At 63.3% G+C, this 56,325-nt stretch carries 49 protein-coding genes, 2 tRNA genes, 1 pseudogene and 1 other annotated feature (2 of these 53 running past the window's edge); of the genes and pseudogenes, 24 read left to right on the top strand and 28 right to left on the bottom strand.

Annotation, left to right across the window (positions count from 1 at the left end; translation table 11 throughout):
* The 10 genes from I6L36_RS19585 to I6L36_RS19540 all read left to right on the top strand — a co-directional run.
* Positions 1-837, top strand: partial view of a pseudouridine synthase gene (locus tag I6L36_RS19585; RefSeq protein WP_203764613.1) — the 3' portion only. The gene continues 81 nt to the left of window position 1, outside the view; 837 of the gene's 918 nt are visible here — the last part of the coding sequence; its start codon lies beyond the left edge, outside the window; the stop codon is at positions 835-837.
* 64 nt (positions 838-901) lie between these two features.
* On the top strand, positions 902-1,369 hold the full coding sequence (locus I6L36_RS19580) for an NUDIX hydrolase (RefSeq protein ID WP_216986808.1): 468 nt from the start codon (positions 902-904) through the stop codon (positions 1,367-1,369).
* A 158-nt stretch (positions 1,370-1,527) separates the two neighbouring features.
* On the top strand, positions 1,528-2,634 hold the full coding sequence (gene mnmA / locus I6L36_RS19575) for a tRNA 2-thiouridine(34) synthase MnmA (protein WP_010673619.1): 1,107 nt from the start codon (positions 1,528-1,530) through the stop codon (positions 2,632-2,634).
* A 415-nt stretch (positions 2,635-3,049) separates the two neighbouring features.
* Positions 3,050-3,661, top strand: a complete 612-nt coding sequence (gene hflD / locus I6L36_RS19570; protein WP_010673618.1) for a high frequency lysogenization protein HflD — start codon at positions 3,050-3,052, stop codon at positions 3,659-3,661.
* A 30-nt stretch (positions 3,662-3,691) separates the two neighbouring features.
* On the top strand, positions 3,692-5,062 hold the full coding sequence (gene purB, locus I6L36_RS19565) for an adenylosuccinate lyase (RefSeq protein ID WP_042014264.1): 1,371 nt from the start codon (positions 3,692-3,694) through the stop codon (positions 5,060-5,062).
* A 152-nt stretch (positions 5,063-5,214) separates the two neighbouring features.
* Complete coding sequence (locus I6L36_RS19560) at positions 5,215-6,345, top strand: cupin domain-containing protein (protein WP_049636809.1); 1,131 nt, start codon at positions 5,215-5,217, stop codon at positions 6,343-6,345.
* A gap of 403 nt (positions 6,346-6,748) precedes the next feature.
* Entirely contained in the window at positions 6,749-8,161 is a 1,413-nt protein-coding gene (pykF, locus tag I6L36_RS19555; RefSeq protein ID WP_010673615.1) for a pyruvate kinase PykF, read from the top strand.
* Between the two features lie 149 nt (positions 8,162-8,310).
* On the top strand, positions 8,311-11,628 hold the full coding sequence (mscK, locus tag I6L36_RS19550; protein WP_216986807.1) for a mechanosensitive channel MscK: 3,318 nt from the start codon (positions 8,311-8,313) through the stop codon (positions 11,626-11,628).
* A 121-nt stretch (positions 11,629-11,749) separates the two neighbouring features.
* Positions 11,750-12,358, top strand: a complete 609-nt coding sequence (locus I6L36_RS19545) for a LysE family translocator (RefSeq protein ID WP_139737576.1) — start codon at positions 11,750-11,752, stop codon at positions 12,356-12,358.
* 56 nt (positions 12,359-12,414) lie between these two features.
* Positions 12,415-13,413: a beta-propeller fold lactonase family protein gene (locus I6L36_RS19540; RefSeq protein ID WP_216986806.1), complete on the top strand. Its 999-nt coding sequence runs from the start codon at positions 12,415-12,417 to the stop codon at positions 13,411-13,413.
* 29 nt (positions 13,414-13,442) lie between these two features.
* Here I6L36_RS19540 and I6L36_RS19535 read toward each other — a convergent pair whose 3' ends face one another.
* The 3 genes from I6L36_RS19535 to I6L36_RS19525 all read right to left on the bottom strand — a co-directional run bounded on the left by I6L36_RS19535 (position 13,443) and on the right by I6L36_RS19525 (position 16,913).
* A complete protein-coding gene (locus I6L36_RS19535) occupies positions 13,443-14,645 on the bottom strand; it encodes an ISL3-like element ISAeme19 family transposase (RefSeq protein WP_216986805.1) in 1,203 nt (400 codons plus the stop codon).
* Between the two features lie 143 nt (positions 14,646-14,788).
* The gene (locus I6L36_RS19530; protein ID WP_216986804.1) at positions 14,789-15,529 is read right to left on the bottom strand and encodes a dienelactone hydrolase family protein; all 741 of its coding nucleotides are present in this window, start codon (positions 15,527-15,529) and stop codon (positions 14,789-14,791) included.
* 145 nt (positions 15,530-15,674) lie between these two features.
* Positions 15,675-16,913: a uracil-xanthine permease family protein gene (locus I6L36_RS19525; protein ID WP_010673610.1), complete on the bottom strand. Its 1,239-nt coding sequence runs from the start codon at positions 16,911-16,913 to the stop codon at positions 15,675-15,677.
* Between the two features lie 317 nt (positions 16,914-17,230).
* Between I6L36_RS19525 and I6L36_RS19520 the strand changes: the two genes are divergently transcribed.
* Positions 17,231-18,427, top strand: a complete 1,197-nt coding sequence (locus tag I6L36_RS19520; protein WP_216986803.1) for a Hint domain-containing homing endonuclease — start codon at positions 17,231-17,233, stop codon at positions 18,425-18,427.
* Between the two features lie 117 nt (positions 18,428-18,544).
* Here the strand turns inward: I6L36_RS19520 and I6L36_RS19515 are convergent, their stop codons facing one another.
* Complete coding sequence (locus tag I6L36_RS19515) at positions 18,545-20,254, bottom strand: NAD-dependent malic enzyme (protein WP_216986802.1); 1,710 nt, start codon at positions 20,252-20,254, stop codon at positions 18,545-18,547.
* 221 nt (positions 20,255-20,475) lie between these two features.
* On the opposite strand from I6L36_RS19515, the gene mobA reads away from it, so the two are divergent.
* From mobA to I6L36_RS19500, 3 genes and pseudogenes are all read left to right on the top strand, one after another.
* Positions 20,476-21,090 (top strand): molybdenum cofactor guanylyltransferase MobA, encoded by a 615-nt coding sequence (gene mobA / locus I6L36_RS19510; protein ID WP_216986801.1) that lies wholly within the window; start codon positions 20,476-20,478, stop codon positions 21,088-21,090.
* Positions 21,087-21,572: pseudogene (mobB, locus tag I6L36_RS22310) on the top strand (molybdopterin-guanine dinucleotide biosynthesis protein B); the annotation flags it as partial. The gene mobA and the pseudogene mobB, both read left to right, overlap by 4 nt.
* A gap of 329 nt (positions 21,573-21,901) precedes the next feature.
* Positions 21,902-22,978 (top strand): FUSC family protein, encoded by a 1,077-nt coding sequence (locus tag I6L36_RS19500; RefSeq protein WP_216986799.1) that lies wholly within the window; start codon positions 21,902-21,904, stop codon positions 22,976-22,978.
* A gap of 69 nt (positions 22,979-23,047) precedes the next feature.
* Here I6L36_RS19500 and I6L36_RS19495 read toward each other — a convergent pair whose 3' ends face one another.
* The 8 genes from I6L36_RS19495 to I6L36_RS19460 form a co-directional block, all read right to left on the bottom strand.
* Positions 23,048-24,421, bottom strand: a complete 1,374-nt coding sequence (locus I6L36_RS19495; protein WP_201888603.1) for an HD-GYP domain-containing protein — start codon at positions 24,419-24,421, stop codon at positions 23,048-23,050.
* An 84-nt stretch (positions 24,422-24,505) separates the two neighbouring features.
* Positions 24,506-25,063 (bottom strand): DUF3332 domain-containing protein, encoded by a 558-nt coding sequence (locus I6L36_RS19490; RefSeq protein ID WP_216986798.1) that lies wholly within the window; start codon positions 25,061-25,063, stop codon positions 24,506-24,508.
* A gap of 144 nt (positions 25,064-25,207) precedes the next feature.
* On the bottom strand, positions 25,208-26,503 hold the full coding sequence (locus tag I6L36_RS19485; RefSeq protein ID WP_216986797.1) for a PAS domain-containing methyl-accepting chemotaxis protein: 1,296 nt from the start codon (positions 26,501-26,503) through the stop codon (positions 25,208-25,210).
* 202 nt (positions 26,504-26,705) lie between these two features.
* The gene (locus tag I6L36_RS19480; protein ID WP_216986796.1) at positions 26,706-27,170 is read right to left on the bottom strand and encodes a GNAT family N-acetyltransferase; all 465 of its coding nucleotides are present in this window, start codon (positions 27,168-27,170) and stop codon (positions 26,706-26,708) included.
* A 60-nt stretch (positions 27,171-27,230) separates the two neighbouring features.
* Positions 27,231-27,686, bottom strand: a complete 456-nt coding sequence (locus I6L36_RS19475; RefSeq protein WP_041213281.1) for a DoxX family protein — start codon at positions 27,684-27,686, stop codon at positions 27,231-27,233.
* Positions 27,683-28,435, bottom strand: a complete 753-nt coding sequence (locus I6L36_RS19470; protein ID WP_216986795.1) for a DNA-binding domain-containing protein — start codon at positions 28,433-28,435, stop codon at positions 27,683-27,685. Before I6L36_RS19470 ends, I6L36_RS19475 begins: the two co-directional genes overlap by 4 nt.
* Before the next feature lie 53 nt (positions 28,436-28,488).
* Positions 28,489-29,331: a DUF692 domain-containing protein gene (locus I6L36_RS19465; protein WP_216986794.1), complete on the bottom strand. Its 843-nt coding sequence runs from the start codon at positions 29,329-29,331 to the stop codon at positions 28,489-28,491.
* 59 nt (positions 29,332-29,390) lie between these two features.
* Entirely contained in the window at positions 29,391-29,654 is a 264-nt protein-coding gene (locus I6L36_RS19460; RefSeq protein WP_010673595.1) for a DUF2282 domain-containing protein, read from the bottom strand.
* A 298-nt stretch (positions 29,655-29,952) separates the two neighbouring features.
* On the opposite strand from I6L36_RS19460, the gene I6L36_RS19455 reads away from it, so the two are divergent.
* Complete coding sequence (locus tag I6L36_RS19455; protein WP_201925694.1) at positions 29,953-31,977, top strand: BCCT family transporter; 2,025 nt, start codon at positions 29,953-29,955, stop codon at positions 31,975-31,977.
* 160 nt (positions 31,978-32,137) lie between these two features.
* Here the strand turns inward: I6L36_RS19455 and I6L36_RS19450 are convergent, their stop codons facing one another.
* The 7 genes from I6L36_RS19450 to I6L36_RS19420 form a co-directional block, all read right to left on the bottom strand.
* A complete protein-coding gene (locus I6L36_RS19450) occupies positions 32,138-32,518 on the bottom strand; it encodes a hypothetical protein (RefSeq protein WP_045523943.1) in 381 nt (126 codons plus the stop codon).
* Between the two features lie 832 nt (positions 32,519-33,350).
* A complete protein-coding gene (locus I6L36_RS19445) occupies positions 33,351-33,617 on the bottom strand; it encodes a hypothetical protein (protein ID WP_010673592.1) in 267 nt (88 codons plus the stop codon).
* Between the two features lie 496 nt (positions 33,618-34,113).
* A complete protein-coding gene (locus I6L36_RS19440) occupies positions 34,114-34,536 on the bottom strand; it encodes a nuclear transport factor 2 family protein (protein ID WP_216986793.1) in 423 nt (140 codons plus the stop codon).
* 125 nt (positions 34,537-34,661) lie between these two features.
* Positions 34,662-35,936 carry a threonine synthase gene (gene thrC / locus I6L36_RS19435; RefSeq protein WP_216986792.1) on the bottom strand — a complete coding sequence of 425 codons (1,275 nt, stop codon included), beginning with the start codon at positions 35,934-35,936 and terminating at the stop codon, positions 34,662-34,664.
* The gene (gene thrB, locus I6L36_RS19430) at positions 35,933-36,925 is read right to left on the bottom strand and encodes a homoserine kinase (RefSeq protein WP_029314022.1); all 993 of its coding nucleotides are present in this window, start codon (positions 36,923-36,925) and stop codon (positions 35,933-35,935) included. The genes thrC and thrB overlap by 4 nt, the downstream gene beginning before the upstream one ends.
* A 1-nt stretch (position 36,926) precedes the next feature.
* A complete protein-coding gene (gene thrA / locus I6L36_RS19425) occupies positions 36,927-39,386 on the bottom strand; it encodes a bifunctional aspartate kinase/homoserine dehydrogenase I (protein ID WP_104454504.1) in 2,460 nt (819 codons plus the stop codon).
* A 57-nt stretch (positions 39,387-39,443) separates the two neighbouring features.
* Positions 39,444-39,574: a sequence feature (Thr leader region), on the bottom strand.
* A gap of 72 nt (positions 39,575-39,646) precedes the next feature.
* Positions 39,647-40,354, bottom strand: coding sequence for a tRNA/rRNA methyltransferase (locus I6L36_RS19420; protein ID WP_010673587.1), 708 nt, complete (start codon positions 40,352-40,354; stop codon positions 39,647-39,649).
* A gap of 195 nt (positions 40,355-40,549) precedes the next feature.
* On the opposite strand from I6L36_RS19420, the gene aceK reads away from it, so the two are divergent.
* Entirely contained in the window at positions 40,550-42,277 is a 1,728-nt protein-coding gene (gene aceK, locus I6L36_RS19415) for a bifunctional isocitrate dehydrogenase kinase/phosphatase (protein WP_104454506.1), read from the top strand.
* Between the two features lie 102 nt (positions 42,278-42,379).
* Here the strand turns inward: aceK and I6L36_RS19410 are convergent, their stop codons facing one another.
* Positions 42,380-42,769 (bottom strand): META domain-containing protein, encoded by a 390-nt coding sequence (locus I6L36_RS19410; protein ID WP_039039356.1) that lies wholly within the window; start codon positions 42,767-42,769, stop codon positions 42,380-42,382.
* A gap of 166 nt (positions 42,770-42,935) precedes the next feature.
* On the opposite strand from I6L36_RS19410, the gene I6L36_RS19405 reads away from it, so the two are divergent.
* Positions 42,936-43,412, top strand: a complete 477-nt coding sequence (locus I6L36_RS19405; protein ID WP_134997490.1) for a hypothetical protein — start codon at positions 42,936-42,938, stop codon at positions 43,410-43,412.
* Between the two features lie 3 nt (positions 43,413-43,415).
* Here I6L36_RS19405 and I6L36_RS19400 read toward each other — a convergent pair whose 3' ends face one another.
* Together I6L36_RS19400 and I6L36_RS19395 are read right to left on the bottom strand one after the other, a co-directional pair.
* Positions 43,416-43,895 (bottom strand): putative 4-hydroxy-4-methyl-2-oxoglutarate aldolase, encoded by a 480-nt coding sequence (locus tag I6L36_RS19400; RefSeq protein WP_048208766.1) that lies wholly within the window; start codon positions 43,893-43,895, stop codon positions 43,416-43,418.
* 107 nt (positions 43,896-44,002) lie between these two features.
* Entirely contained in the window at positions 44,003-44,401 is a 399-nt protein-coding gene (locus I6L36_RS19395) for a DUF3293 domain-containing protein (RefSeq protein ID WP_082180751.1), read from the bottom strand.
* A 385-nt stretch (positions 44,402-44,786) separates the two neighbouring features.
* Here I6L36_RS19395 and arcA point away from each other — a divergent pair, with 385 nt between their 5' ends.
* Positions 44,787-45,506, top strand: a complete 720-nt coding sequence (gene arcA / locus I6L36_RS19390) for a two-component system response regulator ArcA (protein ID WP_010673581.1) — start codon at positions 44,787-44,789, stop codon at positions 45,504-45,506.
* A gap of 136 nt (positions 45,507-45,642) precedes the next feature.
* On the opposite strand, the gene I6L36_RS19385 is transcribed toward arcA, so the two are convergent.
* Together I6L36_RS19385 and I6L36_RS19380 are read right to left on the bottom strand one after the other, a co-directional pair.
* Positions 45,643-45,717 (bottom strand) — tRNA-Gly (locus I6L36_RS19385).
* Between the two features lie 94 nt (positions 45,718-45,811).
* Positions 45,812-45,885 (bottom strand) — tRNA-Gly (locus I6L36_RS19380).
* A gap of 201 nt (positions 45,886-46,086) precedes the next feature.
* On the opposite strand from I6L36_RS19380, the gene cydD reads away from it, so the two are divergent.
* The 4 genes from cydD (at position 46,087) to I6L36_RS19360 (ending at position 50,475) form a co-directional block, all read left to right on the top strand.
* Positions 46,087-47,862: a cysteine/glutathione ABC transporter permease/ATP-binding protein CydD gene (gene cydD, locus I6L36_RS19375; protein ID WP_109112524.1), complete on the top strand. Its 1,776-nt coding sequence runs from the start codon at positions 46,087-46,089 to the stop codon at positions 47,860-47,862.
* Positions 47,855-49,600, top strand: a complete 1,746-nt coding sequence (gene cydC, locus I6L36_RS19370) for a cysteine/glutathione ABC transporter ATP-binding protein/permease CydC (RefSeq protein WP_119197426.1) — start codon at positions 47,855-47,857, stop codon at positions 49,598-49,600. Before cydD ends, cydC begins: the two co-directional genes overlap by 8 nt.
* Before the next feature lie 108 nt (positions 49,601-49,708).
* Entirely contained in the window at positions 49,709-50,080 is a 372-nt protein-coding gene (gene rcsF / locus I6L36_RS19365) for an Rcs stress response system protein RcsF (RefSeq protein WP_010673578.1), read from the top strand.
* 8 nt (positions 50,081-50,088) lie between these two features.
* Complete coding sequence (locus tag I6L36_RS19360) at positions 50,089-50,475, top strand: DUF488 domain-containing protein (RefSeq protein WP_039039351.1); 387 nt, start codon at positions 50,089-50,091, stop codon at positions 50,473-50,475.
* Between the two features lie 71 nt (positions 50,476-50,546).
* Here I6L36_RS19360 and I6L36_RS19355 read toward each other — a convergent pair whose 3' ends face one another.
* Positions 50,547-51,542: an NAD-dependent epimerase/dehydratase family protein gene (locus I6L36_RS19355; RefSeq protein WP_104451713.1), complete on the bottom strand. Its 996-nt coding sequence runs from the start codon at positions 51,540-51,542 to the stop codon at positions 50,547-50,549.
* Positions 51,543-51,858: 316 nt separating this feature from the next.
* On the opposite strand from I6L36_RS19355, the gene tsaA reads away from it, so the two are divergent.
* Positions 51,859-52,563 carry a tRNA (N6-threonylcarbamoyladenosine(37)-N6)-methyltransferase TrmO gene (gene tsaA / locus I6L36_RS19350; protein WP_111736035.1) on the top strand — a complete coding sequence of 235 codons (705 nt, stop codon included), beginning with the start codon at positions 51,859-51,861 and terminating at the stop codon, positions 52,561-52,563.
* Between the two features lie 70 nt (positions 52,564-52,633).
* On the opposite strand, the gene I6L36_RS19345 is transcribed toward tsaA, so the two are convergent.
* From I6L36_RS19345 to I6L36_RS19335, 3 genes are read right to left on the bottom strand one after another with little or no spacing between them, the layout of a single operon-like run.
* Positions 52,634-53,755, bottom strand: coding sequence for a beta-ketoacyl-ACP synthase III (locus I6L36_RS19345; RefSeq protein WP_039039348.1), 1,122 nt, complete (start codon positions 53,753-53,755; stop codon positions 52,634-52,636).
* A gap of 55 nt (positions 53,756-53,810) precedes the next feature.
* Positions 53,811-54,974, bottom strand: a complete 1,164-nt coding sequence (locus tag I6L36_RS19340) for a VWA domain-containing protein (protein ID WP_109112896.1) — start codon at positions 54,972-54,974, stop codon at positions 53,811-53,813.
* A complete protein-coding gene (locus I6L36_RS19335; protein WP_109112897.1) occupies positions 54,975-55,817 on the bottom strand; it encodes a MoxR family ATPase in 843 nt (280 codons plus the stop codon).
* A gap of 163 nt (positions 55,818-55,980) precedes the next feature.
* On the opposite strand from I6L36_RS19335, the gene cysK reads away from it, so the two are divergent.
* Positions 55,981-56,325: the beginning of a cysteine synthase A gene (gene cysK / locus I6L36_RS19330; protein WP_010673571.1), read on the top strand. The gene runs 624 nt beyond the window's last position; the window shows 345 of its 969 coding nt (coding positions 1-345); the start codon lies at positions 55,981-55,983; its stop codon lies off the right edge, out of view.

Here is a 56,325-nt window from a genome sequence, read left to right as displayed (position 1 = left end):
ACGGCGCGCCCATCCCAACGCCGGGAGGCCCGGCACCCAGGGAGCGTCAACGAGCGCAAACCGGCCCCCGCCCCGGCGGCTCGCAAGCTGCTGCTCCTGAACAAGCCTTACATGGTGCTCTGCCAGTTCACCGACGAGGCGGGCCGCGAGACCCTCAAGGATTACATCAAAGAGCCCGGCATCTATGCCGCGGGCAGGCTGGATCGAGACAGCGAAGGGCTCTTGCTGCTCACCAACGACGGCAAGTTGCAGGCACGCCTCACCCAGCCGGGAGAGAAGACCCCCAAGACCTACTGGGTGCAGGTGGAAGGCATCCCGAGCGAGGAGAAACTGGCCGCCCTTCGCGCCGGTGTGGAACTCAACGACGGCATGACCCTGCCCGCCGGGGCGCGCATCATGGATGACCCTGTGGTGTGGCCACGCAATCCGCCCATTCGCGAGCGCAAAGAGATCCCCACCTGCTGGCTCGAGATAACAATCGTGGAGGGGCGCAACCGCCAGGTGCGGCGCATGACCGCCCACATCGGCCACCCCACCTTGCGCCTCATCCGCTACGCCATCGGGGAGTGGACCCTCGATGGTCTGGCGCCGGGAGAGAGCCGCGCCCTGCCCGCCCCCGAGCTGGCAACCGCGCCACGACCAGCCGCCACGCAAGGCAAACCACGGGCATCCGCCGCAGCCGGGGGCACTGGCCGCAGTGCCCCCCGCACCGCCCGGCCAACAGATCAGGATCCAGCCCGGGGGCGGGACCGCCGCGGGGCAGACCCGCGCCAGGCCAATCGCAGCGGCGGGCGCACCACCGCCCGCCGTCCGGCTCGCACCAAGCCCTCTGAATGAAGGCGACAGCGGATCTGCATCGAGCGCCCCTGCCGGGGCACAGCCAACAAGACAAGGAGTCCTTATGAGCGATCACCCACCGCTGCCCACCCGCCTCACCGTGGCCGCTCTGGTGCACTGGCAGGGGCGTTTCTTGCTGGTGGAAGAGGAGATTGCGGGCCAGCGCCGCTTCAACCAGCCCGCCGGCCACGTGGAGCCGGGAGAAGATCTCATCCAGGCGGCCTGCCGCGAGCTGAAGGAGGAGACCGGACTCACCGCCGCGCCCACCGGCTGGCTTGGGGTCTACCTCTTCAAACCGGCGGACAGCGAGGCCGCCTTTGTGCGCACCGCCGTCATCTTCGACCTTGAAAAGTCGCCCGGTCAGCACCATCCAGAGGATCCCGACGGTGACGTACTGGCCTGTCACTGGCTCAGCCTGGAGGAGATTGCCGAGTGCAAGCCCGCCCTGCGAAGCCCCCTGGTGTGGCAGTGTATCCAGGACTATCTGGCAGGCACCCGCCTGCCGCTGTCGGCACTCAAGGCCTTCATCTAAGCGCCATTGGACGCTCTTTTTGACGCTATGGGGCCGAGACAAGAAAAACGATTTCCCGCCGCCGGGCTTCCAAGGAGAACGGCGGCAGGGAGATGTGACCGGGGGCGCAAAACTCTGGTAGAATACGCCCCGTTTAAACGAACTGGTAACTTCGACTAATGACAGACAACAGCCAAATCAAGGTGATCGTCGGCATGTCCGGCGGCGTGGATTCTTCCGTCTCGGCCTACCTGCTCCAGCAGCAGGGCTATCAGGTCGAAGGCTTGTTCATGAAGAACTGGGAAGAAGACGACACGGACGAGTACTGCTCTGCCGCCCAGGATTTGGCTGATGCCAAGGCCGTCTGCGACAAGCTGGGGATGAAACTCCACACCATCAACTTCGCCGCCGAATACTGGGACAACGTCTTCGAGCACTTCCTGGAAGAGTACAAGGCGGGTCGCACCCCGAACCCGGACATCCTGTGCAACAAGGAGATCAAGTTCAAGGCGTTCCTGGAATTCGCCGCCGAAGAGCTGGGGGCCACCTACATCGCCACCGGCCACTATGTGCGCCGTGACGACAGCACCGGCCGCCCGCGCCTGCTGCGCGGTCTGGATACCAACAAGGATCAGAGCTACTTCCTCTATACCCTGAGCGAAGCCCAGGTGGGTCAGAGCCTGTTCCCGGTCGGGGATCTGGAAAAACCCGAGGTGCGCCGCATCGCCGAGCAGCTGGATCTCATCACCGCCAAGAAGAAAGACTCCACCGGCATCTGCTTCATCGGTGAGCGCAAGTTCAAGGACTTCCTGGCCAAGTTCCTGCCCGCCCAGCCCGGCCCCATCGAAACCGTGGACGGCAAGATCATCGGCGAGCATCAGGGGCTGATGTACCACACCCTGGGCCAGCGCAAGGGGCTTGGCATCGGCGGTCGCAAAGATGCCACCGAAGAGGCCTGGTACGTGGTGGACAAAGAGGTGGAGCGCAACACGCTCGTGGTGGCACAAGGGGAACACCCCCGCCTCTACTCCGACGGCCTGGTCGCGAGCCAGCTCCACTGGGTGGATCGCACCCCCATTCGCGCGCCGCGCCGCTGCACCGTCAAGACCCGTTATCGTCAGGAAGACATCCCCTGCCTGATCCAGCCCATCGACGATGAGACCATCCGGGTCATCTTCGACGAGAAACAGGCTGCGGTGACCCCGGGCCAGTCCGCCGTCTTCTACGACGGGGAAGTGTGTCTGGGCGGCGGCATCATCGAACAACGTTTCAGCCATCCGGTCTAAGGGCTGGGCGCTCACGAGCGTCCGCGCTGTACTCCCTTCTCCCCTCGCGGGAGAAGGGTTGGGGATGAGGGGGTAACCACCCTCACCCTGACCCTCTCCCTGAGGGAGAGGGGACAAAGAAAAACTGTACCAGGCAGCGATACATGATTGGCAACGTCCAGGCCGGATCATGGCATCGGCCGGTGAATGAACAGAACAGGGCTGTGAAGACATGGCCGACACATTCCAGGCCGGATCATGGCATCGGCCGGTGAAAGAACAGAACAGGGCTGTGAAGACATGGCCGACACATTCCAGGCCGGATAATGGCATCGGCCGGTGAAAGAACAGAACAGGGCTGTGAAGACATGGCCGACACATTCCAGGCCGGATAATGGCATCGGCCGGTGAAAGAACAGAACAGGGCTGTGAAGATATGAGCGACAAATTCCAAGACAGAACCATGGCCTTCGCAGGCATCTGCCAGGCCGCCTATCTGGTGCAGAAAGTGGCCCGTGACGGCTCCTGCGACGAAGCCTCCCTGCGCGAGAGCCTGCAAAGCATTCTGGTCACCAACCCCACGCAGCCGCTGGAAGTGTTCGGCAGCCACCTGGCCATTCGCGACGGCTATCGCGCCCTGGTGGAACAGCTGGGGGCCGACGGCAGCCAGAAGAATGCCGAGCTAACCCGCTACGTGGTGAGCCTGATCGCGCTGGAGCGCAAGCTCGCCAAGCGCAAGGACATCCTCAACATGCTGGGGGAGCGGATCAGCCAGATCGGCCGCCAGCAACAGCATTTCGATCTGCTCGACGAGCAGATCCTGGCCAACATGGCGAGCATCTACAGCGACCTTATCAGCCCCATCGGGCCGCGCATCCAGGTGGCGGGCACCCCGCTCTTCCTGCAGCAGCCCCTGGTGCAGCACAAGGTGCGCGCCCTGCTGCTCGCCGGCATCCGCGCCGTGGTGCTGTGGCGCCAGCTCGGCGGCAGCCGTACCCAGATCATCTTCGCCCGCAAGAAGATGGTGGAACTGGCCAAACGATTTTAACCCCCACACCAATCATCAGGAGTTCACCCCATGGAGCTGTCCGCGCTGACTGCCGTTTCCCCGATTGACGGTCGTTATGGCGACAAGGCCGATGCCCTGCGCCCTATCTTCTCCGAATTCGGTCTGCTGCGTTTTCGCGTCGAAGTCGAGGTGCGCTGGTTGCAAAAACTGGCCAGCCACGCCGGGATCCCGGAAGTCCCTGCCCTGAGCGAGGCAGCCAATGCCGTGCTTGACGGCATCGTCAGCAACTTCAACGAGCAGGATGCCGCCCGCATCAAACAGATCGAGCGCACCACCAACCATGATGTGAAAGCGGTGGAGTACTTCCTGAAAGAGAAAGTCGAAGTGAACCCGGAGCTGGCCGCCGTCAGCGAATTCATTCACTTCGCCTGCACCTCGGAAGACATCAACAACAACTCCCACGGCCTGATGCTGAAGACCGCCCGGGAAGAGGTGATCAAGCCTTATTGCGAAAAGCTCATCGGCGAGATCAAGCGCCTGGCCGTCGAGTACCGCGACATGCCGCTGCTCTCCCGTACCCACGGTCAGCCGGCGACCCCGAGCACCATGGGCAAGGAGATGGCCAACGTCGCCTACCGTCTGGAGCGCCAGCTCAAGCAGATCATGGCGGTGGAGCTGCTGGGCAAGATCAACGGTGCCGTGGGCAACTACAACGCCCACATCAGCGCCTACCCGGATGTGGACTGGCACCAGTTCTCCGAGGAGTTCGTCACTTCTCTCGGCCTGACCTGGAACCCCTACACCACCCAGATCGAGCCCCACGACTATATCGCCGAGCTGTTCGACGCCCTGGCCCGCTTCAACACCATCCTGATCGACTTTGACCGTGACGTCTGGGGTTACATCTCCCTGGGTCACTTCAAGCAGCGCACCATCGCCGGCGAAATCGGCTCCTCCACCATGCCCCACAAGGTCAACCCCATCGACTTCGAGAACTCCGAAGGCAATCTGGGCCTGGCCAACGCCGTGTTCCAGCACCTGGCGAGCAAACTGCCCATCTCCCGCTGGCAGCGTGATCTCACCGACTCGACCGTGCTGCGCAACCTGGGTGTGGCGGTGGGTTACTCCCTGATTGCCTATCAGGCGACCCTGAAGGGCATCTCCAAGCTGGAAGCCAACGCGGACGCCATGGCCGCCGATCTGGATGCCAACTGGGAAGTGCTGGCGGAGCCCATCCAGACCGTGATGCGCCGCTACGGCATCGAGAAGCCCTACGAGAAGCTCAAAGAGCTGACCCGTGGTCGCCGCGTCGACGCCGAAGGGATGCGCACCTTCATCGACACCCTGGCACTGCCGGAAGCGGTCAAGGTCGAGCTCAAGAAGCTGACCCCGGCCAACTACATCGGCGACGCCCAGCGTCTGGTCGATCTGCTGAAATAAGTGATGTAACCGAACCGGCGGGGGCTCTGTCATGACGGCAGGGCCCCCGTTGATTTTGGCCCATTTGATATGATCACCCTCCATCGGGCCATTTCAGAGCCCTTGCCCAAGCCCGCCTTGGGCAAGCCCTCTCACAAGATACGAGAAGCACCATGTACCAACTCAATCTGGATATCGCTCACTTCCTCGAGCACTACTGGCAGAAGCGCCCGCTCCTCATCAAGGGCGGTTTCACCGACTTTCAGGATCCCATCAGCCCGGACGAGCTGGCGGGTCTGGCCATGGAAGAGGTGATCGAATCGCGCCTGGTCACCCGCTTCAACAACCAGTGGGAGGCGGCCCACGGCCCCTTCGAATCCTACGATCACCTGGGGGAAGAGAACTGGACCGTGCTGGTGCAGGCGTGCAACCACTGGGTACCCGAAGTACACGAGCTGGCGGTACCCTTCCAGTTCATCCCGGGCTGGCGCTTTGACGATGTGATGGTGAGCTTCTCCACCCCTCACGGCGGTGTCGGCCCCCACATCGACAACTACGATGTGTTCATCACCCAGGGCCAGGGCAAGCGCCACTGGCGGGTCGGCGATGCCAAGCCACTCAACGAGTTTGCCGCCCACGCCGCCCTGCTGCACTGCGAGCCGTTCGAGGCGATCATCGACGTCATCATGGAGCCGGGCGACATCCTCTACATCCCGCCCGGATTCCCCCACGAGGGCTACGCCATCGAGCCCTCCCTGAACTTCTCGGTGGGTTTCCGCGCGCCGGACGCCAAGGCCCTTGTCTCCTCCTTTGCCGATCACCTGATCGACAACGAGATCCGCACCGAACGTTACGGCGACCCGGACCTCCAGCCCCGCGCCCGCCACGGGGAGATCCAGCCCCATGAGCTGCATCGCCTGCGGGAGCTGATGCAACAGGCCCTCGACGACGAGACCCTGTTCAAGGAGTGGTTCGGCACCATGATCTCCGAGGCCAAGCACGATCTGGACGTCAATCCGGTGGAGCCGGACTACAGCGCCGACGAGGTGGCCGACCTGCTGAGTCAGGGGGAGCCCGCCATCAAGGTGCCGGGGTTGCGCAGCGTCTGGTTCAGCGGCGAGAGCCGCACCTGCTACATCGACGGCGAAGCCTGGACCCTGCCAAGCGAGGATCCGGCCGCCATCGCACTCCTGTGCGACAAGGACATCATCACCCAGGACGCGCTGGTGGAACTGGCCGATCAGGCGGGCTTCTTGCAACTGCTGACCCGGCTGGTCAACCGCGGCTACTGGTTCTTCGGCTGATCCAGGGGGCTGCCGCCCCTCCCGGCGTGCCGGGAGGGGCGGCGTTTTTTCCGCTGTAGGCCAACCGGCTCCTGCCTTGCACTGCTTCGCCCTGACGCCGCGGGAGGGAGTGACTACACTGGATGACGGCCAACGGCATCGGGCCGGATCGCCCCGGCAAGGGGGCCCTGTTGTTTGTCATTTAACAACATGGGAGCGGGCAGGATGCGGGGCCAGAAATGGGAACCAAATGACCTCAGTTGCGGAAAATCAATTATTTTAGCCCCTAAAATGAGCTGTGAGCGAAAACGTTATCTTTCAAATTGAGGCCGTTTTCGCTCAAAACGTTGTTTCTGGATCATAAAAAGTATCCAAAAACTGGTGTATATTGCACGGCGGAAATTCCTTAACCATGAAGACTGACATGAAAAAGACCAAAATCGTCTGCACCATCGGTCCCAAGACCGAATCCAAAGAAATGCTGGGCAAGATGCTGGATGCCGGCATGAACGTCATGCGCCTGAACTTCTCCCACGGCGACTACGCCGAACACGGTGGTCGCATCAGCAACCTGCGCGCTGTCATGGCCGAAACCGGCAAGCACGCAGCCATCCTGCTGGACACCAAGGGTCCGGAAATCCGCACCATCAAGCTCGAAGGCGGCAACGACGTCTCCCTGGTCGCCGGCCAGACCTTCACCTTCACCACCGACCAGACCGTGGTGGGCAACAAAGACAAAGTCGCCGTCACCTATGCCGGTTTTGCCAGCGACCTGCGCGTCGGCAACCGCATCCTGGTTGACGACGGCCTGATTGGCCTGGACGTCATCGAAATCACCGAGCGCGAAGTGATCTGTAAAGTGCTCAACAACGGTGACCTGGGCGAGAACAAGGGCATCAACCTGCCGGGCGTCTCCATCAAGCTGCCGGCCCTGGCCGAGAAAGACAAGCGCGACCTGATCTTCGGTTGCGAGCAAGGCGTTGATTTCGTTGCCGCTTCCTTCATTCGCAAGAAAGAAGACGTGCTGGAAATCCGTGAGCACCTGAAAGCCCACGGCGGCGAGAACATCCAGATCATCTCCAAGATCGAAAACCAGGAAGGCCTGGACAACTTCGACGAGATCCTGGCTGTCTCCGACGGCATCATGGTTGCCCGTGGCGACATGGGTGTCGAGATCCCGGTAGAAGAAGTGATCTTCGCCCAGAAGATGATCATCGAGAAGTGCAACAAGGCGCGTAAAGTGGTCATCACCGCGACCCAGATGCTGGACTCCATGATCAAGAACCCGCGTCCGACCCGCGCCGAAGCCGGCGACGTGGCCAACGCCATCCTGGACGGTACCGACGCAGTCATGCTGTCCGGTGAGTCCGCCAAGGGCAAGTACCCGCTGGAAGCCGTGACCATCATGGCCACCATCTGCGAGCGTACCGATGCCGTGATGCCGTCCAACCTGTCTGCTGCCAACGACAGCAACAAGCTGCGCATCACCGAAGCGGTCTGCAAAGGCGCGGTAGAGACCTCCGAGAAGCTGGACGCCCCGCTGATCGTGGTTGCCACCGAAGGCGGCAAGTCTGCCAAGGCCATCCGCAAGTACTTCCCGAAAGCCTGGATCCTGGCCATCACCACCAACAAGAAGACCGCTGCCCAGCTGGTGCTGACCAAGGGTGTGGTTGCTCACGTGGTTGACTCCATCGCCTCCACCGACGACTTCTATCGCATCGGCAAAGAAGCCGCGCTGGAAATCGGCATGGGCGTGAAGGGTGACGTGGTTGTCATGGTCTCCGGTGCCCTGGTACCGAGCGGTACCACCAACACCGCCTCCGTTCACGTACTGTAATCAGTCCTGAACCGATGAAAGCGGCGCCTGCGGGCGCCGTTTTTTTTTATCTCTCCCCCTGCTGCCCCTCTTGCGCCGGTGCTAGAATCCACGCGGATTTTACCCTGGTGGAAAATCCCCCGAACATCGCATAATCACCCGGACGCTTTATGCTCTCAACACGCTTCAAAAGAGCCTCGGCCACCCTGCTGCCGCTGCTCTGTTTACTCATCACCTTCTGGACCCCGAGCACCCTGGCGCAGGATCTGCCCCAGCGCGCCACCGTGCAGCGGGCGCTCGACGCCCTCGGCAAATCGGACACCCCCACGGCCAGCCAGCAGGCGGACCAGAAGTTCCTGACTGACACCCTCTCCCTCCTCGACAGCATCGACAAGGAGAAGAGCAAGGCCAAAACCCAGAGCGAACGCCTGCGCACCCTGCCGGCAGAGCTCAAGGAGATCGGCGCCAAGCTCGACGCCCTGACCCAGGGCAAGAGCCCGGAGCAGCTCAAGAGCGAATACGCCACCATGAGCCTGGCGGAGCTCGATGCCCGCCAACCCGAGATCATGGCCAACATGCAGGCGGCCCAGGAGGCCCTTGGCACCATCGGCAGCCAGATCACCAACCTGCAGACCCTGCCGGAGCGGGCCCAGGCCAGCATGAGCCGCGCCTATCAGCGCAGCCAGGAGATCCGCACCCGCCTCAACGCCGGGGACGGGGTGAGCAGCGCCGAGAAGATGAAGCTGGGCGCCGAGCTGGCCCTGCTGGATCTGCAACTGGCCAACCTGCAAAAGGAGCTGGACAACCGCACCAGCATGCAGGATCTGGTGGTCAAGCAACGGGACTACCAGAGTGCCCGCCTCGCCAGTGAAGAGCAGAAACTGCAGGCATTGCAGGAGCAGAGCAGCGCCAAGCGCCTGGGCGATACCGAGAAGACCGCCGAAGAGACCGGCGAGCTGGTGGCCGCCGAAGACAACCCCCTGGTGCAAAAAGAGCAGGAGCTCAACTACCAGCTCAGCCAGCAACTCATCAGCTCCACCAACAGCCTCAACACCCTGGCCCAGAAGAACCTGCAGGCGAAGAGCATGCTGGAGCGCGGCACCCAGACCGAGCGCAACCTCAACGAACAGGTGCAGATGCTCAAGGGCAACCTGCTGCTCTCGCGCATCCTCTATCAGCTCTACCAGCAGCTGGAAGCGGCCCCCTCCACCCTGGTGAAGAACCTGGAGGAGCAGATCGCCGACCTGCACCTGGCCCAGTTCGAACTGAGCCAGCAGCGTGACCAGCTGTTCCAGAAGAACCAGTATCTGGACAACCTCATCGCCAGCAGCGGCGAGTCGGTGAGCGACGAAGACAGGGCCAGCCTTGCCAAGCTCATCGACACCCGCATCGGCCTGCTGGATCAGCTCAACCGCCAGATGGATGCCCAGCTCACCAACGCCATCAGCCTGCAACTGACCCAGCAGCAGCTGACCCGGGTCTATGCCTCCATCGAGTTCACCCTGCAGCAGCACATCTTCTGGGTGAGCAGCAACAAGCCCATCGATGCCAAGTGGTTCATCACCTGGCCGGCCCAGGCCTTCAAGCAGGCCTCCGACTGGGTGCTGAAACCGGACTGGAGCGGCTGGGGCGACATGCTGCTGGCGGTCTCCCTGCTCTCCCTGCCACTGCTGCTGGTGGGGGGCCTGCTGCTGTGGAAGCGCGGCACCCTGCTCGAGCGCCAGAAGAAGATCGTCAAGGATCTGGGACGTTTTCGTCAGGACAGCCAGTGGCACACCCCCCGTGCCCTGCTGTTCACCGTGCTGCAACGCCTGCCGGGCACCCTCTTCATCCTGGCCGCCGGCCTGCTGCTCGCCTATTGCGGTCTGCTGAGCCCGAAACTCATCTTCCAGATCACCCTGAACCTGGCCCTCGGCTACCTGGTGTTCAGCGTCTACCTGTCGGTGATGCGACCGGGGGGCATCGGCGAGACCCACTTCCGCATGCCGCGGGACGAGCTGCAGGCCAAGCGCAACAGCATGCGCTACCTCTGGCTGCCCCTGCTGCCCCTCATCATGCTGTCGACCAAGGCGGTGGTGGAGCCCTCCTCCCTTGGCAACGATGTCATTGGCCAGGGCATGACCATGCTGCTGCTGGGGCTGACCGCCTACCTGGTGCTGCCCATCTCCCGCGCCCGCATCAAGGGCGAGGCGAGCATGTTGCAGACCCTGACCGCCGTCGCCCTGGCGCTGGCGCCGGTGGCCCTGATGGTGCTGGCAGCCCTTGGCTACTACTACACGGCCCTGAAACTCACCGGCAGGCTCATCGAGTCCTTCTACCTCATCATCATCTGGGGTCTGGTCTATCGCACCGCCCTGCGCGGTCTTGAGCTGGCAGCCCGTCGTCTGGCCTATCGCCGCGCGGTCGCCAAGCGGGAACACAAGACCCAGGAGGATGCGGAAGGGGGCGAAGCCATCGAAGAGCAGCCCATGGATCTGGAAGAGGTCAGCCAGCAGTCCCTGCGTCTGACCCGCATCATGCTGCTGCTGGTGTTCGGCGTCGCCTTCTACTGGCTCTGGTCTGATCTGGTGGCGGTCTTCACCTACCTCGACAGCGTGGTGCTGTGGCACAAGAGCGAGGGGACCGGGGCCAACGCCGTGCTCTATCCCATCAGCCTGAGCGACGTGCTGACCGGCCTCTTCGTGTTTGGTGCGGCTCTGTCGCTGGCCCGCAACCTGCCGGGCCTGCTGGAGGTGCTGGTGCTCTCCAAGCTGCGCCTCGCCCAGGGCACGGCCTACGCCTTCACCACCATGCTCAACTACGCCCTGATCGGGGTGGGCAGCCTGACGGCGCTGGCCATGCTGGGGGTCCAGTGGGAGAAGCTGCAGTGGCTGGCCGCCGGTCTCTCGGTCGGTATCGGTTTCGGCATGCAGCAGATCGTCTCCAACTTCATCTCGGGCATCATCATCCTGTTCGAGCGCCCGGTGCGGATCGGCGACACCGTCACCATCGGCACCATCTCGGGCACGGTCAACAAGATCAGGATCCGCTCCACCACCCTCACCGACTTCGACCGCAAGGAGGTGATCATCCCGAACCAGCAGCTGATGATAGAGCGGCTCATCAACTGGTCCCTGTCCGACACCGTCACCCGGGTCATCGCCCGGGTCGGGGTGGCCTATGGCTCGGATCTGGATCTGACCCGCAAGCTGTTGATGCAGGCCGCCATGGAGAACAGCCGGGTGCTGAAAGACCCGGCCCCCATCGTCTACTTCCTCACCTTCGGGCCCAGCACCCTGGATCACGAGCTGCGCTTCTTCGTGAGCGAGCTGGGGGATCGCAACCCGGCCATCGACGAGCTGAACCGCCGCATCGACGTGCTGTTCCGCGAGCATGGCATCGAGATCGCGTTCAACCAGATGGACGTCTACATCAAGAACATGCAGGGAGACGAACAGAAGGTGGAATCCCGCCCGGCGCTGCCGCCGGCAGGGAACCAGCCCGTCTGATCCCGCCCGCTTCACAGGCCCCGTCACGGGGCCTGTTTTTTTTCTGCCCGCCCCCCGCCTTGGAAAGCGCAGATCGCCCCCAATATAGGGAAGACAACGGACTGTCTGCACGAGGAATCCAATGGACTCGCTCTACGCCGTGGTGCTCTTTGCCATCTCGGCATCGGTCACCCCCGGCCCCAACAACATCATGGTGATGAGCGCCGGCGCCAGCGTCGGGATACGCAAGAGCCTGCCCCTGCTCATGGGGATCTGCGTCGGCTTCACCCTGATGCTGTTGCTGGTGGGGCTGGGCTTTGGCCAGCTCTTTACCCGCTTCCCCGAACTCCACTTGTTCATCAAGTGCGCGGGCACCCTCTATCTGCTCTATCTTGCCTGGCTCATCGCCCGCCCGACGGACGGGATGGCTGACAGCAACGGGGCCCGCCCGTTCGGCTTTTTCAAGGGTGCCCTGTTCCAGTGGGTCAATGCCAAGGCCTGGGTGGTTGCCACCGGCGCCATCGCCGCCTTCACCAGCGCGGGGAGCGACCCCTTTGAGCAGCACCTCGTCATCGCCCTGACCTTCTTCATCGTCTCTTTCCCCTGCGTCGGACTCTGGCTCCTGTGCGGTTCCCTGCTCAAGCGCTGGCTGGCAAACGATCTTGCCCGTCGCCGCTTCAACCAGGTGATGGCGGCCCTGCTGGCACTGTCAGTGGTGCCCGTCATTCGCGAGATCCTGATCCCCGCCTGAGACGCCGGGACTCCCTTTCCCTTGACCCGACGGATGGCCGTCGCAAAGGAGATGCAATGCAACAAGTGGTCTATGTGGCCAACCCGGTGAGCGGGTTGATCCATGTGTTTCGCCTCGAAGCAGGCACCCTCGCCCCGCTGCAGGAAGTGCAGACCGGCGGCGAGGTGCAGCCCCTGGTCATCAGCCCGGACCGGCGCTGGCTCCATGCGGGGGTGCGCCCCGATTTTCGGGTGTTGAGCTTCCCCATCGCCGCCGATGGGCGGCTCGGGGCCCCGACCTCGGCGCCCCTCGAGGGCAGCGCCTCCCACACCTGCATGGACGGCAGCGGCCGCCTCTTCTTTGCCGCCTCCTACGCCTTCAACCACGTCACCGTCTCCCGCCAGGATCAGGCGGGGCGGATGCAGCCCCCTCACCAGCGTCTCGACCACCTGATGGCGGCCCACTCGGTCACCTGGTTTGCGGGGCAAAACGGGGAGCAGGAGCTGCTGGTGGCCTGCCTGAAGGAGGACAGGGTGCGCCGCTTTGCCCTGGTGGACGAGAGGCTGGTTCCCCATCCCTTGGGGGACATTCACACCGCCCCCGGCGCCGGGCCCCGCCATCTGGCCCTGCACCCGGACAACGGCGATCTCTATTGCCTCAACGAACTCGATGCCACCCTCAATCGCTACCACAGGGAGGCGGATGGTCGCATCAGTGCGCGGGAGAGCCTGGATATGCTGCCCGAGGGTTATCAGGGAGAGCGCTGGGGGGCCGACATCCACCTGACCCCGGATGGACGTTTTCTCTACACCAGCGAACGGGCCAGCAGCCTGCTCACCCTGTTCGGCGTCTCCCCCCAAGATGGCGCCCTCACCCCCCTCGGCCACTTCCCGACCGAGGCCTGCCCCCGGGGCTTTGCCATCGACCACAGCGGCCACTGGCTCATCGCGACCGGGCAGCAATCCCATGAGGTGGCACTGCATGCCATCGACCCCGAAAGCGGCCAGCTCACCCCGGGCCCACGGAGCGAGGTGGGCAAGGGGGCCATGTGGGTGAGGGTGCTCGCCCTCCCCTGAGATGGCAAAAAACGGGCATAAAAAAAGGTTCATCGCGGCTTTCCGGGGAAGGCCGCCTTGATTTTCAGAAAAAAGTATTCTGAGTCCCTAAATCCATATGCCATGCGCTTTATCACTTTGATCTTGTTGTTCACCCCTTCCAGCACACTCGTGTGCATCGGGTAGTTTGCACTCGCCAGGATCCCCCGCATATATTTCGATAAATTTCGACCAAATCGTTGCAGCGGCGCTAGCCCGCTTTCCTTCACCTGCCGCATCCAGCTCCGCCATCGTCGCCATCCTTCCCACACGCTCGGCGCATACCAGATGCCCTTCAACGCCTCTTTCAGCACGTACACCATCGCCAGCGGTTGATTCGCCGCCAACAGCTCCTGCAACTTCACATCCTGTTTTTCACTCAGCTTCGCCCGATTACGTAGCAGCAACCAACGCGCACTTTTGACCACTTTTCGCGCCGGTTTATCGCTTTTCAGTGCATTCGCCTGCTCCACTCGCACCCGGTCCACCACCTCTCGGCCATAGCGAGCCACCACGTGGAACAGGTCGTAGACCACCTCCGCCTGCGGGCAGTGTTGCTTCACCTCCAGGTCGAACGCCGTGTTCATGTCCATCGCCACCGCCTCAATCTGCTGGCATCGCTCGCCGAGCTGCTCGAAGAAGGGACGGATAGCGGCCCGACTGTTGCCGTGCCCCACCCACAGGACGCGGGTTCGCTCGGCATCCATGATCACGGTGGCATAGCGGTGTCCCTTGTGCAGGGCAAACTCATCCATCACCAGCCGCCGCACCTCCCCAAGTTCGATGGTGCCCACACTAGTCTGCAAACGGCGCTTGTCGATCTCCTTGATGGTGTGCCAACCGACCCCGGTGAGCTGGCTGACATGGCGGATGGGGAGGTACTGAACGAGCGCTTCAATCCAGCACTGCATGCGCCGGGTGAGGCGGGAGCCAGAGGGGAGCCAGTCGATATGTTCACTGACGCAACCACAGCGCAGACAGTCGACGCGGCGAACAGGCAGTTGTAACCAGACTTGTCGGTCAAATAGGTCTCGCTCACGCACCCGGCGGATACGTTGGTCGTGGATCAATGGCGTGGGTTGCAGGCATCGGCGACAACGGGGCAAGAAGTCGGCGCGAGGCTCAAGGGTAAACAGGGTGTGATGGTTGGCAGAAAGCGCTTGGGCGATGACGGTATAACCTGGCCAGAAGGAGGTAATATCAATATGATGCACGGCGACAGCAGGGTGATGGTGGTGGTGTGTTTGGCGACAACCAGTTTACCAGCACCCTGTCTGTCAACTTCCACTTTCCCAGGATCCCGCGAAGAACCTAAAAAAAGCCATGGCACTGCCATGGCCTGCGTGAGCCGGCCCCCTCAGGAGCCGGTCACCTCCTTCAGGAAACCGGTGAAACGCTGCCAGGACTTGGCATCGGCATCGGCGCGGTAGTTGTCCGAGCCAAAGACGCTGAACGCGTGGGGAGCACCGCTGTAGCTGGTTGCCTCATGCTTCACCCCGGCGCTCTCCAGCTCGGCCACCAGCGCAGCAAACTGACCCAGAGAGACCGCCTCGTCGGCGCTGCCGTGCTGGACAAGCAACTGTCCCTTCGCCTCTTTGTAGTCCTGCCCGGCCGGGGTCTCCAGCCCGCCGTGTACGCTCACCACCCCTTTGAGATCCGCCCCGCTGCGGGCCAGCTCCAGCACGGCGGCGCCGCCGAAGCAGTAACCGAGGGCCACCGCATTGTCGAGCCGCCCCCCCTGCCTGCCCGCCTCCGCCAATCCCCCTTGCAGCAGGGTGCGCATCCTGGTCCGGTCCTGATAAAGGGCCCCGGTGAGGCGCTTCTTGTCTTCCACCGTGCTCGGCCTGACCCCGGCACCGAACAAATCTACGGCAAAGACACTGTAGCCCAGGGCCACCAGCATCTCGGCCCGCTTGATCTCGTAACCGTTGAGCCCGTCCCAGTCGTGCACCAGCACCACCAGAGGGGCATCCTTGTCGGCACCCGCCAGGTAATAGCCCTCGAACGGCTTGCCTTCGACCTCGTAGCGCACCGCACCGGCCTCGGCCGCAGCGCTCCCCATCAGCCCCAGCAGGGCCAGGATCCATGCCCTCTTCATCCTTTCGTCCTCTCCCGTCAATGGTGCTCCTGAGTGTAGCCGCTTCACATGGGGAGCCCGGGTTCAGTGGTAGGCAGGCAAAAAAAGAGAGGCCACCCGAAGGTGGCCTCTTTTTCATCATCTCAACGTACAGCAAGCCAGGCGCTTAATCCTTGGCGCTCTCCATGGCACCCTCTTCGGAGTGCTGGGGCAGGATGAGGTTCAGCAGGATCGCCGCCACCGAGGCCAGCCCCACACCCGCCAGGGCGAAGTCACCGATCTTCATCTCCAGGGCACCGACACCCACGGTCAGGGTCACCGCCACGATGGCGATGTTGCGGGACAGCCCCAGATCCACCTTGGACTCCACCAGGGTCTTGAGACCGATGGCGGCGATGGATCCGAACAGCAGCAGCATGATGCCGCCCATCACCGGCATGGGGATGGAGGTGAGCAGGGCGTTGAACTTGCCGAAGAAGGCCAGAATGATGGCGAACACCGCGGCCCAGGTCATGGTGACCGGGTTGAAGTTGCGGGTGATCATCACGGCGCCGGTCACTTCCGCATAGGTGGTGACGGGGGGACCACCGATGAAACCGGCGAAGCAGACGCCGATGCCGTCACCGGCCAGGGTGCGGTGCAGGCCCGGATCCTTGGTGTAGTCCTTGCCGGTCACGCCGCCGATGGCCAGCACGCCGCCGATGTGCTCGATGCAGGGGGCGATGGCCACCGGCAGCATGAAGAGGGCCGCGGCCCAGTTGATCTCCGGGGTCTCGAAGTGGGGCAGCGCCAGCCAGGGGGCGTTGACCATCCCATCGAAACTCACCTGGCCCATCAGCACGGCAGAGACATAACCGGCGATGACACCGCACAGGATGGGGATGAGCTTGATCCAGCCCTTGCAGAACACGGCGGCAATCAGGGTGACCGCCAGCGAGATCCCCGCCAGGGTCAGCGCCGTGGTGGCAGGCACAACCTGCTCACCGCCGGCACGGCCCATGGCCATGTTGCAGGCTACCTGAGCCACCGACAGGCCGATCACCATGATGACGGGACCGATGACCACGGGGGGCAGCAGCTTGTGCACGAAGCCCATGCCACGAGCGCGGATGATGGCCGCCAGGATGAAATACATGAAGCCCGCGGCAAACAGACCGAACATGGTGGAGGGCAGGCCCCAGGTCTGGGTGGCATAGATGATGGGGGCGATGAAGGCGAAGCTGGAGCCGAGGAAGATCGGCACCTGACGACGGGTGCAGAGCTGGAACAGCAGGGTGCCTACACCGGCGCCAAGCAGGGCCATGGAGGGGTTCAGACCGGTGAGCAGGGGCACCAGCACCATGGCACCGAAGGCGACAAACAGAATTTGCAGCCCGGCGACGCTTTGCTTGACCAAGGAAAACATGGGTATCCTTAATTTTTTGATAACTGACAGGGATATTTGACACTTTTCAGTCATCACAAGACGTTTTCAAGGCAGCCAACGGGCCAAACGGCGTCATTTGTTGCCTTTTACTGCTTGGGGAGGGCATGAAACTGGCTTTTTAGGCGGGATTCGCTGCTACAAGCATCGAGGAAGCGATTTTACGCACTTTTATGGCCAACGCCAATCGTTTTTCCGGCAAGTTGACATGACAAGGCTTTCAACTGGTCGACGCAGATATTGCCCCAATCCCCTCTCTATACTCGAAGGCGTGACCCCACACCGACAAGGAGTTCCCCATGTCACTGCCCTCGTTCAAACCCAGCCAGCGCCGGCTGCTGCTGGGCTCGGCCATCGCCCTGGCCCTGTTCGCCACCCCGCTAAGCTATGACTTCGACCACCACCAGTGGCAGGTAAACCAGGCCCATGCCAAGTCCTGCTTCATTGCCGGTACCCGCATCCTGATGGCCGATGGCAGCGAACGCCCCATCGAGACCCTGCGGGTCGGCGATCGGGTGCGGGACAGGCACGGGCAGAGCAACCGCATCCAGGCCATCGAGCGGGTGGCGCTGGGGGCGCGCAGGCTCTACGGGCTCAATCATCTGCCCCCCTTCTTTACCGCCGAGCACCCCTTCCTCACCACCCAGGGCTGGGCGGCCATCGCACCGGCCATGACCCGCACCGAAAACCCGGCCCTCGCCGTGCTGCCGCTCTTTACTGGCATGCACCTGCTGGGTTGGTCAGAGGGGGGCAGCGCGGGCAACCTGGCGCTGGCGCCGCACCCTGTCGAACTGCCGGTGGCCTCCCTCTCCTGGGTTGATGCCCCGCCCGCCACGGCGCTGTTCAACCTGATCCTCGATGGCAGCCACAGCTATGTGGCCAATGGGCTGATCGTGCACAACAAAGGGGGGGATGGCGGCGGCAACAGTGGTAGCGGAGGCGGCAACAGCGGCGGCGGAGGCAGCAACAGCAGCGGCGGAGGCAGCAACAGTAGCGGCGGAGGCAGCAACAGCAGCGGTGGGGGCAATAGTAGCCACAGTGGAAACAATAGCGGAAATGGAGGCGATAGTAGCCATAACGGAAACAATGGCGGGGACGACAGCGGCCACGGCGGCGATGACCGTGGTCAGGGCGAACATGCCGGTGGCGACCAGCACGCTGGCGGCGATCGCCACGGCGGTGGCGACAAACATGCAGGCGGGGAGCGTCATGCCGGTGGCCGGGTGGACGACAACGGAGTGGACGCCGTCGATGCCAATGGCAACAAGCTTCGAGGCGATGGCAGCGTGGACGACAACGGCGTGGACGCCGTCGACGCCAATGGCAACAAGCTTCGAGGCGATGGCAGCGTGGATGACAACGGTGTGGACGCCGTCGACGCCAATGGCAACAAGCTTCGAGGTGATGGCAGCGTGGACGCCGTCGACGCCAATGGCAACAAGCTTCGGGGCGACGGCAGCGTCGATGACCGCCTGGTGCCCCCGCCCGCTCAATAGGTGGCAGCGTCCTGCCCCGCACACACAGCAGGGCAGAAAAAAGAGAGGGTGGCCTGGGCCACCCTCTCTTGTTTATGCGGCGTCGTCATGCCCGCGAAACGGCGGGCAGGTCGCACCTCAGACCCGGCGGTACGGCAGGTAGACCGGCTCCCACATATGGCTCAGGATGTGCTCTTGCAGATCCTGACCGATGAGCGGGTGGGAGGGATCCCGGCGCACGATATCCTTGAGCACCGCGGTCGCCACGTGCACCGAGATGTTGCGCAGCTCGCTGATCCTCGGGTAGACGGTGCCCCGGGCGAGATCCGCCTCGCTCACGCACTCCGCGAGCGCAAAGGCGGCGGTGGTGAAGATGTCCGGGCTTATCTCGCGGATCTGGCTGACGATGGCCGCCAGCCCCACGCCGGGGAAGATGAAGACGTTGTTGCCCTGACCGATGCGATAATCCTGCCCCTCATGGTGCACGTCCTTGAACGGGCTGCCGGTGGCGACGATGGCGCGCCCCTGGCTCCAGCGGAAGATGTCTTCCGGCAGGGCCTCGCAATTGGCGGTGGGGTTGGAGAGGGGAAACACCATGGGGCGATCGCAGTGGGCCAGCATCAGCTGGATGTGCTCCTCCTGGAAGGCGCCGCCGGCGCCGCTGGTGCCGAGCAGCACGGTGATGGGCACGTGGCGCAGCACCTCGGTCAGCCCCGCCTTGCCCTGCAGATCCCACTGGGCCAGCAAGAGGCCCGGCTTGGCGTAGCGGCGCTTGTACTCATCCAGCCCCTCGCGGTTGTCACACACCAGCCCCTGGGTATCCAGGATATAGATGCGATCCCGCGCCGCCTGCGGGTCAAGCCCCTCGCGGATCATCCCCGCGCAGATCTGATCCGCCACCCCGACCCCGCCAGCCCCGGCCCCGTAGACCAGGTAGTGCTGCTGGCCCAGGGTTTCCCCCTTGGATTTGACGGCCCCAATGATACCCGCCAGCACCACGGCCCCGGTGCCCTGGATGTCGTCATTGAACGACGGCAGCGCCTGCTGGTAGCGGGCCAGGTTGTTGAAGGCGTTGGACTTGCTGAAGTCCTCCCACTGCAGCACGGCGTTGGGGAAGTGGCGCTTGACCCCGGCCACGAACTTGTCGATGAAGTCGTCGTACTCCTTGCCGCGAATGCGCCTGTGGGGCTGCCCCAGGTACATGGGGTCATCCAGCAGCGCCTGGTTGTCGGTGCCCACGTCCAGCGCGATGGGCAGGCAGCAGGCGGGGTGGATGCCCGCCCCCAGGGTATAGAGGGCGAGCTTGCCGATGGGAATGCCCATACCCCCCACCCCCTGATCGCCGATGCCGAGGATCCCCTGGCTGTCGGTCACGACGATGATGCGCACCGCCTTGGCATCCATGTGGCGGGCGAGGGAGCCCATGTCATCGACGTTCTTTGGGGTGATGTAGAGGCCGCGCGGCTTCTGGAAGCGGTGGCTGAACTCCTGGCACGCCTTGCCCACGGTCGGGGTGTAGATGTAGGGGGTCATCTCCTCCACGTGGCGGGACAGGAGGGCGTAGAACAGGGTTTCGTTGCGATCCTGCAGGGCTCGCAAGTTCTGGTACTTCTCGATGTCGCTGCAGGCGCTCAGGAAGGCCTCATAGACCCGCTCCAGCTGGGCTTCGAAAGTCTGCACCTGGGGCGGCAAGAGGCCGCCCAGCTCAAAATCGGCCCGCTCCTGTTCGGTGAAGGCGGTGCCCTTGTTGAGGTTGCGATCGTTGAGCAGATTGGTGCCCGTCAGCGCAACGGGGCGAAAATCGTGACCCTGTGCATCTTTCCACAGCAGATATTGTCCGGTAGCCATAGTCATTCTCTTTGATTTACATGAAGTTGCCATCAGGCAGGAGAGCAAGACTCAGAATGCTGGGGATCATATGACGTTTGCCGATCCGGTTTTGTGAGCTTGGACAAACCCTGCGGCCAAAGGCGCCTTTGCCGGGACAGCCGAAGGTTGCTCCCACGCCCGCCTTGGCGCAAGATCCCGACACGCCCCTGTGGGCATTCCTTTGCGAGCAACGGAGCACCATGACCCCTTCCTCTTCCCCCGCTTTTCTCGTCAGCGGCGTCATCCTCGCGGGCGGTCGCGCCACCCGCATGGGGGGCGATGACAAGGGCTGGGTGCCCCTCGCGGGCACTCCCCTGATCGAACACGTGCTGACCCGCCTGCGCCCCCAGGTGAACGAGGTGCTGATCAACGCCAACCGCAGCCAGGCTCGCTACCGGCAGCTTGCTCCCGTCATCGGGGACGCGCAGGCCGACTTCCAGGGGCCGCTGGCCGGCATGCTGGCGGGGCTGACGGCGGCCCGTCACGACTGGGTGCTGTTCGTCCCCTGTGACGGCCCCGCCCTGCCCCTTGATTTGATGACCCGCTTTCGCGCCGCCATCACCCCGGACACCGATCTGGTGGTGGCCCACGACGGGGAGCACCTCCAGCCCGTGGTCGCCCTGCTGCATCGCACCCTGCGCCCCTCCCTGCAACAGGCGCTGGCGGACGGGGAGCGCAAGACCGGGGCCTGGTTTGCCCGCCACCGGATGGCGGTGGTGCCCTTTGCCGATCTGCCCGACGCCTTCGTCAACCTCAACAGCCCGGCCGAACTCGCCGCCTGGGAGGCGAGGCTGCGGGAAGGGGGCGCGCCATGAGCCCCCTGCCCCTGCTCGGCTTCGTCGCCTGGAGCGGCACCGGCAAGACCACCCTGCTGGAGCGCCTCATCCCGCGCCTGGTGGCGCGCGGTCTGCGCCTCGGGGTGCTCAAGCACACCCACCACGCCTTTGACATGGACCAGCCCGGCAAGGACAGCCACCGCCTGCGCCAGGCGGGCGCCACCCAGGTGATGGCGGCCTCCGACCGGCGCCACGCCCTGATCCGGGAGACCCCGGAGGGGGAGCCCCCCTTCGAGGCGCTGCTGGCCCGCTTCGATACGAGCGCCCTGGATCTGCTGTTGGTCGAGGGGTTCAAGCACAGGCGCTTTCCCAAGGTGGAGCTGTATCGCGCCGCCATCGGCCGGCCCCTGCTCTTCCCCGATGATCCTGACATCGTCGCCCTCGTGAGCGACGCTCCCCAGGCCACGACCCTGCCCCGATTCCCCTTCGAGGATCTGGAGGCCATCGCCGACTTCATCTGCGCCCGGTTGCCCCCGCACGCCCCCCGTCAGTCCCCGCCGCCCCTTCGCCTCTGCGCCCGGCTGCTGGCGGCCCTGCCCCCATCGGCAGAGCAGGGCGTTGTGCCCGGCTTGCTCAGTCAGGACGAGGCGGGCACCCTGCTGGTGCGCCCGGTGGATGGGGGCCACGACAGTGCCAACTGCCGCATCGAACGGGCGCCGGGTAGCGCGGCCCTTCCCCCCGGCGAGCGGGTCATGGTGCGCCTGCATGAACCGGAGAAACGACGCAGGTCAAGGCGAATGCCGTCCCCCTTGCTATCCTCACAACCCTGACCCGAGATAAGAGAACGCCCTTGCGCCTCAATGCCCCGCTCTCCCGCTTCGATCTGCTCATCTATGGCCGCTACCGCCTGGTCCACGGCCTGCGCATCGCCCTGGCCTTCACCCTCACCTTCCTGCTGACCCGGGAGCTCAAGCTGCCGGAGAGCACCTGGCCCCTCATCACCCTGGTGGTGGTGATGGGCCCCATCTCGTTCTGGGGCAACGTGCTGTCGCGCGCCCTGCAACGGGTGGTGGGCACCGTCTTCGGCGCCGCCTGCGGGGTGGTGGCCCTCTATCTGGAGCTCTACTCCATGCCTCTGATGCTGGCCTGGTGCTGCGCCATCATGTTCCTGTGCGGCTACCTGGCGCTCGGCAAGCGCCCCTATGTGGGGCTGCTCATCGGCATCACCCTGGGGGTCATCGTCGGCGGGGTGCCCGGGGACATCGAGACCGCGCTCTGGCGCAGCGGCGACGTCATCCTGGGGTCGGTGCTGGCCCTGCTGTTTTGCAGCATCTACCCCCAGCGGGCCTATACCCACTGGCGTCTGCAGATGCACGACACCCTGCAGCAGGCCGGGCGGCTCTACCACACCCACCTCTCCCCCAACGTGCTGGAGCGCCCCAAGCTCACCCGAAGCCATGCCCGCCTGCTCGCCAAAATAGTCAGCCTGCGCCCCCTGCTGGCCCCGGCGGTCAAGGAAACCCGCCTTGGCAGCCCGCTGTTCGAGGCGACCCAGACCACCCTTCGCAACAGCGTCTGCACCCTGGAGATGCTGGCCAACACCTATTGGCGGGATCGCCAGAGCCACTTCCTGATGCAGAGCCACCCCGGGCTTCGCGCCTGCCAGCAGGCGACGGAGTCGGTGCTCACCGAACTCGCCCTCATGCTCAAGAGCGGCGATACCACGGCGGCCGACCAGGCCATCGGCCGCCTGCAAGCCGCCGCCCGGCTCGATGGGGACGCAAGCCAGGCACCAGGCCAGGGACACGACCCCACCCTTGGCGGCTACCTCTGGCTCAATCTCCATCTCATCGAGCAGCTCGCCCACCTCCATCGCTTGCTGGGGCTGGTGCTGCAACCCTATGCCAAGCCCTCGGCCCGCCCCTGATCGCGCCGCCTTCAACCGCCCACAAACAAGCCCCGCCGTTGCGGGGCTTGTTTGTCTCGGGCTCGCGCCTTAGCTTGCACGAGCCAGGGGCTGCTCCGGGGTGAGGTAGAGGGAGAAGTCCTCTATCCCCGCCTTCAGGGCGGCAAAGCAGTCGGGGTCGATGGCCGTGCCCAGGTTTTCCGCCATCATCTCCAGGGCCCTCGGCACCGGGATGGCATCCCGATAGGGGCGCTTGGCGGTGATGGCATCGAAGATGTCGGCGGTGGTGATGATGCGCGTCTCCAGGGTGATCGCCTCCCCCTTGAGCCCCTTGGGGTAGCCCTTGCCGTCGAGTCGCTCATGGTGGGCGCCAGCCACTTGGGCCAGCTCCTCGAAGGCGCCGATGCGGCTCAGGATCTCCTCGGTGTAGGCGGCATGCATCTGCACCGCCGCCCACTCCTGCTCGTCAAGCTTGCCCGGCTTGTCGAGGATGGCGTTGCTCACCCCGAGTTTGCCCACATCGTGAAGCAGGGCACCCCGCTTGAGCCAGCGTCGCCGCGCCTCGGACAGCCCCATCTGGGCGGCGAGGATGTCGGTATAGAGCGCCACCCTGCCGCTGTGCCCTGCGGTATAGGGGCTCTTGGAGTCCACCACCTGGCCGAAGGCCGCAGCAATCTCATCCAGATAATCCTCATCCAGCGCCACCTCCCCCTGCCCCGCCGGGTGGGCGAAGACCCGCTCCGCCAACGCGGGATCCGCCAGCCCTTGCCAGAAGGCGTCATCGGCCAGCGCCTCGAAGGCATTGACCAGGGCGGGATCAAACCAGTTGCCGCTGCGCTCGCGCAGCTCCCTCATCGCCGCGTCCGGCCCGGCGGCGGCGTGAAACACGTCCACCACCTGACAGAGCAGGGCGATGCGGGAGAAGAGCGGGATGGCCTCTCCCGCCAGTTGTTGCGGCCGCCCTTTGCCGCTCCAGTGCTCATCCAGGGAGAGGATCCCCTGGGCCACCTCGTCGCTGAAACGCAACTGGCGGGCGATGTCCGCCCCCCGGTGGCAGCGGGTCAGGATCAGCTCGTTGGCTATCTGATCCCCGTTGCGAAAGATGTGGAACAGGCTGCGAAAACGGCCCAGCAGATCCGCCTGCAAGCCGGTGTGGCCCAGCACGAAGTTGACCACCTCGGAGAGGGAGCCATCCACCAGCTTGAAGTCGCGCTTGAAGTGAAGATCGTCGGTGAGATAGAGCTCGCAGATGCGGGCGGCATTGCTGCTGCACCCCAGATCCTTGAGCAACAGGGTGTAATAGAGGTCGTGGCGCTGCCGGGCATCCAGTCCCAGTTGCTCCCCCAGACGAGAGCCTATCCAGCAGCAGCGGATGCAGTGGCCTCTCGGCTGCCCTTCCGTCATGTCCAGGGCATGACTGAGAGAACCAATCAGCTCTGCCAAACGCAACCCGTTTACCGTCATAGCCCACTCCCTCTACATCGGGGCGTACTTGCCCGCAGGCATGTATAGCATTTGTCGGGAGTAAAGGATCAGGGGCGCGACAAATTATACCTGCACCGCTCCCCGGCTTGCCGCCGCATCGCGCTGCTCGCGGCTCAGGGTCGAGACCAGTTTGTCGTCCAGGTAGAGATCCAGTCGCTCCCCGCGCATCTCTCCCCGCATCAGGCTGCGCTGAACGTCGATGTAGTGGATCTCCATCTGGGCGGTGCGCTCGTCCGGGTAGCTCACTTGCACCTCGCGCACCCCTTGGGGCAGCAGGGCCAGCGGCACCTGGTTGAGGGCAGGATCCAGGTGCTGGTTCACCTTGATGATCGCATCGCTCTTCTGATCCACCAGGGCGGGCGCCTTGCCGGTGATGGGGTTCTTGCCGGACCAGAATTCGATGGTGTTGAACACGAAGAGATCCGCCGTGGCCGCCAGGCCATAGACGGGGGAGAGCAGCACGAAGACGCCGGCACGGCCGTAGCGGTTGTCCACCACGCTGAGGTTGCCCTTGGTCACCATGGAAGAGAGGCCCATCTGACCCATGCAACCACCGAGCCCCAGGCTCGCCCCCACTCCCAGCAGCAGGGCCAGTGCCCTGCCTCTCTGTCGTACTGCCATTGTTGTCTACCTGCTCAATAAAAAGGAGGCGGCAGCCTAAACAAGGGGGCCGGGCGGCACAATGACGAAGGGGGGCGTCATACAGCCAGGGTTCAGCCTGGCCGTCCGATCGCTCACTCTGTTGGCAATCTTGCGGTCAGCCCCTCAGATGGAGAGGGCCGACACCGTCTGGGAGACCCTGTCCGCCTCCTGGTGGATCTCGCTCATCAGCTTGTCCACCCCGGCGATCTGCTGCTTGCCGAGTTCGGCGCTGCCCGCCACCCCAGCCATGTCGTCGGTCACCCTGGCGGTCAGCTCGCGGTTCTTCTGCACCACCCTGGCGATCTCGTCGGTAGAGAGCGACGTGCGGGCGGCCAGCTGGCGCACCTCGTCCGCCACCACCGCAAACCCGCGCCCCTGCTCACCCGCCCGCGCCGCCTCGATGGCGGCGTTCAGGGCCAGCAGATTGGTCTGATCGGCGATGGCGCTGATGGTCGAGACGATGGCCTCGATGCTTCTGGACTGCTCGTTGAGCTGGCCGATGAGGGCGATGGCCTCATCCACCTGGGAGGCGATGAGGGAAGAGGTCTGCACCACGGCGCGCAGCAAGCCCGCCCCCTCCTCTGCGCTGTGCAGGGTCTCCTGGGCGGTGCTGTGGGCCAGGCGGGCGGCCTCCCGGGTCGCGTGGTTCTGCTCGATGCGCGCGGTGATGTCGCTGGCGAACTTCACCACCCGCACCACCTTGCCGTTGCCATCCCGGATGGGGTTGTAGGTCGCCTCCAGCCAGACGGCCTGCCCCCGGCTGTTGTGGCGCATGAAGAGGCCGGATTTGAACTGGCCCCGGGCCAGTTCTTCCCAGAAACGGGGCTGCTCGCGCAGAAAGGCTTCGTCACAGAAGATCCTGTGGTGCCTGCCCGCGATCTCACTCAGGGTGTAACCCATGACGCTCAGGAAATTGGCATTGGCATGGAGGATGTCGCCGTTCGGGGTGAACTCGATCATGGCCCGGGAGCGGTCCAGCGCCTCGGTCAGCGCCTCGAGCCGCCCAAGCCGCTGGTGCTGTTCGGTGACGTCGCTGGCAATCTTGAGTACCCGGGTCACCCGGCCCTGGTGCTTCACCGGGAAATAGGTCGCCTCCAGCCAGCGCGTCTCCCCCTGCCGGTTCACGCGCTCGAAGGTGCCTGACTGCACCTCCCCCTGAGCGAGACGCCGCCAGAACTGGCGATAGTCACCGGACTCCCCCCAGGCCCTCGGACAGAGCTGGCTGTGGGGCTGCCCAATCAGTTCGGCGGCACCATATCCCATCAGGGCCAGGAAAGGGGTGCTCGCCTCCTGGATGATCCCCTCCGGGCTGAAGATGACGGTGGCGGCACCCGCCTTGATCGCCTCTATGATGCCCTGCTCCTCGTCGAGCCGGGTCTGACATGCCTGCAACTGCGCTTTGAGCTTCTGATTGAACATGACACTTCTTCCTCGTTGACCATCCCCATGGGCAGCACGGCCTCACCCACAGAGGGTATCGGCACCGCCAGCGCCGACATAAGTGGTCGGACGACTGAAACGAATGGGGCGCGCAGTGTATAGAAAAGCGGCGATGCCGCCAAGGGCTCCCAGTACGCAGCCCTTGTGAAAGAGGATCAACCCGGTGCAGAAAAAGAGGAGGCTAACGGCCAGGTACGCACTCGAGGCAGGCGGGATTGGCGGCAAAGCCGAACCGTTCGTAGATAGCGCGCCCATCACTGCTGGCATGGAGCCACAGCTTGCCCAGTTGCTGCTCGCGGGCATACGCCACCATGGCCACCAGCAGGGCATTCGCCATTCCCCGTCTGCGCCAGGCCGGCCGGGTGTAGATGTTGAGCAGGTACCCTTCCCGCCCCGCCAGATTACCCGGGTAGGGCGGGCGCACGAAGAGTGCCAGGGTGGCACACGCCACCACTTCGCCCTCCTCTTCCACCACCCAGCTACGGGCGCTGCCCTCTTCCTGCGCCTGAATGAAGTAGGCCTGCGTCGCCTCCCTGAGGACCGGATCCTCATCGGGCCGGGCAAGTTCCCCCACCTCGCAAAAGAGCGCCATGCGCAGTGTCGTCAGGGCAGGAATATCGGCCGCCAGGGCCTCGCGAACCTTCATCTCTTCTCCTTTGCATTCCTTTCCCACCCCTCAGTCAGGCAGGGCTCGCGTGCGGCCACCTTACGCCGGAGGCGAGCGACGGGCAAGGCGCCAGCTGTCGAGCCCCAGGGGGCCCGCCCCCCACACGGCCAGGGTCAGCAGCATCCAGCCCCACAACTGGTGATCGTGAAAGCCTCCCGCCCAGAGGGCCGGGTAGGAGATGACCGCCATGGCGTTGAAGCCAAACAGCAGCAAGGCGACCGGACGGGTGAAGAGGCCCGCCAGCAGGAAGAGGGGCAGCAACAGCTCGGTCGCCGTGCCCGCATAGGCCGCCCACTGCCAGGGCAGCAGGGGCACCTGATATTCGAACTCGAACAGATAGAGGGTGCTGTCCCAGGCCGTTAACTTGAGCCAGCCGGATCGCAGAAAAATGGTGGCGACCCAGAGCCTGGCAAGCAGCAACAGGCCACCGCTGCACCAGGGCAAGATGCGTTCAACAAGGGGGCCAAGGGGCCTGGCAAGGGTTTGCGTTGTCATGGGGCAAGCTCCAGATCGACCAGCAGGTCGAGGGTGATGAGGGGGGCCAGGTGTTCGGCCATGGCGGGATCCTGAACCAGCAGGCTGGCCAGCGGCCTGCCCTGCAGGCAGCCTTGCAGCAGACGCCAGGCGGCGGCATCCAGGGGAATGGGGTCGACCCGGTGTCCGGGGCGTTTCTTGAGTGCCAGGGAGCAGACAGCATCCAGTTCCCTGACCGTCTCACCGCCGTGCAGGGCCATCTGCCAGAGCGCCAGCACCGGATGGGGGCTCTCCAGGAGTTGAAGATCGCAGGCAGGATGCAGCACCAGCCGCTCCCAGTGCTCAGGGGTCATGGCGGCAAGCCGCTCGGCGGGCCAGCGCCGCGTCTCTGGCGCAAGCAGCGAGACCCGCTCCAGCCCCCACTCGAAGCGGGCCAGATCCCCGAGCCAGGGCAACGCGGCCGTGGTGGGCAAGCGTGCCAGCCAGTCGCCAAAGCCCTCCCCGTAGTCCATGACGCTCCCCTCCTCCAGAGGTGCCGCCAGCACGAACCCTCGTGCCGCCGCCTCAAAGAAAGTCTCGCCAACCATGGCGCGTACCGCGGGGTAGCTGCTGGCAAGCACCTCGGTGAGGCCGAGGATGAAGTTGTTGCGATAGATCTGCAACAGGGCGTCGGGGGCAAAGCGTCCCGGCTGGATGTGCCCGAGGATGGCATCATCCTGGCCGAGCAGACCGCTCGCAAAAGCGCGTTGCAGGGAAGCAAGCTCAGACATGGGCGGCCTCCCCGAGCAGCCCGCTCGCAAAAGTACCTTGCGGGAAAACACGCTCAGACATGGGCGGCCTCCCTGGATGGTTGCTGTGCTGCGCTCAGGATCTCGCTGGCACGCTGCGCCTCTCCCAGCAGCACCGGCAGCGGGGGGATCGCCAGATCCCATTCAATCAGGGTGGGGATGGCGCGCTGCTGGCAGACCTGCTCGTAGAGCGCCCAGACGGGCTCGGCCACGGGGGTGCTGTGGGTATCGATATAAAGGGGCCCCTGAGGCAGGTGCTTCTCGGTAAAACCGGCCAGGTGAATTTCGCCGACCGTGTCGAGGTCGATAGTCGCCAGATAGTCGTCCACCTCCAGGCCGTGATTGACTGCGCTCACATGGAGGTTGTTGAGATCGAGCAGGACGCCGCAACCGCTGCGCCCAGCCAGCTCGGCCAGAAACTCGTCCTCCCCCATCTCCCCCGCCAGTTGCAGGTAGGAAGAGGGATTCTCGATGAGCAGTTGTCTGCCCAGTGTCTGCTGCACCCGATCTATCTTGTCGCTCATGTGCAAAAGAGCGGCCCGGGTGTAGGGCATGGGCAGCAGATCGTTGAAATAGCGCCCGCCGATGCTGCCCCAGCTCAGGTGCTCCGACACCCGCACCGGCGAGATGGCCGCCACCAGGGCTGCCAGCTGGCGCAGGTGCCCGGCATCGAGAGGATCGGCGGAGCCCAGCGACATGCCGACTCCGTGAAGGCTCACGGGGTAGTGCCTCGCAAGCTCCGCCAGCACCTCGAAGCCCTGGCTGTGGCGCTCGAAGTAGTTTTCGCTGTGTACCTCAAGCCAGCCCACTCCGGGCAGGGTGTGGCGGATCTCGTCGTAGTGCGGGGGGCGTAAACCGATACCGATCAAGGGGTTCATGGCTGGGCTCTCAATAGATAGGGCCATGATGTGGCGGGCGCCACACCATGGCATGCGGCTTACTTGGGTTGCAGGGACCCGCCAGCGAGCTTCTCGCACAGCCCCTTGGGCACTACCACGAAGGCATCCCCCTGGGCATCCATCTTGGCGGTGCCGGCGCAGGATCCACCCTTGGTGGCGCAGTCGTTCTTGCCCGCCTTGACCACGCCGTAGCACTTCTCCTTGTCATCCGCAGCCATGGCCGGCGCGGCGATGAACTGGGCACCCAGGGCCAGCAGACCCGTCATGGCAGAGGCGATGGCAGTACTCTTTTTCACGTTCATGTCTCTATTCCTTGTTGTCGAGAGTGATGTCTCCGGCGCATCTCATCCGGCTACGTTCAATAGAACCGGACGAGGGGGGAAAAGATTTCCCAAAAAACGGCATCAACTCGCTATTAACAAACAAGAAAGCGGTAACCATCTGATTTAAAGGCATAAAATACGATGAAAAAAACAGGACGACGAGTGCCTCCCCCACGGTGCTCATGGCCGTTGACCCCGTCACTCGCCGTCCACCCCTTGTCTGCTTTGCACCCGAGGGGCCTATAGTGTCTTGAGTCCTTCCACCCAAAGGTGTCCCATGAACGCTCCCCGTCCCCCCAGATGCACCCTGTCGCTGCCCATCTTCATCCCGGGTCTGCTCTTCATCCTGGCGCTGCTGGCCATCTGCTCCCTGGCCCCGGAGGCCGCCGCCCGCTTCTTCGGCAGCGGCCAGAGCTGGATAGCCCAGCACTTCAGCTGGTTCTATGTGCTGGTGGTCGGCATGTTCCTGATCCTGCTGCTGGTGATCGCCTTCAGCCACTTTGGCAACATTCGCCTCGGGCCGGACGATGCCCGCCCGGAGTTCAGCTTCACCTCCTGGCTCGCCATGCTGTTTGCCGCCGGCATGGGGATAGGGCTCATGTATTTCGGGGTGGGCGAGCCCATGAGTCACTTCGTCTCCCCGCCCCAGGCGACGCCCCTGACCCAGGTGGCCGCCCGCGAGGCCATGGTCACCACCTTCTTCCACTGGGGCTTTCACGCCTGGGCCATCTACGCCATCGTCGGCCTGGTGCTGGCCTACTTCGGCTTTCGCTACAACCTGCCCCTGACCATCCGCTCCGGCCTCTATCCCATCTTCAAGGAGAAGATCCACGGGCCGCTCGGCCACGCGGTGGACGTCTTCGCCCTGGTGGGCACCATCTTCGGCATCGCCACCACCCTGGGCTATGGCGTGATGCAACTCTCGGCGGGGATCACCCGCCTCACCGGCATGGACACCTCGGGGGAGCTGTTTCGCTTCGGCCTCATCGGGGTCGTCATCGCCCTCGCCGGCATCTCGGCGGTCACCGGTCTCGACAAGGGGGTGAAGCGCCTCTCCGAGCTCAACCTCTTTCTCGCCATCGTGCTCCTGCTGTTCGTGCTGGTAGCCGGCCCCACCCAGTACCTGCTGGGAGCCCTCTCGGAGAACATTGGCAACTATGTCTCCTCTTTAAGCCAGCTCACCTTCCGCACCTTCACCTACAGCGAGACCCGCCAGGCGGGCTGGTTCGGCAACTGGACCCTGCTCTACTGGGCCTGGTGGATCTCCTGGTCCCCCTTCGTCGGCCTCTTCATCGCCCGCATCTCCCGCGGACGCACCCTGCGCGAATTCATCCTCGGCGTCCTGTTCGTGCCCACCGCCTTCAACCTGCTCTGGATGACGGTGTTCGGCAACGCCGCCATCTGGGCCAGCCAGCATGAGGGGGGCACAAGCCTCATCGACTCGGTCGGCAACATCGACACCCTGCTGTTCAACTTCTTTGACCTCTTGCCGGGAGCGGACATCACCTCGGCCCTCGCAGTGATCCTCATCAGCGTCTTCTTCGTCACCTCCGCCGACTCGGGAGCCTTCGTCATCGACAACATCGCCACCCAGGGCAAGGAGGGCTCACCGATCTGGCAGCGCCTGTTCTGGGCTCTGCTGCTCGGGGTCACTGCGGGTACCCTGATGAGCACAGGGGGGCTGGCGGCACTCCAGTCCATGACCCTCATCGCCGCCCTGCCGTTTGCCTTCATCATGGTGCTGCTCTGCCTCGGACTCTGCCGCGGCCTTGTCGCAGACAAGGAGCACTCGGCCAGGCGCCTCTCCCCCGCCACTGACTTCTGGAACGGCAAGCAGTGGCGCACCCGGATGGATCACCTGCTGCGCCCCTCCACCGAGCAGGAGGCCCGCGCCTTTGTGGACAAGGTCGCCCTGCCCGCCCTGACGGCCCTGAGTCAGGAGTTCGCTGCCCGGGGCATCACCAGCCGGGTCGAAGAGGATGGGCCGGATCAGTGCCATCTGCTGGTGCCCCAGCAAGGCCGCCGGGACTTCTGCTACGGGGTGCGCATCGAGGCCCGCCCCGCACCCGCCTTCAACCCCCTGGAGGCGGCCCACAACCACGATCCCGAGGCCCGCATCTTCGAGCCCATCACCTATTTTGCCGATGGCCGCGCCGGTTACGACATCCAGTACCTGACCCGGGACGAGCTGAGTGCCGACGTCTTGCGCCAGTACGAGCGCTATCTGGTGCTGAGCCAGGACGAGGGGCAGGATCTGCTAAGCAGCGCCCCCGAACATACCCAGCCAACCCAGGGAGAGTGATGACCAGGCAGGGATCAAGTCAGCTCCCCGCCCAGAGCTTATGGCCGGGCACACTGGCGGCGAGAGCTGCCCCCACCACCCATCACAACAGAGAAAGGGGCCCCAGGGCCCCTTTCTCGTCACTGCCTCAACCAGCGTTGATTTCAGAGCCTCAACCGGCTCAGGCGGTTTTCACGCACTTCTGGATAAAGCTGTTCTTGGCCGCCCCGGCGAGCTTCTTGTCCGCCGCCGCCTTCTCGCACTGGGTCGCCTTGTCGGCTGCCCCGTCCGTCTTCACGCACTTTTGCACGAAACTGTTCTTGGCCGCACCGGCCAGCTTCTTGTCGGCGGCCGCTTTCTCGCACTGGCTCGCCTTGGCACTGGCGGAGGCGTCCTTGACGCACTTGCCCACAAAACTGGTCTTGGCGGCGCCCGCCAGCTTCTTCACCGCCGCCTGGGCCTCGCACTCTTGCTGCGCGCCAGAGGTCGCGCTCTGGGCGACCCCCATTCCCATGCCCATGACCGTCACACACAGACTCAACACCATCAGGATCCGCTTCATATGTCACACTCCCATCGTTCTATCCATTGTGGTTAGCCCCCACTCACGCGGGCCAAACGAGGCACTCTTGCCTCGCTGCACTATAGTCCCCCCTCCCCGTGACAACAAAATGCCCCTTCCTTGCCGACAACCCCCTCCTTGCCCCCGCTCCGGCCACCCGGCGCCTTCGCTCAATTGTTGAGCTGGCGCAAAAATCCAGTCATTCCCTTCAGTTGCGTCAACTTTTGACTGGTTTGCGTATGAGGCTTGAGGATATGCTGGCCATTCGGCGCCTACAGCACCATCCGGGCCCCGCCCGCTGGTCGATGGAGCGCATTGGAAGCTGTAATCCACGGGCGGTAGCGTGGGATTATCACTGTGATTGATGAAGTTAGTAGGTTGGCGCTAAGCGCAGCGAAGCCCAACAAACGGGATATTTTACTTCCAAAACAAGGGAAGGTGCGAATAAGTCATATGGCACGAGAGCATTTACTGGTAACCCATTGATATTAAATGACTAAAATTTTCATTTTTTGTTCTTGGGATACTTGTTCGCACTTTCCTTAGCAGAACTTGCATTAAAGACCATTTAATTAGAATTTAGGATACCCACCTTTCTGAGCTAGCCATTATTAAACCGGCTATATCTATCATCACACGCGGCACCTCCAAGAACCCGATAAAAATCGTTCACACAAGCAATGTTTACCTGGAAGCCGCTTGTTCTGACGTTGTCAAAAAGGCGATTTCCCAATTTAGAAGATATCGAGCCACCGTTCTGGATGCTCGGAAACAAAAAACCATCCCGCACGGGATGGTTTTTTATTGGATGGCTTGAAAGGCAGGGACCTTCTTACCACCGCCCTTGGGGTGGCTGCTGGTTGCGCGACTCCACCATGGCAATGAGGATGGCCATCAGGCTCGATATCAGCATCAGCCCCATGGCGATGGGAAACGTCACCAGGATGTAAGAGAAACGCCCGATCTCTGCCGCTGGAGAGTCCGATAGCATGATCATTGGCAGGGGGAATACCAATAACAGGGCCAGGTAAAACATGATCCTGGCGATCATCAGGGGGGTCTTGAGGGACTGGGTCACTATTTTTCGGTACGGCCACATGATGGTTTGCTCCCTGCACTGTGGTGTTGTTGTTGTCGATAAGCCGCGCCGTCGAGGCATCTGCGGCTCTGCTCGTCCATGAAGGGTGTCAAGCAGTCCCCTGATTAGCAGCCACGGCAGACCGGGTCAACGGGCCACGGGGGGCCGGAAATGACCCACAGACAGGTTTGTGCTGCCAGGGGCGAACATAACAACGAGAGTGCAAACCAGATTCGTAAAAATGTCGCAGCAATCACTGTCAGCGCACTTACTGCCAGCAGGTTGTGAGGCACAACCAAAACGGGGAGTTGCGCCTTGGGCTGCGCTGTGATGCCCCCTCCCAGGCAGAGCGGTGCCCTGCGTGCGGCTCGGGTTCCCCGGCCTGGATGGCTTGGCTCTTGCTACTCAATCTGGCTACTCAATCTGACTAACCGGTCTGGCTGCACGGCCTTGATGGTGAGCCTTGATTACGCACGCTATACACGCACTCTGGCTGCACCGAGCCAGTGTGACTGCGCTAGTCGGTTGCAGGCCGCTCGCCGGGCTGCTGCGCCCCCAGCAGCGTGGTGCCGTAGGAGTTGTCCACCGTGCAGCGCCACTGCCCGCCTGGCTCTTTGCGAAACACATAGGTAGCGCGGCGGGTCTCGTCGATCCACCCCTCCCCGACCGGGTAGCGCAGCCGGGTCTCCATGATCACCAGGGCGTTGTCGGCCCCCTCGATCACCTCCATGGCGCCCTGGGTCACCTCAAGCTGACCGTCAAAGTAATCGGAGATGGCACTGAAGGCGCGGCGGATGGCGGGAATGCCGCGCACCACCATGCCGGGTTTGACCACCAGGGCGGCGTCCTCGGCGTAGAAGGCCATCAGGGCGTCGAAGTCGCGCCGGGAGATGGCGGCGTCACAGGTCTCGATCAGGGTGCGAAGGGGATGCGGGCTCATGCCGTGCTCCTTGTTTCAGGGGTATAGGGCGGGTTCCCCCACCCTATACCGGACATCAATACCGGACATAAAAAAATCCCCCGCTCTCGTGAAAAAGCGGGGGATCGTCAGCGTCTCATGACGGCTTAACCGAGCAGGAAGGCCTTGAGGCGGCCAAAGTCAGCGGGCAGATCGTGAGACAGGAGCGGCAGCGCGGCGTGCTTGGCGAGCGGGCCCGGCAGCGGCACATCCAGATTCAGGATCTCGTCCACCGACTCTTTGAACTTGGCCGGATGGGCGGTGCAGAGGAACACACCGACCTCGTCTTGCCCAAGCTGCTCGTTCAGCAGATCCCAGGCAATCGCCCCGTGGGGCTCGCACAGGTAATCCAGCTGATGCAGGCGTTTGAGCGCGTCGCGAGTCTGGGAATCGTCACGCATCCCTGAGCCCAAGGTTTCCAGCGCCCAGCCCTTGCGACGGCACAGCTCTTCCACGCGCGGCCAGTTGTTGGGGCGGCTCACGTCCATGGCGTTCGACAGGGTCGCGACCGTCTGGTGCGGCTCCCACTGGCCGGTTTTCAGGTAGCGCGGCACGGTGTCGTTGGCGTTGGTGGCGGCGATAAAGCGCTTCACCGGCAGCCCCAGCGCCTTGGCGATGAGACCCGCGGTGAGGTTGCCGAAGTTGCCGGACGGCACGCTGATGACCGCCTTGGCGCGATCGGCTTTCGGCAACTGGGCCACGGCTTCGAAGTAGTAGCAAACCTGGGCCAGCAGGCGGCTGATGTTGATGGAGTTGGCGGAGTTGAGGCCGATGGCGGTCTTGAGCCCTTCATCGTCGAAGGCATCTTTGACCAGCGCCTGGCAGGCATCGAAGTCACCGTCGATGGCGAGGGTGCGGATGTTGCCCCCTAAGGTGCAGAAGAGCGCCTCCTGCAAAGGGCTTATCTTGCCCTTGGGGTAGAGGATCACCACTTCAATCCCCTCCAGGCCGTAGAAGGCGTGGGCCACGGCGGCGCCGGTGTCGCCGGAGGTGGCGGTGAGGATGGTGATCTTGTCGTTGGTCCTGAAGGCGGCCAAACACTGGGCCATAAAGCGTCCGCCGAAATCCTTGAACGCCAGGGTCGGGCCGTGGAACAGCTCGAGGGCATAGGTGCCATCTTTGAGCTTCACCAGAGGCGCCGGGAAGGTGAAAGCGGCGTCGATAAGCTCGCTCACCTTGGCAGCCGGTACTTCGTCACCCAGCAGGTGGCTCAGGATGCGGGCCGAGCGCTCGGCCAGCGGCAGATCCAGCAGGGCATCCACGTCGGCCAGCGGCTCCAGGGTCTCTGGGAAGAACAGCCCCTGCTCGCGGCCCAGACCTTGACGCACCGCCTGCGCGAAGCTCACCTGTTCACTCTTGTCCTTGATGTTGTAAAGATTCATAGCTCGCTTCCTGTTACCCGTGCCCCGGCCATGTCCAGTTTACAGACCCGGGCAAATCCATCTTCATTGCGCACGAAGTGCGCTTCCATCCACTCTTTCATGCGTTCGGCCTGGGCCAGATCCTTCATCACCACGAACACGGTGGGACCGGACCCCGAGATGCCGGTGGCCAGCGCCCCGTTCTGGGCCCCCTGGGCCCGCACCTCGTTGAATCCTTCAATCAGGGCCGCGCGATAAGGTTCGGCGATCACGTCTTTCAGGACGCTGGCGGCCAGCCCTTCCTGGCGGCTGTAGCTGGCATGCACGAAGGCGGCCAGCCGGCGGCCATAGGTGAGGCAGTCCTGGCGGCGATACTGGGCCGGCAGGATGGCGCGGGCGGCGGCGGTGGAGACCACGGTGCCCGGGTAGCAGACCACCCAGTACCACTCGTCAAACACCGGGATGCCCTGGCTGATGACGCCCCCCTCCTCCAGCACCAGCTGCATGCCGCCCAGATAACAGGGCGCCACGTTGTCGTAATGGACGGAGCCGGAGATCTTCCCTTCCATCTCCCCCATCAACAGCAGCAGGTCGTGTTCATTCAGGGGCGCGCCGTGGAAGGCGTTGAGCCCTTCCAGTGCCGCCACGACGCTGCAGGCACTCGATCCCAGGCCCGAGCCCACCGGCAGGTTCTTCTCCAGCACCATTTCCAGCGGCTTGAGACCCAGGCCGCGCTTCTCCAGCGCCTCGCCATAGGCGACCCAGCAGTCGTGGAGGATGTTCTTTTTCGGGTCGTCCGGCAACTTGTGGGCGTAACGGCCCACAGAGGAGAGAGCGAAAGGCACCTCTGCCGATTTGACCTGGACGCGGTCACCCAGCAGGGAGCCATCCACGGGGGCGAGCGCCGCCCCCAGGACGTCAAAGCCCACGCTCAGGTTGGCGCTGGAGGCCGGGGCATAGGCCACCACGCTGCCGCCGATTTCTACATTCGGGTTCATCTCTGAACTCATGTTACAGCTCCTGCTTCCAGTTCTGGGTGCGCAGCACGTCGGCGAAGACACCGGCGGCGGTCACTTCGGTCCCTGCGCCATAGCCGCGCAGTACCAGGGGGATGGGCTGGTAATAGGTGGAGAAGAAGGCGAGCGCGTTCTCCCCGTCTTTTACCTTGAACAGGGGCTCGTCGCCACCCACCGCCTTGATGGCCACCTTGCACTTGCCACCCTCGATGGAGCCGACGTAACGCAGCACCTTGCCTTCACGCTGGGCCGCCGCGAACTGGTCGCGGAACCAGCCGTCGGCCTCGGGCAGGCGGGCCATGAAGGCTTCCACGTCGCCGCTCACGTCAAAGCCCGGCGGCAGTGCCTGCTCCACCTCCACATCGGAGAGCTCCAGCGCCATGCCGGCCTCGCGGGCCAGGATCAGGAGCTTGCGAGCCACGTCCATGCCGTTCAGGTCATCGCGGGGATCCGGCTCGGTGAAGCCGTTGCCGCGGGCGATCTGGGTAGCCTCAGAGAAGGCCATCCCCTCATCCAGCTTGCCGAAGATGAAGGAGAGCGACCCGGACAGGATGCCGTCGAAGGCGCGCAGCTTGTCACCGGCCTTGATGAGGTTTTGCAGGTTCTCGATGACCGGCAGGCCCGCGCCCACGTTGGTCTCGTACAGGAACTTGCGACGGGTCTGGCGGGCGGTGCGACGCAGCGCCTTGTAGTAATCGAGCGACCCGGTGTTGGCCTTCTTGTTCGGGGTGACCACGTGGAAACCGGCCCCGAGGAAATCGGCGTACTGGACGGCCACGGCTTCGCTCGAGGTGCAATCGACAATCACCGGGTTGATGAGGTGGCTCTCTTCCACCAGCTTCTTCACCGCCTCCAGGCTGAAACTGCCTTGTGCTTCCACCAGCTGTTCACGCCAGTTGGCGAGGGCCAGACCGTCCTTGTTGACCGCCATCTGGCGGCTGTTGGCGATGCCCACTACTCGCAGGCCGGTGCCCTGCTCGGCCAGTACCGGCTGCTGGCGGGCAATCTGATCCACCAGGGCTGCACCGACGCCGCCCACCCCGACCACGAAGAGATCGATGAACTGCTGGCTGCCAAAGAAGTTCTGGTGGCACGCCTTGATGGCTTCCGCCACCTTGCCGGAGCGCACGACTGCGGAGATGGAGCGCTCGCTCGACCCTTGCGCGATGGCGACGATGTTGATGGAGGCCTGGGCCAGGGAGGTGAAGAAGCGCGCCGCCATCCCCTTGGAGGTGCGCATGCCATCGCCGATGAGGGAGATGATGGCCAGATCGGTCATGATCTCGAGCGGGTCCAGCAACTGGTTCTTGAACTCCAGCTCGAACTCGCGCTCCAGCACCTTGCGGGTCTTGTCGCTGTCGTAGCTGTGGATACAGAAGCTGACGCTGTACTCGGAGGACGACTGGGTGATCAGCACGATGCTGACCCCGGCGCGGGAGACGGCGGAGAAGATGCGACCGGCCATGCCCACCATGCCCTTCATGCCGGGACCGGAGACGTTGAACATGCACATGCCGGAGAGATCCGAGATGGCCTTCACCTTCAGATCGTCATCCCCCTGATCGACCCCGATGAGGGTACCCGGACCCTGAGGGTTGAAGCTGTTCTTGATGAGGCAGGGGATGTGGAACTGGGCCACGGGGGCGATGGTCTTCGGGTGCAGCACCTTGGCACCGAAGTAGGAGAGCTCCATCGCCTCTTTATAGGAGAGGGTTTTGAGCAGGTAGGCGTCCGGGACCAGGCGCGGGTCGCAGTTGTAGCAGCCCTCCACGTCGGTCCAGATCTCGCAGCACTCGGCATCGACGCAGGCGGCCAAGACGGCGGCGGAATAGTCGGAGCCGTTGCGGCCCAGCAGCACGGTCTCGCCCTTGTCGCTGCCACCGGTGAAGCCCGGCATCAGGTAGAGACAGTCAGAGCGCAGGCCCTTGGCGGCGAAGCGCACCCGGGAGGCTTCGATGTCCACATGGGCTTCGAGGTAGCCGCCATCGGTGACCAGCAACTGCTCGGGCACGATGAGATCCAGCTCGAGGCCGCGCACCCGCAAGAGCTCGTGCATGAAGGCGATGGAGAGGTTCTCGCCACGGCTCAGGATGCGGGCCTGGACGTTGTCCGGGCACAGCCCCAGCAAACGGATACCCTGCATCAGCCGCTCGACCTGATCCAGCTCGGCGGTGAGACGGGCCTGCAGCGCCTTGTCATCCAGCGCGGGATAGGCGGCCTTCAAGCCGGCCAGCAGGCGGGAGAAGATGCCGTTGATCTCGAACAGGGTACTGCTTGCATCCATGCCGCGACTGGTCTGTTCCACCAGGGCGACCAGGTGATTGGTCACCTTGGCCGGTGCCGACAGCACCAGGGCCACCTGGGATTGGCCATGGGTATTCACCGCGATATCGGCAACCCGCAAGAAACGCTCTGCGTCGGCCAGTGACGACCCGCCAAATTTCAACACTCTCATCGCTATCTCCCTGTATTCCCTGCAAATTGATCTGCTAATAGGTCTAAAAACAATCCAACAAAAAAGGCCCGTACTGGGTGGGTACGGGCCTTTTTCTGATTTCTGTGCTTGTTCGTCAGCGCATCAACCGGCCCCAGTGCCACCTGTGGTGGTACCGGTAATAATGGTGGTGGTGATGATGTTGGTGAATAGCTGCATGACGAACACTCTTGAACGAATCTGGTTGTTAGCAATACCGCGCCCGGCGAGGGGCTGTCAACCTAAACCTCCTTGCCAAACTTGCGGGCAAGGTCTTTGCAGAGCAGATGGAGCATATTGAGATCCCGCTGCGGCAGCATGGGCACTCGGTCCATCACCCATTGATGCAGTTTTTCATCCTGCGAAACTCCGAGTTCACCAAGCAATTCTGCTGTTTTTGATTTCAGCACGCGAACCTGCCCGGCACTCTCGAAATTTTCTGCTACGTCCTGCTCGTCGCTCACTTTCTGGTCATCGAGCAGCGGACTCAGCTCATAGGCATACAGCATGATCGCCTGACCCAGGTTCAGGGACGGGTATGAGACCTTGAGAGGCAGGTAGCTGATGAGATCCACCTGGGCGAGCTGTTCGTTGGAGAGTCCGGACTCCTCGCAGCCAAACACGATGGCCACCTTCTCGAGGGAGGGCTTGGCCCGGACCTGGTCGCGAATGTCCGCCGGGGTGAGGTAGTGCTGGTAGCGGCCGCGCTGCCGGGCGGTGGTGGCGACCACCAAATCCATGTCCGCCAGGGCCTCTTCCAGGGTGTCGAAGGCTTGCGCATCCGTCAGGATCTCCTGCGCCCCGTGGGCAACCCAGCTCGCCTCCTCCTCTTCGTGCACCCGGCTCCCCACCAGTCGCATGGCATCGAAGCCCATGGTCTTCATGGCGCGGGCAGCAGCCCCCACGTTGGCGGCACGGGCGGGCGACACCAGCACAAAATAGAGTTTCATCGGGTTCTCTCCAGGATGGGGCCGACGCCGCGAACTGCGGCGAACCGTCGGCAAAACAGGGGCGCAATCTACCGTTTATCCCGAAATATTGCCACTTGAACAGATGTTTGGATGTTGCCATAGTGGCCTTGGACGCGAGTCCGCCGCCTCAGGGCACTGACGCCATGGGCCCGACAGATCACAAGGAAGAGAGAGATGCAGCAGCCATTGGAGCAGGCGGTCGCCGAGACGATCCTGCAACGTTTTGAGTCGTTTTACAGCCGCTTTCTCGAGATAACCCAGGGCAGCAAGAGCCGTTTCGAGAACAGCGACTGGCTGGGGGTGCAGCTCGCCGGTCGAGAGCGCATCCGCCTCTATGATCACCATGTCGGCGCCACCACGGCGCAGATCAAACAGATGATGGGGGAGCAGCTGCCGACCCAGGCCCTGCTCAAGCAGGTGAAAGGCGCCTTCAGCGATCTCCTGCCCCGCTGCGAGAACTTCGAGGTGGCGGAGTCCTTCTTCAATTCCGTCTATCGCCGCATCTTCCGCCATCGCAACATCCGCGACGAGAACCTTTATATCCACCCCTTCGTGAGCCGGGGCGACAAGCCTGATCTGGGATCCTTGCTGCGTATCTATCGCACCGATCTCTCCCACCTGCCCCAGACCCTGAGCCAGCTGCTCGGGGATTACAGCTTCACCCTCCCTTTCGAAGACAAGCAGCGTGACATCATGGACATCCACCGCCATCTGGCAGAGAGCGGCCCGGCCATCCTGCACGAGGAGCCCTTCGCCATCGAGCTGCTCAGGGAGGTGTTCTATCGCAACAAGGGAGCCTATCTGGTGGGGCTCATCCGGGTGAAGGGAGAAGTCTACCCCTTCATCCTGCCCCTGCTCAGCACCGGTCAGAGCATCTATGTGGACACCGTCATCTTCGAGCCGGAGCTGGCTTCCATCGTGTTCGGCTTCGCCCGCGCCTACTTCATGGTCTATGCCCCAGTGCCGGCGCTCTTTGTGGCCTTCCTTCGCCAGATCATGCCCCGCAAGCCGGACTATGAAATCTACAACGCCATCGGCTGCCAGAAACACGGCAAGACCGAGCTCTATCGTCACTACCAGCAGCACCTGGCCCAGAGCCGGGAGCAGTTCGTCATTGCGCCCGGCATCAAGGGGATGGTGATGAGCGTGTTCACCCTCCCCTCCTACGATGTGGTGTTCAAGGTGATAAAAGACGAGTTCACCCCGCCCAAGGAGGTGAGCCACGAGCAGGTGAAGGAGAAATACCGGCTGGTAAAACAGCATGATAGAGTGGGCCGCATGGCAGATACCCAGGAGTTCACCAACTTCGAGTTTCCCCTCGATCGCATCTCGCCGGAGCTGTTGGCCGAGCTCAAGGCGGTGGCGCCTTCTGCGCTTACCCTCACCGCCGACAAGCTGGTGATCAAACACCTCTACACCGAGCGCAAGATGATCCCCCTGAACCTCTATCTGGATCAGGCGGACGAACAGCAGACCCGCCTCGCCCTGGAGGAGTACGGCAACGCCATCCGCCAGCTCGCGGCGGCCAACATCTTCCCCGGCGACATGCTGTTCAAGAACTTCGGGGTGACTCGCCACGGCAGGGTGGTCTTCTACGACTACGACGAGATCTGCTATATGACGGAGTGCAACTTCCGCCAGATCCCGCCGCCGCGCTACCCGGAGGACGAGTGGAGCGCCGAACCCTGGTATTCGGTGGCACCCAACGACATCTTCCCGGAGGAGTTCGCCACCTTCCTGCTGCAAAAACCCCAGGTGCGGGAGATCATGATGCAGTTGCACAAGGAGCTCTTCGACGCCAACTACTGGAAGATGCTGCAGAGCAACATCAAGGAGGGGATGTTCGAGGATGTCTATCCCTACCGGCGCAAGAAGCGGTTTCGCTTCCAGCGAGGGGGATGACCCGGCATCAAGCACAAAAAGGGACGCCATGGCGTCCCTTTTCACATTCTCCTGCACGCTGGCGCAGGGGTCACCTGCGACAGCCTTTGACGAGATCCCGGCTTATTTCACGGCGTCAAAGGTCAGCAAGGTGGCCTTGTCGGCATCCTTGAGTACCAGCTGTTTGCCGCTGATCTGGAAGCTCGCCACCTTCTCCAGGGTCTGCAGGTAGTTCATCTCCTTGCCGGCCAGATCCCCCGCACACATCATGCGCGTCGAACCCATGGCGCCCAGCGTCAGCACGCCGTCACCCTGCTCTGTGATGCCGCCAAAGTAGCGGTTGCAGCCGCCCTTGCCCGCCACCTTGTCACCGGCGACCTGCAGGGTGAAGGTATCACCGCTCGCTCCTTGCAGTTGCCAGGTCGATGCCTGCAATTGTGCCAGCGTGGAACCCGTAGTCATGGCGCAGCCTCCCAGGGCCAGAGCGGCCAGCAGGATCAGTTTGTTGTTCATCAGTTCACCTCGTGATGGAGCGTGTCGTAACGACACGGAGTGAGGGGCCTGTGTACCATGACTGCGGCGTCAATCAAAACTCTTTCATTGTGATCGGGGTTCCCTTTACTCCCCGCTGGCATGTGCCATGCTTGTAGTCCTGTTCGGACCCAGGGAGGGGAAACGAATGGTCAAGTCTCTCGTCATCGCCATGGCATCCAGCCTCGTCTTTTCGGCTCAGGCCGCCGACTGGAGTTTTCTCCAGACCGAATCGGACAACCCGCTCTACGTCAAAAGCTATTCCGGCGTACTGCTCGGCAACCAGAGCCATCTTGGCGACAACTTCGACCTCTGGCTCATCAATACCGGCTACCAATACCCGCTTCAGGATGACATCAGCCTCTACATGGAGGCCGGCCCCGCCATCGGTCCCCAAAGCGGGCAGGCCGGGTTCAATATCAGCTCTGGGGTGCGCTATCGCCTCTCCCCGTCACTCAACATCGGCAGCCAGCTCAAGCAACTGGAGGTGAGCAAGGCCAGCACCCTGGTTGAGCTCAACAGCAGCCTGCTGCTGACGCCCCAGCTCGCGCTGACCGCCAACTACGGACTCAGTGCCTTCAGCACGGAACACTTTCTCACTCTGGGCGTGGGCTTCAACTTCTGAGGTTCAGAGGAGCCTGGCGCCGCTCACCAGCACACCGTTGAGGTCGGCGTAGACATAGTCGCCGGGCGCTATGGTCACACCGGCAAAAGAGACCACGGTGTCCAGCGTCCCCAGACCCCGTTTCTCTGTCTTGACCGGGCAGGGGGCCAGGGCCTTGACCCCCAGCGCCAGGGTCGCCAGCGTCCCCACATCCCGCACGGCCCCGTTGATGAGGATCCCCTCCCACCCCTGCTCCACCGCCTTGATGGCCAGCTGATCCCCGAGCAGCGCCCGACGCAGGGAGCCGCCCCCGTCGATCACCATTACCTTGCCATGGCCGGGACGATTGACCAGATCACGCACCAGGCTGTTGTCTTCAAAGCAGGAGAGGGTCACGGCCTCGCCGTAAAACAGCGCCTTGCCGCCATAGTCCTGAAACAGGGGGTCAGCGATCCTAAGGGCGTCGCCATGTTCATCGCAAAGGTCGGGCAGCAGGTCCAGCATGATCATCATCCTTCCATGGAGTGAAATGTGTCCGCTCATTCTTTCATCATGTCGGGGCGCTGACAATCCACCGGCCGGGTGCCCTGTGCGGATGGCGGGGGGCCATGTCAGCCCGAAGGCCTGAGCCGCCAGCGGGACGCAAGCGCCCCCAGATGACAGGGCGGCCCTTCCAGCAACACGGGCACCAGCCAGAGCTCTCCTTCACGCACCCAATAGAGGGCATTCTGGCCAAATCGGGCGGCCAGCCGGATCGCCTCTGGCAGCGAAAGCGGCAACAACAGCGACGCCTCCTGCCAGCGCTCATCCTCATCGCTCCCCCAGACCTCTCCCATGACGGGACACTCGCCCACTTGCCGGACAAGGGCTCGCTGGCGACGGGCATTGCGGCGCAGCCCCACCCACCGGCTGGCCGGGTTCCAGGCCGTGACAATGGCATAGGCTGGGCAGCTGGGAGGCGCAAAGGGGGCGATGAAGCACACTTTTCTGTAGTTTTCCCACAAAGTCATGTCAACCACATGTTACATCCCATTACATTTATTAAGGGCGAAAAAGCGGGTCAGCCCAAGTATGATGCAGCGAACTCGGGGATTGACTTATATCAAAGCTGAGTTAAAAAGTTGCTATCTGACGGCAAAGAGTGTTGTTATGCGCCTGTTAACTGATAAAATGCAGCAACTTTTGTAATGGACTACCTCTCCGGGCTTCTCTTGTTCAGACTTGTTGAGAGCCCATGTACGGCACAGGGATGCTTGCCGACATAGTTACCAAATTCGCGATGATTCGACCTGATATTCATACCCAGGATGACGTAATAAATTTTCAGGACCGGTCGGATAACGCCAAAGAGTGTTAAAATTTCGATAATTAACTGATAAGAATCTGGGAATACTCATGCAAACACCACATATTCTGATCGTCGAAGACGAGCTGGTCACCCGCAACACCCTCAAGAGCATCTTCGAAGCCGAAGGCTACATCGTGCTGGAAGCCAACAACGGTGACGAGATGCACCAGGCCCTGACCAGCCACACCATCAACCTGGTGATCATGGACATCAACCTGCCGGGCAAGAACGGCCTGCTGCTGGCGCGCGAGCTGCGTGAAGATGACAACATCGCCCTGATGTTCCTGACCGGTCGCGACAACGAAGTGGACAAGATCCTGGGGCTGGAGATCGGCGCAGATGACTACATCACCAAGCCGTTCAATCCCCGTGAACTGACCATCCGTGCCCGCAACCTGCTGAGCCGCACCATGAACGTGGCCGCCGGTGGCGAAGAGAAGAAGCTGGTAGAGCGTTATCTGTTCAATGGCTGGGCTCTGGACATCAACAGCCGCGCCCTGGTCAGCCCGGCAGGGGACATGTTCAAGCTGCCCCGCTCCGAGTTCCGTGCCATGCTGCATTTCTGCGAGAACCCGGGCCAGATCCAGACCCGTGCCGAGCTGCTCAAGAAGATGACGGGCCGCGAACTCAAGCCCCACGACCGCACCGTGGACGTGACCATCCGCCGTATTCGCAAGCACTTCGAGAGCGTGGGCGACACCCCTGAGATCATCGCCACCATCCATGGCGAAGGCTATCGCTTCTGCGGCGAGCTGGAGCAGGAGTAATTCTCCCACTCCCGAGTTGAAAAGGCGCCCTGTGGCGCCTTTTCCATGTCTGCAAGGCTCGCCCCAGGCAACTTGCCCCCTCAAAAAATGCATAACAAAAAGCCCACTCGCAGGAGTGGGCTTTTTGTGTGAAGACTGGAGCGGGCAGCGGGAATCGAACCCGCATCATCAGCTTGGAAGGCTGAGGTAATAGCCATTATACGATGCCCGCTAGGCATCAAAACGTGCTCGGTGTGATGGGGAATCCCCACGACAGACAGCCATCTGGCTGATATGGACAACGGCGCGTGCCGCTATCTGGAATGTGGAGCGGGTGATGGGAATCGAACCCACGTATGCAGCTTGGGAAGCTACCGTTCTACCATTGAACTACACCCGCGTCAGTGGCCTCTACTATATGCATTTTGCCGCCGAGCGCAATCACCGACCTCGCATTTTTTGCCATAAATCAAGCTGTTCGGCCAACTAATGAGCATGAAGCCGATTTTTCACACAATGATGTTCATCCGCCCGGTTCTGCAAGGTTGCCAAGCCGTGGGGGCGACGATAGTCTTGCGCCACTCGTTTGAGGAGGGTGGTAATGGACAAGAACAGACAGAAACATCTCTATGGCTGGTTGCGCAAACAATCGGGCCATGGTCGGCGCTGGATCGGCATCTCCATCGCCTTCGGGCTGGGTCAGGGCGTCCTGATGGTGATGCAGGCTTGGTTGCTGGCGACCCTGCTGCACGGTTTCATCATCGAAGGCACCACGCCGGAGCACTCCGCCCCCCTCTTCATCAGTCTGTTGCTGGTGACCCTGACCAAGGCGGCCCTGGCCTATGGCCGCGAGGTGGCGAGTTTCAAGGCGGGCAGTGCGGTGCGCCAGGCCATCCGCGAGCTGGTGCTCACCCGCCTCGCCAGGCTCGGCCCTGCCTATATCCAGCGTCGCCCCGCCGGTAGCTGGGCCAGCCTGCTGCTCGAGCAGATCGAAGAGATGCAGGACTTCTTCTCCCGTTATCTGCCCCAGATGGCCATCGCCGTCTTTATTCCCCTGGTGATCCTGGTCTCCGTGTTCCCGGTCAACTGGGCAGCGGGCCTCATTCTGCTCGGCACGGCCCCCCTCATTCCTCTCTTCATGATCCTGGTGGGAGTGGGCGCCGCCGATGCCAACCGCCGCAACTTCCAGTCGCTGGCGCGCCTCTCAGGCCACTTCCTCGATCGCCTCAAGGGGCTGCGCACCCTGCAGCTTTTCATGCGTACCCGGGCGGAAGGGGAGGCCATCCGCGATGCATCGGAAGATTTTCGCGAGCGCACCATGGAGGTGCTGCGCCTCGCCTTCCTGAGCACGGCCGTGCTGGAGTTCTTCGCCGCCATCGCGGTGGCCCTGGTGGCCGTCTACTTCGGTTTCTCCTACATCGATCACCTCAACTTTGGCAGCTATGGCGTCAAGGTCACCCTCTTTACCGGCCTGTTCGTGCTCTTCCTCGCCCCCGAGTTCTACGCGCCGCTGCGGGAACTCGGTGCCCACTATCACGCCAAGGCACAGGCCATTGGCGCCGCCGAACAACTGCTGGAATTTCTCGAGGCCGACGTGAGCGAACCCGCCTCCGGGACGCTCCCCTTCCATGCGGATGGCCCCGTCAAGGTAGAAGCCCGCAGCCTGGAAGTGCTGAGCGCCGAGGGCAAGGTGCTGGTCGGTCCCCTCGATTTCACGTTGGAAGCCGGCACGCGCACCGCCCTGGTCGGCATCAGCGGCGCGGGCAAGAGCTCCCTGGTCAATGCCCTGCTCGGTTTTGCCCCCTATCGCGGTTCCCTGTGCGTCAACGGAGTGGAGCTTCGTACCCTGGACATCAGCCAGTGGCGCCAGCAGCTAGGCTGGCTCTCCCAGAATCCCCAACTCTTCCACAGCTCCCTGCGGGACAACCTGCTGCTGGCCAGACCATCCGCCAGCGACGCCGAGCTGGAAGCCGCGCTCAAGCGCGCCCAGGCCTGGGAGTTCGTCAATGAGAAAGGGCTGGACTATCGGGTCGGGGATCAGGCGGGCGGCCTCTCCGTCGGCCAGGCCCAGCGCATCGCCCTTGCCCGCACCCTGCTCAAGACGACCCAGATGATGGTGCTGGATGAACCCACTGCCAGCCTGGATCGCCATTCTGAGCGGGCCGTCATGAGCGCCCTCGAACAGGTCGCACAAGGTCAGACCCTGCTGATGATCACCCACCGCCTCGATCAGCTCAGCCAGATGGACAACATCCTGGTGCTGGCGCACGGCAAGCTGGTGGAGCAGGGACGTTTTGCCGCACTCGGCGAGGCCCAGGGCCCCTTCGCCCGCCTCCTGTCGCAATCCCAAGGTTTCGGAGACTCTCTCGATGACTGATCTATTGCCGTTCCTGCGCCTTTATCGCCAGCACTGGCTCAGCCTCTCCATCGGCATGCTGCTGGCCCTGGTCACCCTGGTGGCCGGCATGGGCCTGCTCTCCCTCTCCGGCTGGTTCCTCTCCGCCGCCGCCGTCGCCGGGCTGGCGGTCGCCACCCGAGACACCTTCAACTACATGACCCCTGCGGGGGGCGTGCGTTTCTTCTCCATCGTGCGCACCGCCAGTCGCTGGGGCGAACGGGTCGTGAGCCACGACGCCACCTTCCGGGTGCTGACCCGGCTGCGGGTCTGGTTCTGGCAAAAGCTCTCCCCTCTCTCCCCCGGCTCCCTTGCCGGTTTTCGCCAGGCTGACCTGCTCAACCGTCTGGTGGCCGACATCGATGCCATGGATCACGTCTATCTGCGCCTCATCACCCCCATTGGGGCGGCGCTGCTGAGCTGCGCCGGGCTGGTCTTCTTCCTCTCCTTCTTCGATGGTCGCCTGGCGCTGACGCTGGGAGCCATTCTGCTCTTTGGCATGCTGGCCTTGCCCCTGGTCTTCTATTTTGCCGGGCGCGCGCCGGGCCGCCAGCTCATCGCCGAGAAGTCCAACCTGCGTACCCGCATAGTGGACTATCTGGACGGCCAAGCCGAACTGCAGATGTTCGCCGCCGCTCCCGAGGCGCTCACCGGATTGCAGCAGGCGGAGCAGGCCCTGATCCGGGCCCAGGCCCGCATGGCCCGCGTCAGCGGCCTGGCCGCCTTCTCGGTGCAGTTGCTGAGCGGCTGGACTCTGACCCTGATGCTCTGGCTGGCCGGTCACGGCGTCGGTGGCAGTGCCCCTGACCCCATCACGGCACTCATGGTGTTCGCTACCCTGGCGAGCTTCGAGGCGCTGCTGCCGCTGGCCGGTGCCTTCCAGCACCTCTCCACCAGCCTCACCTCCGCCCGCCGTCTCAACGAGATCCTGCAAGAGGCCAAGGCGCCGGAGTGGGGAGCACAGCAAGCCCCCGCTGCCCGGGGTGCCGTGCAGATAAGCGATCTGCATTTCACCTATCCAGGCCAGGATGCTCCCGTGCTGCAAGGGTGCACCCTGCAACTGCATGCCGGGGAGAAGCTGGCGCTGCTGGGGCAGACCGGCTGTGGCAAGTCCACCCTGATGGGGTTGCTGACCCGGGAGTGGACGGCCCTATCGGGGGAGATCCTGCTCGATGGCAAGCCCCTCACCGATTACAGCGAAGAGGCGCTGCGCGCCTCCTGCTCCGTGGTGAGCCAGCGGGTCCACCTGTTTGCCGATACCCTGCGTGGCAACCTCACCCTGGCCGCCCCCGGAGCCAGCGACGAACGGCTCATCGAGGTGCTCACCCAGGTGGGGCTCGGAACTCTGCTCCACGATGAGGGTGAGCAGGCCGAACAGGGACTGGATGCCTGGCTCGGGGATGGCGGGCGTCCGCTCTCCGGCGGGGAGCGCCGCCGCATCGGCATCGCCCGCGCCCTGCTCCACGATGCACCGCTCTGGCTGCTGGACGAGCCCACCGAAGGGCTCGATACCCAGACCGAACGGGAGATCATGGATCTGCTGCTGACCCTGGGGGCGGATCGCACCCAGCTTCTCATCTCCCACCGCCTGCTGGGGCTGGAACGGATGGACAGGGTAGCCCTGATGGAAGAGGGTCGCATCCGTCTGTGTGCCCCCCACCAGGAGCTACTGGAAGATGATCACTACCGCAGCCTGCACCGGCGACTGGCTCCCGCCTGATCCGGGAGTCGTCTCGCTACAATCCATTGATATGGCTAAAAATGGGGCTGGTCGCCATCGGCGACTGCCCCCTATAATGGCCCACTCGCCACCCAACAAGATGCCGATATGAAACGCCTGATCCTGATGATGCCCCTGATTGCCTCCGGTTGCGCCGACTTCGCCTTCAACAGCAATCTGGACAAGGAAAACTTCGACGAGTACTTCAAGCCGGGGAGCGTGCGGATCTACGAGCAGAGCGAGCTCGCCGACCTCAACTACCTCTACCTCGGCACCGTCGAGGGGGAATCCTGCCAGAGCGATGCCAACCAGGCGGTGCCCAATGCCGGTGAAGCCCGCACCCTGGCCCGCCGCCGCGTGGCGGACATGGGGGGCAACGGCGTCAGCTTCGACAAGTGCGCCGAGTTCAGCGACGTGCCCGGCTGCCTGAAGCAGGTGATCTGCTACGGTCAGGCGCTGAAAGTGGCCGAAGAGAAGTAAGTCCTGCCATGGCGATCGCCATCGTGCGACTCGGCAGCCCCCGCCTCGAGGATGAGGGGCTTCGCATCGGCACCGTGCGTCGCCCCCCTCGCGGCGTGCCCAAAGCGGCGTTCGCCAGCCAGGATTGGTACGACGTCTGGTTCCCCAATCTGGCCCCCAGCGCCGAGACCATGAAACTCGGTCAGACTGCCGACACCCCGGCCCGGTGGACCGCCTTCTGCAAGCAGTACAAGGCCGAGATGGCCGCCCCGGCCGCGAAGCACGATCTGGCCCTGCTGGCCGCCCTCTCCCACACCACCCATTTCTCGGTGGGATGCTACTGCGAACAGGAGTCCCGCTGCCATCGCAGTGTGCTGAGGACCCTGCTGGCCGACGCGGGTGCATTGCTGCGCTGAGCGCCCGTCATGGATGAACACCCCACATGAGAAGAGGGCACCCCGGGGTGCCCTCTTCTTTATGATGTCGGCTAGTACGCATTCGATGACAAGGAAACCTCCACTCGTCGTCGCAAGGCCTGTTCCTCATCATGGGTCATGCCCGGCAGCGGCCCCCGGGGGTTGCTGGCAAGCCATACCACCAAATCGTCAACCGTCTCCTCCAGGGGGCGAAAGTTCAGCCCATGGACGATGGCGGCCTCGGCGCTGATGGTGCCATACCCAGCATACTCGGGCAGCTCGTTTGGCAGCAGCGTGGGATAGCTTTGCCAGGGCGCCACCCCTGCCGCCATCAGGTCACGCCAGGGAGCCCACTCGAGCTGCAAGGGGGTCGCTGGCGTCAGCCGGGCAGCAAGACGCTCCACCCAGTCGTTCAGTGCGATGCCGGGCTTGATCAGGTTGAAGCACCCAGCGAGTCGCTGCTCGGCAGCCCGCAGCACGAACTCGGCGCAGTCGCGCACATCCAGGTATTGCAGCCTGTCCTCCCCCAGCCCCGGCAAGAGCCAGGGCCCGCCCCGCTGCACCCGCCTCACCCACCAGGCAAGACGAGCGGTCGGGTCAAAGGGGCCGCAGAGCACGCCGGGGCGCAGGGTGCAGAGGCGATCTCCCCAGCGGGCGCGATACACCGACTCGCACAGCACCTTGAGGGGGCCGTAGTCGGTGGGCGCTCCTGCCATCTCGTGCAAGGGGGCCGACTCATCCATGCCGGGTTGGGAAAAATCGCGATAGACACTGATGGTGGAGATGAAGATGAGCCGATCACAGCGCCCCAGCAGAGCGTCAGAGAGTCCTTCGGCCTGTTCGGGGCGATAGCAGCAGGTGTCGATGACCAGATCCCAGTGCCGCCCCTCGCCCCGCAAGGGGGCCAGGTCCCCGTCTCTGTCCCCGTGAAGCTGGGTCAGCTCCCGCCAATCCGGGTGCTGGCGGTGGCCGCGATTGAACAGCGTCACCTCGTGCCCCCAATCCAGGGCCAGCGTAGTCAGGTGGCGACCCAGAAAGCCGGTGCCGCCGATAATCAACAATTTCATCCCTGTCTCTCCTCTATGGCGCCCTCTCCTTGCAGCCCCTCCACGGGCAGCCGAAACGGCCATGGCCTGGCATGGTGAGCACACGTCCCAGGCACGCCCTGATGCCGCCAGGCATATCGTCATGGTGCGGGCAGCAGGCTCCTTGCCCGCTCCCCCGCCACCCCTTTTGCCGCCCCACCCTACGCAAGTTGGCACCAGGACACAGCCCCCGGGCACCGGGTCTGGGATCGGGATCACAGGGGCTGCGTCCTGGTGCTCCCCCTGCGTTTTCGGCGTGCCTGTGCTACATTGCCCGGGTTTTCAGCCAGGATCCGCCATGAAGTTCGATATCGATACCCTAGGGATCATCCGCTCTCCCTACAAGGAGAAGTTCGCCATACCCCGCCAGCCCGGTCTGGTCAGCGCGGCTCGCGCCCGCCTCGAACTGCTTCCTCCCTATGATCAGCCCGATGCGCTGCGCGGCATCGAGCAATTCTCCCATCTCTGGATCAGCTTCGTGTTTCACCAGACCATGGATCAGGGCTGGCACCCGACGGTGCGCCCGCCGCGCCTCGGCGGCAACGAGCGGGTCGGGGTCTTTGCCACCCGCTCCACCTTCCGCCCCAACCCCCTTGGCCTCTCCGTGGTCGAACTGCACGGGGTGGGACGTGAGCGCGGCAAGCTCTGGCTCGAGCTGGGCGCCGTGGACTTGCTCGACGGCACCCCCGTCGTCGACATCAAGCCCTATGTCCCCTATGCCGACAGCCTGCCCCACGCCCGTGGCGGTTTCGCCCCCGATGCCCCCACCCCGCCGCTGGCGGTGAGCTTCAGCGCCCAGGCCGAGCAGCAGCTCGCCCCCTGGCTCAAGGCCCACCCGGAGCTGCGCGAACTGGTGAGGGAGGTGCTGGCCCAGGATCCCCGCCCTGCTTACAAGAAGGGCAAGCCGGATGACAAGGTGTACGGTGTCAGATTGTTCGATGTGAACGTGCGATTTCAGATAAAAGAACCGCAATGTCAGGTACTGGCCATCGAACCCGCTTGAAAAAAGCCTCTCTGGTAGCATGAAAAAAGCCACCCTCCCGGGTGGCTTTTTTATGGGCAAAACAGGGTGCTCAGCGCCGCTGCAGCAGCAGGCTGCCGATGGAGTAACCGGCCCCAAAGGAGCAGAGCACCCCGCGAGCCCCGCTTGGCAGATCCTGGTTGAAGAGGTGGAAGGCGATGATGGAACCCGCCGAGCTGGTGTTGCCGTAGCGGTCGAGGATGACAGGCGCCTCCTGCTGGCTGGCGTCATGGCCCAGCAACTTGCGACCGATGAACTGGTTCATAGTGAGGTTGGCCTGATGAAGCCAGAGCCGGCTCAAGCCATCGGCCGCCCATCCCTGCTCCGCCAGCTGGGAGGCTATCTGATCGCACACCAGGGGCAGCACCTCCTTGAACACCTTGCGCCCCTGCTGGCGGAACAGCTTGTCGTCGCCGTAGCGGGTGCGCGGGCTGAGCCGGTTCAGGAAGCCGAAGTTGTTGCGGATGTTGTTGGAGTACTGGGTCACCAGCTTGCTGGCCACCAGTTGCCAGGGGTTGGCCACCTGGCAATCGGCCTCCCGCTCCAGCAGCACGGCGGTACAGGCATCCCCGAAGATGAAGTGACTGTCCCGATCGCGGAAGTTGAGGTGACCCGAGCAGATCTCCGGATTGACCACCAGCGCCAGCCGGGCGGTGCCTGCCGCCAGCATGTCTGCGGCGGTCTTGATCCCGAAGGTGGCGGAAGAGCAGGCCACGTTCATGTCGAACGCCAGGCCGCTGGCGCCGAGATAGTGCTGCAATTCGATGGCCAGCGCCGGGTAGGGGCGCGGCATGTTGGAGGCGGCGACGATGACAAGATCGATCTCCCCCGGTTCACGACCGGCGGCGATCAGCGCCTGCTCGGCGGCCGCCACCGCCATCTCCACCATGATGGAAGGCTGATCGTCCGGGCGCTCCGCCATGAGCGGCTGCATGATGTCGGGATCCAGCACCCCCTCGCTGCTCACCAGATAGCGGCTCTTGATGCCGGAGGCCTTCTCGATGAACTCGCAGCTCGAGTGCTGTTTGGCAGGCAGCTGCCCTGCATCGATGGCGGAGGCGTTCTCCTCGTTGTAGAGATCCACGTACTGGTTGAAGGCCGCCACCAGCGCTTCATTGCTGACGGCAAAGGGAGGGGTATAGAGGCCTGAGCCACTGATTACGATAGAGGTCATCTTTGCTCCTGGCCGGGTGCAATCCCGGCTTGTCTGTTTTTTAGGGTTCAGAGGGTCACAGCTGGTCGATGGCCGCAGCCAGACCCGCCAGGGTCAGCGGGTGCATCCGCCCGCCGATCAATTCGTTCATCAACTTGATGGAGGGGTGCCACAGCCACTCCTGCCTTGGCAGCGGATTGACCCACACCATCTTGGGGAAATGTTGTTGCAGGCGCCCGAGCCACACCTGGCCGGGCTCCTCGTTCCAGTACTCTACGCTGCCGCCTGGCCAGGTGATTTCATAGGGGCCCATCTTCGCATCCCCCACCACCATCACCCTGTAGTCGCTGCCGTAGGTGCGCAGCAGCCGCAAGGTATCGAACCGATCATCATGGCGCCTGGCATTGTCCTGCCAGACGAAGTCGTAGAGGCAGTTGTGAAAATAAAAGAACACCAGGTGCTTGAACTCGTGGCGCAGGGCCGAGAAGAGGCGCTGCACCTCGGCCACGTGGGCATCCATGGAGCCCCCCACGTCGAAGAAGACCAGCAGTTTGACCCCGTTGTGGCGCTCGGGCCGCAGTTTCACATCGAGCCAGCCTTGCCTGGCCGAGCTTTGGATGGTGTTGTCGAGATCCAGCTCGTCGGGATTGCCCCGGCGCACCCAGCGCCTGAGCTTGCGCAGGGCGAGCTGGATGGCGCGCTGCCCCAGGGGCGAGTCGTCACTGAAGTTGCGAAAGTGGCGCGCCTCCCACACCTTGGTCGCCCGCCCGTGCTGGCCCTCTCCCCCCATGCGGATCCCTTCCGGGTGATAGCCGCCGTGACCGAACGGGCTGCTGCCCCCGGTGCCGACCCACTTGTTGCCGCCGGCGTGGCGCGCTTTCTGCTCGCTTAGCCGCTGGTTGAGGGTCGCAAGCAGCTGGTCAAGCCCGCCAAGGGATTGGAGCAACGCCTTCTCCTCCGGGCTTAACAGTCGCTCGAACTCCTGGCGCAGCCAGTCGTCAGGCAGGCTCTCCGGCAACAGGGGGATGGCGGCCAATCCTTCGTAATACTCGGCGAAGGCGCGATCGAAGCGATCGTAGTGCGCCTCATCCTTCACCAGCAGGCAGCGGGATAGCTGGTAAAACTCGTCCATGTCGAGGCTGGCCAGTCTGGCTGCCAGCGCCCCGTGCAGGTCGAGCAACTCCCGCAGGCTGCAAGGAAGCTTGTGGCGGCGCAGGTGAAGGAAGAAGTCGATGAGCATTCAGCCGCCGCGGCGCGCCAGGAAGGCGAGCTTCTCGAAGAGGTGCAAGTCCTGCTCCGTCTTGAGCAGGGCACCGTAGAGTGCGGGCACCAGCTTGCCGGGCTCACGGGTGCGCAGGGCCTCGGGGGCGATGTCGTCGGCTAAAAGCAGCCGGATCCAGTCCAGCAGCTCGGAGGTGGACGGCTTCTTGCGCAGCCCCTCTACCGCACGCAGCTCAAAGAAAAGCGTCATTGCCTCGTCCAGCAGCCGCTCCTTGAGGTCGGGGTAATGGAGCTTGACGATGGCCTGCATCTCGGCCTTGTCGGGAAAGCGGATGTAGTGGAAGAAACAGCGGCGCAGGAAGGCGTCCGGCAGCTCTTTTTCGTTGTTGGAGGTGATGATGACCACGGGGCGCTGGCGCGCCTTCACGCGCTCGCCGGTCTCGTAGACATCGAACTCCATCCGATCCAGCTCCAGCAGCAGATCGTTGGGAAACTCGATGTCCGCCTTGTCGATTTCATCGATGAGCAGCACTGGCCGCCGCTCTGCGCTGAAGGCCTGCCACAGCTTGCCCCGGCGGATGTAGTGGCCAATCTCCCCTACCCTGGGGTCACCGAGCTGGGAGTCTCGCAGCCGGGCGACGGCATCGTATTCGTAGAGCCCCTGCTGGGCCTTGGTGGTGGACTTGATGTGCCAGCTGATGAGCTCGGCGCCCAGGGATTCGGCTACCGCCTCCGCCAGCACCGTCTTGCCCGTACCGGGTTCACCCTTGATGAGCAGCGGCTTCTCCAGCACGATGGCGGCATCGACGGCCATCTTCAGTGCCTGTGATGCGAGATAGCGGTCGCTTCCTGCAAATCCCATGAGATCCCTTCCATTGGATGCCCAGGCAGCGGGAGCCCCCTCGGCAAGAGAGAATAAGTTCTATATGTTGTAATAACATATTGTTATAACGATTCGTCACTTCTCATTCAGAAACCACAGGGTAATCTTGTTTCATCGCCTTAACAAACACAGGGATAGCACCATGAGCAAAATTTTTGAGGACAACAGCCAGACCATAGGCAACACCCCGCTTGTTCGTCTCAACCGTGTTACCAAGGGCCGCGTGCTGGCCAAGATCGAGAGCCGCAACCCGAGTTTCAGCGTCAAGTGCCGGATCGGTGCCAACCTCATCTGGGATGCCGAGAAACGCGGCGTGCTGACCAAGGGCAAGGAGATCATCGAGCCCACCAGCGGCAACACGGGCATTGCCCTGGCATTCGTGGCTGCGGCCCGCGGCTATCCCATCACCCTGACCATGCCGGCCACCATGAGCCTGGAGCGCCGCAAACTGCTCAAGGCCCTGGGTGCCAACCTGGTGCTGACCGAA

Origin of the sequence: Aeromonas sp. FDAARGOS 1406, from assembly GCF_019048565.1 — a bacterium.
GTDB lineage: Bacteria > Pseudomonadota > Gammaproteobacteria > Enterobacterales > Aeromonadaceae > Aeromonas > Aeromonas caviae.
This window is presented reverse-complemented; position numbering and strand designations above follow the sequence as displayed.

Excerpts from the sequence above, each read along its gene's own strand:
- I6L36_RS19580 (WP_216986808.1), top strand. The coding sequence starts at position 902 with ATGAGCGATCACCCACCGCTGCCCACCCGCCTCACCGTGGCCGCTCTG.
- mnmA (WP_010673619.1), top strand. The coding sequence starts at position 1,528 with ATGACAGACAACAGCCAAATCAAGGTGATCGTCGGCATGTCCGGCGGC.
- hflD (WP_010673618.1), top strand. The coding sequence starts at position 3,050 with ATGAGCGACAAATTCCAAGACAGAACCATGGCCTTCGCAGGCATCTGC.
- purB (WP_042014264.1), top strand. The coding sequence starts at position 3,692 with ATGGAGCTGTCCGCGCTGACTGCCGTTTCCCCGATTGACGGTCGTTAT.
- I6L36_RS19560 (WP_049636809.1), top strand. The coding sequence starts at position 5,215 with ATGTACCAACTCAATCTGGATATCGCTCACTTCCTCGAGCACTACTGG.
- pykF (WP_010673615.1), top strand. The coding sequence starts at position 6,749 with ATGAAAAAGACCAAAATCGTCTGCACCATCGGTCCCAAGACCGAATCC.
- mscK (WP_216986807.1), top strand. The coding sequence starts at position 8,311 with ATGCTCTCAACACGCTTCAAAAGAGCCTCGGCCACCCTGCTGCCGCTG.
- I6L36_RS19545 (WP_139737576.1), top strand. The coding sequence starts at position 11,750 with ATGGACTCGCTCTACGCCGTGGTGCTCTTTGCCATCTCGGCATCGGTC.
- I6L36_RS19540 (WP_216986806.1), top strand. The coding sequence starts at position 12,415 with ATGCAACAAGTGGTCTATGTGGCCAACCCGGTGAGCGGGTTGATCCAT.
- I6L36_RS19530 (WP_216986804.1), bottom strand. The coding sequence starts at position 15,529 with ATGAAGAGGGCATGGATCCTGGCCCTGCTGGGGCTGATGGGGAGCGCT.
- I6L36_RS19525 (WP_010673610.1), bottom strand. The coding sequence starts at position 16,913 with ATGTTTTCCTTGGTCAAGCAAAGCGTCGCCGGGCTGCAAATTCTGTTT.
- I6L36_RS19520 (WP_216986803.1), top strand. The coding sequence starts at position 17,231 with ATGTCACTGCCCTCGTTCAAACCCAGCCAGCGCCGGCTGCTGCTGGGC.
- I6L36_RS19515 (WP_216986802.1), bottom strand. The coding sequence starts at position 20,254 with ATGGCTACCGGACAATATCTGCTGTGGAAAGATGCACAGGGTCACGAT.
- mobA (WP_216986801.1), top strand. The coding sequence starts at position 20,476 with ATGACCCCTTCCTCTTCCCCCGCTTTTCTCGTCAGCGGCGTCATCCTC.
- I6L36_RS19495 (WP_201888603.1), bottom strand. The coding sequence starts at position 24,421 with ATGACGGTAAACGGGTTGCGTTTGGCAGAGCTGATTGGTTCTCTCAGT.
- I6L36_RS19490 (WP_216986798.1), bottom strand. The coding sequence starts at position 25,063 with ATGGCAGTACGACAGAGAGGCAGGGCACTGGCCCTGCTGCTGGGAGTG.
- I6L36_RS19485 (WP_216986797.1), bottom strand. The coding sequence starts at position 26,503 with ATGTTCAATCAGAAGCTCAAAGCGCAGTTGCAGGCATGTCAGACCCGG.
- I6L36_RS19480 (WP_216986796.1), bottom strand. The coding sequence starts at position 27,170 with ATGAAGGTTCGCGAGGCCCTGGCGGCCGATATTCCTGCCCTGACGACA.
- I6L36_RS19475 (WP_041213281.1), bottom strand. The coding sequence starts at position 27,686 with ATGACAACGCAAACCCTTGCCAGGCCCCTTGGCCCCCTTGTTGAACGC.
- I6L36_RS19470 (WP_216986795.1), bottom strand. The coding sequence starts at position 28,435 with ATGTCTGAGCTTGCTTCCCTGCAACGCGCTTTTGCGAGCGGTCTGCTC.
- I6L36_RS19465 (WP_216986794.1), bottom strand. The coding sequence starts at position 29,331 with ATGAACCCCTTGATCGGTATCGGTTTACGCCCCCCGCACTACGACGAG.
- I6L36_RS19460 (WP_010673595.1), bottom strand. The coding sequence starts at position 29,654 with ATGAACGTGAAAAAGAGTACTGCCATCGCCTCTGCCATGACGGGTCTG.
- I6L36_RS19455 (WP_201925694.1), top strand. The coding sequence starts at position 29,953 with ATGAACGCTCCCCGTCCCCCCAGATGCACCCTGTCGCTGCCCATCTTC.
- I6L36_RS19450 (WP_045523943.1), bottom strand. The coding sequence starts at position 32,518 with ATGAAGCGGATCCTGATGGTGTTGAGTCTGTGTGTGACGGTCATGGGC.
- I6L36_RS19445 (WP_010673592.1), bottom strand. The coding sequence starts at position 33,617 with ATGTGGCCGTACCGAAAAATAGTGACCCAGTCCCTCAAGACCCCCCTG.
- I6L36_RS19440 (WP_216986793.1), bottom strand. The coding sequence starts at position 34,536 with ATGAGCCCGCATCCCCTTCGCACCCTGATCGAGACCTGTGACGCCGCC.
- thrC (WP_216986792.1), bottom strand. The coding sequence starts at position 35,936 with ATGAATCTTTACAACATCAAGGACAAGAGTGAACAGGTGAGCTTCGCG.
- thrB (WP_029314022.1), bottom strand. The coding sequence starts at position 36,925 with ATGAGTTCAGAGATGAACCCGAATGTAGAAATCGGCGGCAGCGTGGTG.
- thrA (WP_104454504.1), bottom strand. The coding sequence starts at position 39,386 with ATGAGAGTGTTGAAATTTGGCGGGTCGTCACTGGCCGACGCAGAGCGT.
- I6L36_RS19420 (WP_010673587.1), bottom strand. The coding sequence starts at position 40,354 with ATGAAACTCTATTTTGTGCTGGTGTCGCCCGCCCGTGCCGCCAACGTG.
- aceK (WP_104454506.1), top strand. The coding sequence starts at position 40,550 with ATGCAGCAGCCATTGGAGCAGGCGGTCGCCGAGACGATCCTGCAACGT.
- I6L36_RS19410 (WP_039039356.1), bottom strand. The coding sequence starts at position 42,769 with ATGAACAACAAACTGATCCTGCTGGCCGCTCTGGCCCTGGGAGGCTGC.
- I6L36_RS19405 (WP_134997490.1), top strand. The coding sequence starts at position 42,936 with ATGGTCAAGTCTCTCGTCATCGCCATGGCATCCAGCCTCGTCTTTTCG.
- I6L36_RS19400 (WP_048208766.1), bottom strand. The coding sequence starts at position 43,895 with ATGCTGGACCTGCTGCCCGACCTTTGCGATGAACATGGCGACGCCCTT.
- I6L36_RS19395 (WP_082180751.1), bottom strand. The coding sequence starts at position 44,401 with ATGACTTTGTGGGAAAACTACAGAAAAGTGTGCTTCATCGCCCCCTTT.
- arcA (WP_010673581.1), top strand. The coding sequence starts at position 44,787 with ATGCAAACACCACATATTCTGATCGTCGAAGACGAGCTGGTCACCCGC.
- cydD (WP_109112524.1), top strand. The coding sequence starts at position 46,087 with ATGGACAAGAACAGACAGAAACATCTCTATGGCTGGTTGCGCAAACAA.
- cydC (WP_119197426.1), top strand. The coding sequence starts at position 47,855 with ATGACTGATCTATTGCCGTTCCTGCGCCTTTATCGCCAGCACTGGCTC.
- rcsF (WP_010673578.1), top strand. The coding sequence starts at position 49,709 with ATGAAACGCCTGATCCTGATGATGCCCCTGATTGCCTCCGGTTGCGCC.
- I6L36_RS19360 (WP_039039351.1), top strand. The coding sequence starts at position 50,089 with ATGGCGATCGCCATCGTGCGACTCGGCAGCCCCCGCCTCGAGGATGAG.
- I6L36_RS19355 (WP_104451713.1), bottom strand. The coding sequence starts at position 51,542 with ATGAAATTGTTGATTATCGGCGGCACCGGCTTTCTGGGTCGCCACCTG.
- tsaA (WP_111736035.1), top strand. The coding sequence starts at position 51,859 with ATGAAGTTCGATATCGATACCCTAGGGATCATCCGCTCTCCCTACAAG.
- I6L36_RS19345 (WP_039039348.1), bottom strand. The coding sequence starts at position 53,755 with ATGACCTCTATCGTAATCAGTGGCTCAGGCCTCTATACCCCTCCCTTT.
- I6L36_RS19340 (WP_109112896.1), bottom strand. The coding sequence starts at position 54,974 with ATGCTCATCGACTTCTTCCTTCACCTGCGCCGCCACAAGCTTCCTTGC.
- I6L36_RS19335 (WP_109112897.1), bottom strand. The coding sequence starts at position 55,817 with ATGGGATTTGCAGGAAGCGACCGCTATCTCGCATCACAGGCACTGAAG.